The 57,671-nt window shown below is 69.3% G+C and carries 50 protein-coding genes (1 of these 50 running past the window's edge); 26 read left to right on the forward strand and 24 right to left on the reverse strand.

Going from position 1 to position 57,671, the window contains the following annotated elements:
- From BST38_RS29585 to BST38_RS00010, 3 genes are all read right to left on the reverse strand, one after another.
- Window positions 1–88, reverse strand: an 88-nt coding sequence (locus BST38_RS29585) for a hypothetical protein (RefSeq protein WP_237160638.1), incomplete at its 3' end; no start/stop codon positions are given.
- Window positions 85–516 carry a Zn-ribbon domain-containing OB-fold protein gene (locus BST38_RS00005; RefSeq protein WP_083141183.1) on the reverse strand — a complete coding sequence of 144 codons (432 nt, stop codon included), beginning with the start codon at window positions 514–516 and terminating at the stop codon, window positions 85–87. The genes BST38_RS00005 and BST38_RS29585, both read right to left, overlap by 4 nt.
- Entirely contained in the window at window positions 513–1,382 is an 870-nt protein-coding gene (locus BST38_RS00010; RefSeq protein WP_083141184.1) for an alpha/beta fold hydrolase, read from the reverse strand. The genes BST38_RS00005 and BST38_RS00010 overlap by 4 nt, the downstream gene beginning before the upstream one ends.
- 202 nt (window positions 1,383–1,584) lie before the next feature.
- Between BST38_RS00010 and BST38_RS00015 the strand changes: the two genes are divergently transcribed.
- The 3 genes from BST38_RS00015 to BST38_RS00025 are packed head-to-tail and all read left to right on the forward strand — an operon-like array spanning window position 1,585 to window position 4,763.
- On the forward strand, window positions 1,585–2,928 hold the full coding sequence (locus tag BST38_RS00015) for an MFS transporter (RefSeq protein ID WP_083141185.1): 1,344 nt from the start codon (window positions 1,585–1,587) through the stop codon (window positions 2,926–2,928).
- 30 nt (window positions 2,929–2,958) lie between these two features.
- Complete coding sequence (locus tag BST38_RS00020) at window positions 2,959–3,855, forward strand: LLM class F420-dependent oxidoreductase (protein WP_083141186.1); 897 nt, start codon at window positions 2,959–2,961, stop codon at window positions 3,853–3,855.
- Window positions 3,856–3,866: 11 nt separating this feature from the next.
- Complete coding sequence (locus BST38_RS00025) at window positions 3,867–4,763, forward strand: ATP-grasp fold amidoligase family protein (protein WP_237160618.1); 897 nt, start codon at window positions 3,867–3,869, stop codon at window positions 4,761–4,763.
- Here BST38_RS00025 and BST38_RS00030 read toward each other — a convergent pair.
- Window positions 4,757–5,662 carry an MBL fold metallo-hydrolase gene (locus tag BST38_RS00030; protein WP_083141187.1) on the reverse strand — a complete coding sequence of 302 codons (906 nt, stop codon included), beginning with the start codon at window positions 5,660–5,662 and terminating at the stop codon, window positions 4,757–4,759. The genes BST38_RS00025 and BST38_RS00030 overlap by 7 nt on opposite strands.
- A gap of 241 nt (window positions 5,663–5,903) precedes the next feature.
- On the opposite strand from BST38_RS00030, the gene BST38_RS00035 reads away from it, so the two are divergent.
- The 4 genes from BST38_RS00035 (at window position 5,904) to BST38_RS00050 (ending at window position 13,122) form a co-directional block, all read left to right on the forward strand.
- Entirely contained in the window at window positions 5,904–8,459 is a 2,556-nt protein-coding gene (locus BST38_RS00035; RefSeq protein WP_083141188.1) for a SpoIIE family protein phosphatase, read from the forward strand.
- A complete protein-coding gene (locus BST38_RS00040) occupies window positions 8,459–8,779 on the forward strand; it encodes an STAS domain-containing protein (protein WP_083141189.1) in 321 nt (106 codons plus the stop codon). Before BST38_RS00035 ends, BST38_RS00040 begins: the two co-directional genes overlap by 1 nt.
- A 125-nt stretch (window positions 8,780–8,904) precedes the next feature.
- Window positions 8,905–11,214 carry a SpoIIE family protein phosphatase gene (locus BST38_RS00045; RefSeq protein ID WP_083141190.1) on the forward strand — a complete coding sequence of 770 codons (2,310 nt, stop codon included), beginning with the start codon at window positions 8,905–8,907 and terminating at the stop codon, window positions 11,212–11,214.
- Between the two features lie 648 nt (window positions 11,215–11,862).
- Window positions 11,863–13,122, forward strand: a complete 1,260-nt coding sequence (locus tag BST38_RS00050) for a PE-PPE domain-containing protein (protein ID WP_181792012.1) — start codon at window positions 11,863–11,865, stop codon at window positions 13,120–13,122.
- Between the two features lie 64 nt (window positions 13,123–13,186).
- Here BST38_RS00050 and BST38_RS00055 read toward each other — a convergent pair whose 3' ends face one another.
- Window positions 13,187–14,212, reverse strand: a complete 1,026-nt coding sequence (locus BST38_RS00055; protein ID WP_083141191.1) for an alcohol dehydrogenase catalytic domain-containing protein — start codon at window positions 14,210–14,212, stop codon at window positions 13,187–13,189.
- 101 nt (window positions 14,213–14,313) lie between these two features.
- Between BST38_RS00055 and hpnE the strand changes: the two genes are divergently transcribed.
- Window positions 14,314–15,693: a hydroxysqualene dehydroxylase HpnE gene (gene hpnE, locus BST38_RS00060; protein ID WP_083141192.1), complete on the forward strand. Its 1,380-nt coding sequence runs from the start codon at window positions 14,314–14,316 to the stop codon at window positions 15,691–15,693.
- A 33-nt stretch (window positions 15,694–15,726) separates the two neighbouring features.
- Here hpnE and BST38_RS00065 read toward each other — a convergent pair whose 3' ends face one another.
- The 3 genes from BST38_RS00065 to BST38_RS00075 all read right to left on the reverse strand — a co-directional run bounded on the left by BST38_RS00065 (window position 15,727) and on the right by BST38_RS00075 (window position 19,845).
- Window positions 15,727–16,818 carry a GGDEF domain-containing protein gene (locus tag BST38_RS00065; RefSeq protein WP_083141193.1) on the reverse strand — a complete coding sequence of 364 codons (1,092 nt, stop codon included), beginning with the start codon at window positions 16,816–16,818 and terminating at the stop codon, window positions 15,727–15,729.
- A 141-nt stretch (window positions 16,819–16,959) separates the two neighbouring features.
- A complete protein-coding gene (locus BST38_RS00070) occupies window positions 16,960–18,321 on the reverse strand; it encodes an NAD-dependent succinate-semialdehyde dehydrogenase (RefSeq protein ID WP_083141194.1) in 1,362 nt (453 codons plus the stop codon).
- Between the two features lie 12 nt (window positions 18,322–18,333).
- Entirely contained in the window at window positions 18,334–19,845 is a 1,512-nt protein-coding gene (locus BST38_RS00075; protein WP_083141195.1) for an APC family permease, read from the reverse strand.
- A 168-nt stretch (window positions 19,846–20,013) separates the two neighbouring features.
- Between BST38_RS00075 and BST38_RS00080 the strand changes: the two genes are divergently transcribed.
- The 9 genes from BST38_RS00080 (at window position 20,014) to BST38_RS00120 (ending at window position 28,145) form a co-directional block, all read left to right on the forward strand.
- On the forward strand, window positions 20,014–20,754 hold the full coding sequence (locus tag BST38_RS00080) for a FadR/GntR family transcriptional regulator (RefSeq protein ID WP_083141196.1): 741 nt from the start codon (window positions 20,014–20,016) through the stop codon (window positions 20,752–20,754).
- The gene (locus BST38_RS00085) at window positions 20,751–21,506 is read left to right on the forward strand and encodes a cache domain-containing protein (protein WP_083141197.1); all 756 of its coding nucleotides are present in this window, start codon (window positions 20,751–20,753) and stop codon (window positions 21,504–21,506) included. The genes BST38_RS00080 and BST38_RS00085 overlap by 4 nt, the downstream gene beginning before the upstream one ends.
- A gap of 109 nt (window positions 21,507–21,615) precedes the next feature.
- On the forward strand, window positions 21,616–22,818 hold the full coding sequence (locus BST38_RS00090; protein WP_083141198.1) for a cytochrome P450: 1,203 nt from the start codon (window positions 21,616–21,618) through the stop codon (window positions 22,816–22,818).
- Between the two features lie 14 nt (window positions 22,819–22,832).
- Entirely contained in the window at window positions 22,833–23,021 is a 189-nt protein-coding gene (locus tag BST38_RS00095) for a ferredoxin (protein WP_083141199.1), read from the forward strand.
- 6 nt (window positions 23,022–23,027) lie between these two features.
- Window positions 23,028–24,413 carry a glutamine synthetase family protein gene (locus tag BST38_RS00100; RefSeq protein WP_083141200.1) on the forward strand — a complete coding sequence of 462 codons (1,386 nt, stop codon included), beginning with the start codon at window positions 23,028–23,030 and terminating at the stop codon, window positions 24,411–24,413.
- A complete protein-coding gene (locus BST38_RS00105; protein ID WP_083141201.1) occupies window positions 24,377–25,126 on the forward strand; it encodes an ABC transporter substrate-binding protein in 750 nt (249 codons plus the stop codon). The genes BST38_RS00100 and BST38_RS00105 overlap by 37 nt, the downstream gene beginning before the upstream one ends.
- Window positions 25,127–25,840 (forward strand): gamma-glutamyl-gamma-aminobutyrate hydrolase family protein, encoded by a 714-nt coding sequence (locus tag BST38_RS00110; RefSeq protein WP_083141202.1) that lies wholly within the window; start codon window positions 25,127–25,129, stop codon window positions 25,838–25,840.
- Complete coding sequence (locus tag BST38_RS00115) at window positions 25,837–26,643, forward strand: gamma-glutamyl-gamma-aminobutyrate hydrolase family protein (RefSeq protein WP_083141203.1); 807 nt, start codon at window positions 25,837–25,839, stop codon at window positions 26,641–26,643. Before BST38_RS00110 ends, BST38_RS00115 begins: the two co-directional genes overlap by 4 nt.
- Complete coding sequence (locus tag BST38_RS00120; RefSeq protein ID WP_083141204.1) at window positions 26,640–28,145, forward strand: PucR family transcriptional regulator; 1,506 nt, start codon at window positions 26,640–26,642, stop codon at window positions 28,143–28,145. The genes BST38_RS00115 and BST38_RS00120 overlap by 4 nt, the downstream gene beginning before the upstream one ends.
- On the opposite strand, the gene BST38_RS00125 is transcribed toward BST38_RS00120, so the two are convergent.
- From BST38_RS00125 to gabT, 4 genes are read right to left on the reverse strand one after another with little or no spacing between them, the layout of a single operon-like run.
- A complete protein-coding gene (locus tag BST38_RS00125; protein ID WP_083141205.1) occupies window positions 28,087–29,211 on the reverse strand; it encodes a CaiB/BaiF CoA transferase family protein in 1,125 nt (374 codons plus the stop codon). The two genes, BST38_RS00120 and BST38_RS00125, sit on opposite strands and share 59 nt — an antisense overlap.
- Entirely contained in the window at window positions 29,208–30,674 is a 1,467-nt protein-coding gene (locus BST38_RS00130; protein WP_083141206.1) for an aldehyde dehydrogenase family protein, read from the reverse strand. Before BST38_RS00130 ends, BST38_RS00125 begins: the two co-directional genes overlap by 4 nt.
- Window positions 30,671–31,879, reverse strand: a complete 1,209-nt coding sequence (locus BST38_RS00135) for an acyl-CoA dehydrogenase family protein (RefSeq protein WP_083141207.1) — start codon at window positions 31,877–31,879, stop codon at window positions 30,671–30,673. The genes BST38_RS00130 and BST38_RS00135 overlap by 4 nt, the downstream gene beginning before the upstream one ends.
- 34 nt (window positions 31,880–31,913) lie before the next feature.
- On the reverse strand, window positions 31,914–33,266 hold the full coding sequence (gene gabT / locus BST38_RS00140; protein ID WP_083141208.1) for a 4-aminobutyrate--2-oxoglutarate transaminase: 1,353 nt from the start codon (window positions 33,264–33,266) through the stop codon (window positions 31,914–31,916).
- Between the two features lie 139 nt (window positions 33,267–33,405).
- On the opposite strand from gabT, the gene BST38_RS00145 reads away from it, so the two are divergent.
- From BST38_RS00145 to BST38_RS00155, 3 genes are all read left to right on the forward strand, one after another.
- Window positions 33,406–33,945 carry a cysteine hydrolase family protein gene (locus tag BST38_RS00145; RefSeq protein WP_165761536.1) on the forward strand — a complete coding sequence of 180 codons (540 nt, stop codon included), beginning with the start codon at window positions 33,406–33,408 and terminating at the stop codon, window positions 33,943–33,945.
- A 108-nt stretch (window positions 33,946–34,053) separates the two neighbouring features.
- Window positions 34,054–34,302: a CDGP domain-containing protein gene (locus BST38_RS00150; RefSeq protein ID WP_083141210.1), complete on the forward strand. Its 249-nt coding sequence runs from the start codon at window positions 34,054–34,056 to the stop codon at window positions 34,300–34,302.
- 44 nt (window positions 34,303–34,346) lie between these two features.
- Complete coding sequence (locus BST38_RS00155) at window positions 34,347–34,700, forward strand: Fe-S protein (RefSeq protein ID WP_083141211.1); 354 nt, start codon at window positions 34,347–34,349, stop codon at window positions 34,698–34,700.
- Here BST38_RS00155 and BST38_RS00160 read toward each other — a convergent pair whose 3' ends face one another.
- Window positions 34,701–35,486: an SDR family NAD(P)-dependent oxidoreductase gene (locus BST38_RS00160; protein WP_237160620.1), complete on the reverse strand. Its 786-nt coding sequence runs from the start codon at window positions 35,484–35,486 to the stop codon at window positions 34,701–34,703.
- A gap of 117 nt (window positions 35,487–35,603) precedes the next feature.
- On the opposite strand from BST38_RS00160, the gene BST38_RS00165 reads away from it, so the two are divergent.
- The 3 genes from BST38_RS00165 to BST38_RS00175 all read left to right on the forward strand — a co-directional run bounded on the left by BST38_RS00165 (window position 35,604) and on the right by BST38_RS00175 (window position 39,310).
- The gene (locus tag BST38_RS00165; protein ID WP_083141213.1) at window positions 35,604–36,491 is read left to right on the forward strand and encodes an alpha/beta fold hydrolase; all 888 of its coding nucleotides are present in this window, start codon (window positions 35,604–35,606) and stop codon (window positions 36,489–36,491) included.
- 75 nt (window positions 36,492–36,566) lie between these two features.
- Window positions 36,567–38,531 (forward strand): flavin-containing monooxygenase, encoded by a 1,965-nt coding sequence (locus BST38_RS00170; protein ID WP_181792113.1) that lies wholly within the window; start codon window positions 36,567–36,569, stop codon window positions 38,529–38,531.
- A complete protein-coding gene (locus BST38_RS00175; protein ID WP_083141215.1) occupies window positions 38,528–39,310 on the forward strand; it encodes a glucose 1-dehydrogenase in 783 nt (260 codons plus the stop codon). The genes BST38_RS00170 and BST38_RS00175 overlap by 4 nt, the downstream gene beginning before the upstream one ends.
- Here BST38_RS00175 and BST38_RS00180 read toward each other — a convergent pair.
- Complete coding sequence (locus BST38_RS00180; RefSeq protein WP_237160621.1) at window positions 39,303–42,065, reverse strand: helix-turn-helix transcriptional regulator; 2,763 nt, start codon at window positions 42,063–42,065, stop codon at window positions 39,303–39,305. The two genes, BST38_RS00175 and BST38_RS00180, sit on opposite strands and share 8 nt — an antisense overlap.
- Window positions 42,066–42,144: 79 nt before the next feature.
- Complete coding sequence (locus BST38_RS00185) at window positions 42,145–43,119, reverse strand: NADPH:quinone oxidoreductase family protein (RefSeq protein WP_083141216.1); 975 nt, start codon at window positions 43,117–43,119, stop codon at window positions 42,145–42,147.
- A 132-nt stretch (window positions 43,120–43,251) separates the two neighbouring features.
- On the opposite strand from BST38_RS00185, the gene BST38_RS00190 reads away from it, so the two are divergent.
- Window positions 43,252–44,232, forward strand: coding sequence for an alpha/beta fold hydrolase (locus BST38_RS00190; RefSeq protein WP_083141217.1), 981 nt, complete (start codon window positions 43,252–43,254; stop codon window positions 44,230–44,232).
- On the opposite strand, the gene BST38_RS00195 is transcribed toward BST38_RS00190, so the two are convergent.
- Window positions 44,208–45,551, reverse strand: a complete 1,344-nt coding sequence (locus tag BST38_RS00195; RefSeq protein ID WP_083141218.1) for a flavin monoamine oxidase family protein — start codon at window positions 45,549–45,551, stop codon at window positions 44,208–44,210. The two genes, BST38_RS00190 and BST38_RS00195, sit on opposite strands and share 25 nt — an antisense overlap.
- 81 nt (window positions 45,552–45,632) lie before the next feature.
- Here BST38_RS00195 and BST38_RS00200 point away from each other — a divergent pair, with 81 nt between their 5' ends.
- Both BST38_RS00200 and BST38_RS00205 read left to right on the forward strand, forming a co-directional pair.
- A complete protein-coding gene (locus BST38_RS00200; RefSeq protein WP_083141649.1) occupies window positions 45,633–46,610 on the forward strand; it encodes a TIGR03617 family F420-dependent LLM class oxidoreductase in 978 nt (325 codons plus the stop codon).
- Window positions 46,611–46,649: 39 nt separating this feature from the next.
- Entirely contained in the window at window positions 46,650–48,179 is a 1,530-nt protein-coding gene (locus tag BST38_RS00205; RefSeq protein ID WP_083141219.1) for a flavin-containing monooxygenase, read from the forward strand.
- A 4-nt stretch (window positions 48,180–48,183) separates the two neighbouring features.
- Here the strand turns inward: BST38_RS00205 and araA are convergent, their stop codons facing one another.
- The 8 genes in view from araA to BST38_RS00245 are tightly spaced (each overlapping or abutting the next) and all read right to left on the reverse strand, a layout consistent with a single transcriptional unit that may run on beyond the window.
- The gene (gene araA, locus BST38_RS00210; protein WP_083141220.1) at window positions 48,184–49,695 is read right to left on the reverse strand and encodes an L-arabinose isomerase; all 1,512 of its coding nucleotides are present in this window, start codon (window positions 49,693–49,695) and stop codon (window positions 48,184–48,186) included.
- Window positions 49,692–50,405 (reverse strand): L-ribulose-5-phosphate 4-epimerase, encoded by a 714-nt coding sequence (locus BST38_RS00215; protein WP_083141221.1) that lies wholly within the window; start codon window positions 50,403–50,405, stop codon window positions 49,692–49,694. Before BST38_RS00215 ends, araA begins: the two co-directional genes overlap by 4 nt.
- Window positions 50,402–52,069, reverse strand: a complete 1,668-nt coding sequence (gene araB / locus BST38_RS00220; protein WP_083141222.1) for a ribulokinase — start codon at window positions 52,067–52,069, stop codon at window positions 50,402–50,404. Before araB ends, BST38_RS00215 begins: the two co-directional genes overlap by 4 nt.
- On the reverse strand, window positions 52,069–53,094 hold the full coding sequence (locus tag BST38_RS00225; RefSeq protein ID WP_207569346.1) for a LacI family DNA-binding transcriptional regulator: 1,026 nt from the start codon (window positions 53,092–53,094) through the stop codon (window positions 52,069–52,071). Before BST38_RS00225 ends, araB begins: the two co-directional genes overlap by 1 nt.
- Window positions 53,091–54,113, reverse strand: coding sequence for an ABC transporter permease subunit (locus tag BST38_RS00230; RefSeq protein ID WP_083141223.1), 1,023 nt, complete (start codon window positions 54,111–54,113; stop codon window positions 53,091–53,093). Before BST38_RS00230 ends, BST38_RS00225 begins: the two co-directional genes overlap by 4 nt.
- Window positions 54,110–55,204 carry an ABC transporter permease gene (locus BST38_RS00235; RefSeq protein WP_083141224.1) on the reverse strand — a complete coding sequence of 365 codons (1,095 nt, stop codon included), beginning with the start codon at window positions 55,202–55,204 and terminating at the stop codon, window positions 54,110–54,112. Before BST38_RS00235 ends, BST38_RS00230 begins: the two co-directional genes overlap by 4 nt.
- Window positions 55,201–56,751 (reverse strand): sugar ABC transporter ATP-binding protein, encoded by a 1,551-nt coding sequence (locus tag BST38_RS00240; RefSeq protein ID WP_083141225.1) that lies wholly within the window; start codon window positions 56,749–56,751, stop codon window positions 55,201–55,203. The genes BST38_RS00235 and BST38_RS00240 overlap by 4 nt, the downstream gene beginning before the upstream one ends.
- Window positions 56,751–57,671 carry the 3' portion of an ABC transporter substrate-binding protein gene (locus BST38_RS00245; protein WP_083141226.1) on the reverse strand. It continues 66 nt past the right edge of the window, so only the last 921 of its 987 coding nucleotides appear in the window; the start codon falls outside the window, past its right edge; its stop codon occupies window positions 56,751–56,753. Before BST38_RS00245 ends, BST38_RS00240 begins: the two co-directional genes overlap by 1 nt.

The following is a 57,671-nucleotide window of genomic DNA, read 5'->3' on the forward strand; positions in this document are numbered from 1 at the left end:
CGACGACGCCGTATTCGGTGAAGTCGCGGCCCCATTTGCCCCAGGGGTGCATGCCCGCGCCGAGGATGTAGACCGGGTCCGGGCTCATTTCGCGATCCTCCAGGCGTGGGTGGTGCGTTCGACCCCGTCGTCGTCGGTGTAGAGGGTCATGGTGGTCAGTTCCATGGTCATGCCGACGTGTAGGTCGGCGGCCAGGGTGCCCTCGACGACCTTGCCGAGCACGATCAGGCCTTCGTCGGCGAGTTCGACGGCGGCGACGGCGAACGGTTCGAACGGGTCCGGGGACGGATACGGCGGGGGTGGGGCGTAGCGGTTCTCGGTGTAGGACCACAGGGTGCCGCGCCGCGACAGTGGGACCAACGCCAACTCGTCGCTGGCGCACCCCGGGTTGGGGCAATTGGTTTCCCGGGGCGGGAACACAAACGTCCCACACCCCACGCACTTCCCACCGATCAGATGCGTCGCACCGGACTCATCAGTCGCAAACCACCCGTCGATCGCGGGCACCGTGGTCATCGGGCAACCTTCCCGTCGGTCAGGAACGACAGCGCTGTGCGCTCGAATGCGGCCTTCGCCTCGATCATCACCCAGTGCCCGCAGTTCGGGAACACGTGGAACTCCGCGTTCGGGATCGTGCGCATCGGCACCAGCGCCATGTCCAGCGGGCTGACCCGGTCGTCGCGGCCCCACGTCAGCAGCGTCGGCGCCTTCACCTTGTGCATGGTCGCCCACGGCAGCGGGAAGTCGGCGTTGCGCATCATCTCCATCATCGCCGCGAACGCGGCCTTGCCGTACATCCGCCGTGCGGCAGCCAGGGTTTCGGGGTCGGTGGCGAGTTGCCAACGCTCCTCGATCAATTGCTCGGTCACCAGCGCCGGGTCGTACACCATCGAGTGCAGCCAGTCGACGAGCCGCTGGCGCGTCGGGTCCTCGGTGAACTCCTGCAGCAGCCGGATGCCCTCGCTGGGCCCGGGGGTGAAGATGTTCGTCCCGATCCCGCCGATGGTGATCAGCTTCCCGATCCGGGCGCCGTGATTGACCGCGAAGTTGATCCCGACGCCGCCGCCCATCGAGTTGCCGATGATGTCGACGCGGTCGAGGCCCAGCGCGTCGACGAACGCGACCACCGAGCCCTGCGCGTCCAGCATCGGATGACCGCCGAAGTCGTCGCTGACGCCGAACCCCGGGAATTCCAGCACCAGGCACCGGAAGTGCTCGGCGAAGACGGCGAGGTTGCCGCGGAAGTTGCGCCACCCGGTCACACCGGGGCCGGAGCCGTGCAACAGCAGCAGCGTCGGTCCGTCGCCGGCCTCGTGGTAGCGCAGCACCCCCGCCGGTGTCGCGACTTCACGCAACGAGTCGTGGTAGTCGATGGTGTTCATCCGCGGTGGCCCTCCTGCTTCGACACTCTGTGATCCCATACGGCGTCACACCATCGCAACCGGCGCACCGGTCAGCGGGACGACACACCGGCGTTCCTCGAAAACAGTCCCCGCAAAAACCGTTCCGGTGGGCGAGACCCCGCCCTTGCGCGCCGCCGCCCGAGCCCCACACTCGGCGTACTCGCTGAGTGGGAGGAGAACCGTGGACAGACCCTCACCGCCCGATCCGGGCGTGCTGCGCCGGGTCGCGGTGTCGAGCCTGCTCGGCACCGCCATCGAGTACTACGACTTCCTGGTCTACGGCACCATGAGCGCACTGGTGTTCGGGCGGGTGTTCTTCCCCGACTCGGACCCCGCGCTGGCGACCATCGCCGCGTTCGGCACCCTGGCGGCCGGCTACGTCGCGCGTCCGCTCGGCGGAATCCTGTTCGGCCACTTCGGCGACCGCATCGGTCGCAAGAAGATGCTCGTGCTGACCATGTCGCTGATGGGGGCGGCGAGCTTCCTGATCGGGCTGCTCCCGACGTTCGCCGCGGTCGGGGTCGCCGCGCCGCTGCTGCTGGTCGCGCTGCGCGTGATCCAGGGCGTCGCGATCGGAGGGGAGTGGGGCGGCGCGACGCTGATGGTGACCGAGCACGCCGAACCGCACCGGCGCGGATTCTGGAACGGCGTGATGCAGATGGGCTCGCCGATCGGATCGCTGCTGTCGGTCACCGTCGTCACCCTCGTCACGCTGCTGCCCGACGATGCGTTCCTGTCGTGGGGCTGGCGGGTCCCGTTCCTGGTGAGCGTGCTGCTGTTGGCGATCGGCATCTACGTGCGGATGTCGATCACCGAGAGCCCGGTCTTCGAGCATGCGAAACCCCAGGCGGCCGCGGCAGCCCGCATCCCGCTCGTCGAGGTGGTGCGCCGGCCCCGCCCGCTGATCCTGGCGTGCGCCGTCGGCATCGGTCCGTTCGCTCTCACCGCGCTGATCAGCACCCACATGATCAGCTACGCGACCACGATCGGCTATCACCGCACCGACGTCATGACCGCACTGGTGTTCACCTCTGTTACCGCCCTGATCGCGATCCCGTTGTTCTCCGCGGTGTCCGACCGGGTCGGCCGGCGCCCCGTCATGCTGGCCGGAGCGCTCGGGATCATCTGTTACGCATGGCCGTTCTACACGCTGGTGGACCTCGGATCGGTGGCCTGGTTGACCGTCGCGATGATGCTCGCGCAGATCGTGCAGTCGGCGATGTACGCGCCGCTGGGTGCGCTGTACTCCGAGATGTTCGGCACGACGGTGCGATACACCGGCGCCTCGATGGGATACCAGCTGGCGGCGCTGCTCGGTGCCGGCTTCACCCCGATGATCGCGAGCAGCCTGCTCGTCGGCGACGTGACCAACGTTCCGCTGGTGGTGTTGGCCGCGGGCTGCGGGGCGATCACCGTGCTCGCCGTCTGGCGGGTGCGGGAGACCCGGGGCATCGACCTCGCCACCGTCGGCGCCGCCGCGACCACCGGAGCCGCCGGCACGGCGATCGGCGAGGCCGCGCGGTGACCGCCGGACCCGGTGCGCTATGACCTAAGCATGCGTCTGGGACTCTCGACCCCGGTGGTCATCCAAATTCCCGGCGTCGCCGCCGAGTGGGAACGGACTGCCGACGCCGCCGACCTCCGTGCGGTCGCCGCGGCCGCGGATCGCCTCGGCTTCGACTTCCTGACCTGCTCAGAACACGTGCTCGTGCCCGCCGAGGACGCCGAGGTTCGCGGCGGCACCTACTGGGATCCGGTGGCCACCCTGTCCTATCTGGCGGCGTGCACCACGCGCATCAGGCTGGCCACCTCGGTGGTGGTGCTCGGCTACCACCACCCGCTGGAGCTGGCCAAGCGGTACGGGACGCTCGACCGACTCAGTGGGGGACGGTTGATCCTCGGCGTCGGGGTCGGGTCACTTCGCGCCGAGTTCGACATGCTGCAGGCCCCGTGGGAGGACCGGGGTGCACGCGCCGACGATGCCCTCACCGCGCTGCGCGCCTGCCTGTCGACCAACCGGCCCGGCTACGACGGCCCGTTCTACCGGTTCAGCGACGTCGTGGTCGAACCGTGCGCCGTCCAACCCCGCGTGCCGATCTGGGTCGGCGGGCGCACCGGCCGCTCCCTGCGGCGCGCGGTCACGCTGGCCGATGGATGGATGCCGTTCGGTCTTCGGTACACCGAGATCACCGAAATGATTGCCCGCCAGGAGATTCCGGACGGTTTCGACATCGTGCTGCCCGTCGGTGGGCTCGACCCCATCGGTGCCCCGGAACGCACCGCCGCTCAGCTCGGTAAGGTCGCCGCGCTGGGCGCCTCGGCAGTCACCTGTGGGGTCACGTCCCGGTCGGTCAGCCATTACTGCGAGCAGCTCGAGGCGTTGCGGCAAGTGGCCGACGTGTACGAGTGGCCGACCGAACGAGTCTCGGCGTGTCCGACCGATCCGCGCTAGACCGTCCACGGATGGCCGACGGGTCTGCCCGGCCGGTGTGGCGGCAGCGGAGCAGACTGGTCCGCGCGCTGCGGCTGTGGCGCACCCGCGACCCGCAGACCTTCCGGCAGAAGGTGCGGTACAAGATGCTGCGCGACCGTCGCCCGTTGGTGGTCACCTTCGCCGACAAGGCCGCCGTGCGCGAGTACGTGGCGGCGACGGTCGGGCCGCACTACCTGCCACGTGCCTACGCCGTGTCCGACGACCCGTCCGCGCTGCCGGAGCTACCCGAGACGCTCGTCATCAAGCCGACGCACGGCAGCGGTGCGGCGATCATCGTGTCGCCGACCGCCCCGCCGGACGCCCGGTTGCCGCCCGTCGCGCAGAGTTGGTCCTACACCCACATCCGCCCCGAGTTCGCCGACCGCGCGCACATCAGCGAGATCGCCCGGGCCTGGCTGGCGCACCTGTATGGCGAGGGACCGAACGCCGAATGGGTGTACGGACAGGTTCCGCGCCGAATCCTCGTCGAGGAATTACTGCTTCGCGCCGACGGTACGATCCCCGACGACTACAAACTGTTCGTGTTCCACGGGCGGTGCGCCTACATCGAGGTCGACGCCGCCCGCTTCGGCCGCCGCACCCAGGACTTCTTCACCGCAACCTGGCGACACCTGCCGCTGAGTGGGGGATATCCGTGGGCCGACCCTGTTCCGCGCTGCCCGGCCACCCTGGACGAGATGATCTCTGTTGCCGAAAAGCTGGGTGCGGAAACGGATTTCGTCAGGGTCGACCTGTACGACGTGGACGGTCGCATCGTCTTCGGTGAGCTGACGAGCTTCCCTGCCGGCGGCAACAGCCCGTTCGATCCCGAGTACTTCGACACCGAGTTCGGACGCCGCTGGACGGTGCCCCGCCGCTATCAGTAGTCCCAGTCCACCGGGACACTGCGGAACGCGTCACCGGCGGTGGCCACATGGCAGACCGACGGGAACGGCAGGTGGGTGGCGACCAGTGACTCTCCGGTGGCCGCGAGCTCGCGCAGCAGCTGGATCCGGACGCGGACGGACTCCTCGGGATCGTGCTCGAACCCGTTGTGCCACTGCGGGTTGTCGAAGCCCGGTGCGAACACGGCGTCCCCGGCGAACGTCAATCCGTCCCCGCCGGAGGCCAGTCGGACGATGCTGTGCCCCGGGGTGTGGCCACCGGTGCGGACCACCTGAACCCCGGGAGCCGGCTCGTACTCGGATTCGAAGGTGCGGATCCGGCCGCGGTACTCGTCGAGGAACCGCGCCGCGATCGAGCGCAGGGCGTCAGGCACGGGCGCGGGCATCGAGGTGTGCGAAAAGTCCGGTGCCTCCCAGAATTCGGCCTCGGCGGCCGACACATGCACGCGCAGGTCCGGACGCAACCGCTCCTTCACGCCTTCGGTGAGCAACCCGCCGACATGGTCCATGTGCAGGTGGGTGAGGACCACGTCGGTCACCGCGCCGAGGTCGATGCCCGCGGCCTCCAGCCGGCGGACCGTCTGGCCCGAGCGCGGGAAGTCGGGGAACTCCAGCCCGAGCCCGGCGTCGACGAGAATCGTCCGGTCGCCGGTGCGCACCACGACCACGTTGAGCGGCCAGTCGAGCACATCGCGCGGCAGGAACCGCTCGTCGAGCCAGTGCCCGAACTCGGCGGTGTCGGCATTGGTGGCCAACGTCCCCGCGGTGATCGGGAGTATCCCGTCGCTGATCACCAACACCTCGATGTCGCCCACCCGCACGGCGTAACGCGACGGCACAAGCTCGTCGAGTCCTTCTGCTGCGATGCGGTCTACGGTCATGGTCGCTCCTTCCGGTGGTCCTCTGCCCGGTCGAACTCGCCGCCGTGCGCGCATTCATCCCGGCCGGCGAAACGCGACGATCTGGACGCCGAGGCCGAAAATGCGGCTGAAAGCCGAAACGCGAAGTTCGGGTTCGTTTGCGGTCCAGTGGCGCAGGTTTGACGGGACCGCGGCGGGACACTCTGGGCATTCGTAGGGCAGGCCGTGCGAATCTGCAGGTCTGACGGTTTAGCGTAGGGGAATGGCCGACGACCTTGATGAGTCCCCGCATCCTCGTCGTCGCCCGCCGGAAGGAGACGGTCACACGAGCGCCGACTTCGACGAGCTGGTCGCCGCGCGCGACCAGATGGAGCGCCTCGTGCGGGCCATCGTCGCGATCGGCTCGGACCTCCACTTCGACGTCACGTTGGAGCGCATCGTCACCGCGGCGCGGGAGTTGAGCGGGGCCCGCTATGCGGGGCTCGGGATCCGCGCCGCCGACAACAGCCTCGTCTTCGTCGACGCCGGCGACGCGTTCGACGCGTCGGGTCTGGCCGACATGGACATCGGCGACGGTCTTCGCGTCGACGATCTGCGGCAGCGACCGGATATCACCGGTTCGCAGGAGCTGAACCTGCCGATCCGGGCGCTGCTCGCGATTCCGCTCACGGTGCGCGCGTCACGCTTCGGGTCGCTGTTCCTCGCCGACGACCGTCCCGGCCGGGTGTTCACCGATGCCCAGGAGAGCGCCGTGCGCGCGCTGGCGACCGCGGCGGCGGCCGCGATCGACAACGCCCGGTTGTTCGAGCGTGAGCGAGAGTCCGCCAAATGGACGAAGGCCAGCCGCGAGATCACCACGGCGCTGCTGTCCGGGGATCCGCAGACCGGCCCGTTGCAGCTCATCGTGAACCGCGCGCTCGAGCTCGCCGACGCGGAGCAGGCCATCCTGCTGGTACCGGGCGAATCCGAGGTGGCCGCCGACGACGTCGACACGTTGATCGTCGCGGCGACGGCGGGCAAGTACGCCTCTGAGGTGATCGGGAGACAGGTGCCGATGGCCGGCTCCACCACCGGCGGTGTGGCCCGTCGCGGCCTGCCGATGATCACGGATTCGTTCCAGTACCCGATCGAAGGATTCACCGACGTCGGTGAGCGTTCCGCGATCGTGATGCCGCTGATCGCCGACGGTGCGGTGCTCGGCGTCATCGCGGTGGCCCGGCGTCCCCACCAGCCACCGTTCGACGAGGCCTATCTCGAGCTCGTCGCCGACTTCGCCCGGCACGCCGCGATCGCACTGGCCCTCGCGGCAGGACGCGAGCATGCGCTGAACCGTCAACTGGCTCAGGCGGATTCGTTCGACGAGGCGTTGCAGGGCGCCGCCGACGAGTTACGCAGGCTATGGCGGGCGCGCCGGGTGCTCGCGGTGACCTTTCCGCGTCACGCCGGCGCCGCCGACGGTCTGCCGAGCCTGGTCGCCACCGGCGAGCCGACGAAGTGGACCGACCTTCCCGCCGACCTGCGCCGGATTCTGGTCGCGTTGTCCGACGACGACCTGCTCACCCCGAACACCGCGCAGCCCGGAACCGCGGGGATCGCCATCCAGCACCCCGAGGGGATTCTGGTGGTCTGGATCGAGCTCACCGATCAGCGGTCGTTCACGCTGGAGGACCAGACGCTGCTGACGGTCCTCGCCGGGCGCCTCAGCGCAGGCCTGCAGCGGGTGTATCAGGTCGACCAACAACGCGAGACCGCGCTCGCGCTGCAGCACGCGATCCTCGGTCCGGCCGACCTTCCGCCGGGATTCACCGTGCGCTATCAAGCCGCGAGCCGGCCGCTGCAGGTCGGCGGTGACTGGTACGACGTCGCCGACCTCGACGACGGGCGCATCGCGCTGGTGGTCGGCGACTGCGTCGGGCACGGCCTGGCCGCAGCCACCGTGATGGGGCAGGTCCGCAGCGCGTGCCGGGCCCTGCTGCTGGAGAACGCCAGCCCCGGTGCGGCCCTGGCCGGGATGGACCGCTTCGCGGCCCGGCTGCCCGGTGCGCAGTGCACCACCGCGGTGGTGATGGTGCTCGACCCCGCCACCGGGGAGATCTCCTACTCCAGCGCCGGACACCCGCCGCCGTTGCTGGTGCACGCCGACGGCAGTGCCCAGCAACTCGACGACGCCCACACCATCGCGCTGGGCCTGCGCCAGGACTGGCCCCGCCCGGAAGCGCACCTGACGATCCCGATCGGCTCGACGCTGGTGCTCTACACCGACGGGTTGGTGGAGCGCCGCCGGGTTCCGTTGGAGCAAGGCATATCTCGGGCGAGTGCTCTGATCCAGGAGCTTCGCGCGGCACCGCTGGACGAGCTCGCCAACGACATCATGACAGGGCTTGCCCCCGACGACGGGTACCAGGACGATGTGGCGCTGCTGCTCTACCGCCATCCCGCTCCGCTGGAACTGAGCTTCCCGGCCGACGCCAGCTATCTGGCGTCGACCCGTTCGGCGCTGCGGCGCTGGCTCTCCGGCGCCCGGGTGGAGCCAGGCCGGGTGATGGAGGTGCTGGTCGCCGCCGGTGAGGCCGTCGCCAACGCGATCGAACACGGTCACCGAGACGGCATGCCCGGCACCGTCAGCGTCCGGGCGACCGCCCTGGTGGATCTGGTCGAACTGATCATCACCGACACCGGCACCTGGAAACCCCCGGCGCAGCCGCCGGACACCTACCGCGGTCGCGGTATCGCCATCATGCGCGGGCTGATGGAGGACGTGACCATCGCCCATGACTCCGGCGGCACCACCATCCATCTCTACGCGAGGATCGCCTGATGCCCACCCTGCTGCGTCTGCACACCGACCGTCCCGGCCACGGGTCGGGCCTGCGACTGGCGGCCAGCGGCGAGATCGACCTGAGCAATGTCGACGACCTGAAGTCCGCGCTGGCGGATGCGGTCGCCGAAATCGGCAGCAGCGGTGAGGAACTCGTCGTCGATCTGGCCGAGGTCGAGTACGTGGACAGTGCGGCCATCAACGTGCTGTCCGCATACGCCGATGCGATCCACAGGATCGTCGTCCATCCGTATCTGCTCTCCACGCTGCGCGTCAGCGGGGTCACCGAACTCGTCACCGTCGACCCGGTGCAGCAGTGACCCGCCGCGCCGCGCCGCGCCGATGTCAGCCGAACGTGTGCGCGGACGGGGCGGCTGGTTGGATGGGTATTCGACGCAGGGGAGCGGCACACGTGCCGTCGGGCGAGAAGGTCAACTGACGGCACATGCACGGGGCGCAACGAGGTGAGCCATCCAGGGATGCCCCTGGCCAGCCCCCGACCCCACCTGCGGGCGGCGAGGCCGACGCCGACCTGCTCCCCGCCGGCACCCCGATCGACCTCGACAACTGTGCCAGGGAACCGATCCACATCCCGGGCAGCATCCAGCCCCGCGGTGTCCTCGTCGTGGTCGGTGAGCCGGACTTCGACATCCGCCAGATCAGCGCCAACGTCGACGACATGCTCGGACGGTCCGCCGAGGAGGTGTTGGGGCGGCATCTGTCCGCATTGATGGGGCCTGAGCAGGCCGCCCTGGTCGAGAAGGCCGCGTCGATCGTCGGGGACCTGCACCGGCGCAATCCGGTCGAATGCGTCCTCGACGTCGCGGGGGTGGCGCGCGATTTCGACGCGATCCTGCATCGCGGCCCCGGGGTGCTGCTGGTCGAATTGGAGATCGCCTACGGCGAGCGGCCGTACTCCTTCCCGAACACCTACCAAGCGGTGCGTGGCTGGGTCGAGGAACTCAATCACGCGGCGACGATGACCGACCTGTACGACACCGCCGCCCGCGCGGTCCGCAACCTCACCGGCTTCGACCGCGTGATGGTCTACCGCTACGACGACGAATACAACGGCGAGGTGGTCGCCGAGGCGAAGTGTGACGACCTCAATTCTTTTCTCGGGCTGCACTATCCGGCGACGGACATCCCGGCTCAGGCGCGGGCACTGTACGAGAAGAGCTGGCTGCGCCTGATCTCCGATGTCGGGTACACGCCGGCGCCGCTGGTCCCCGCACAGGACCCCGCGAGCGGGACGCCGCTGGACCTGACCCATGCGACGTTGCGCAGCGTGTCACCGATCCATATCGAGTATCTGCAGAACATGGGCGTGCACGCGTCGATGTCCATCTCACTGCTTCGGCACGGCCGGCTGTGGGGGTTGATCGCCTGCCATCACTACGCAGGACCGCATCTGCCGCCGTTCGGCACCCGGGCCGCCGCGGAGTTCCTCGGCTCGACGTTGTCGCTGCGGTTGGTCGACCAATTCGAAGAGGACCAACTGCACAAGCGGCTCGGGGCGCAGGCGGTGCTGACGAAGCTGACCGCCGCGATGATGGACGACGCCAAACCCATGGTGTCGACCCTGCTCGGCGCCCCGGACCTGTTCGACCTGGTACCCGCCGACGGTGTGGTCGTCGACATCGGCGGGCACCGCAGAACTCTCGGGTCGGTGCCGCCTGCCGATGTGGTGGCCGCGGTGGTGGCCTGGGCGCGTGGTGCCGATGACGAGGTGGCGCGGACCGACAGCCTGCCCCACGCGTTGCCCGAGGCCGGCATCGATCCACAGCTGGCGGCGGGCGCGTTGGTGCTCAATCTGCCCGACGGCCAGTTCGCCGCGTGGTTCCGGCGTGAGGTGCTCCGCTCGGTGGATTGGGGCGGTGACCCGGAGAACAAGGCGATCGCCGTCAGCGAGGGCGACGAGGTCAGGCTCAGCCCTCGCAAGTCGTTCGAGCGGTGGCGCGAGGTGGTTCGCGAACGTGGCGAGCCCTGGACACCGACCGAGGTCGAATCCGCCGACGCGCTGCGCCGCCACCTCGTCGAGTCGCTGTATCACCGCACCCGAGGCGCATTGCGGGTCGCGGAAATGGTGCAGCGCAGCCTGATTCCCGCGTCCATTCCGCAGCTGCAGAACTGGCAGCTGACAGCGCACTACGAGCCGGCGGCCGGTGACCGGGTCGGGGGCGACTGGTACGACGCGTTCACGCTGCGCGACGGCCGACTGATCACCGTGGTCGGTGACGTGGCGGGCCACGGGGTGACCGTGGCGGGCACGATGGCGCAGCTGCGCAACGCGTTACGGGCGCATTTGTTCACCGGAGCGTCGCCCGCCGAGGCCGTGCAACAGCTCAACGACTTCTGTCTGCACATGCTCGATGCGGCGTTCGCCACCGTGTTGGTCGCGCGGATCGACCTCGACTCGGGCGTGGTCGAGGCGACCTCGGCAGGCCATCTGATGCCGTACATGACCAACTCCGCGCCCACCGCGCCGGCCGCGCCGATACCGCTGTCCCCGCCGATCGGCGTCAGCAGCGCCACCTACACACAGGGGACCTTCGTCATCGAACCCGGTCACGGGCTGGTGCTGTACTCCGACGGCCTCGTCGAGCGGCGCGGTCAGGTGATCGACGAGGGCTTGGACCGGCTGGCCGACACGCTCGGCGGCGACGCAGACCTGTCGGCGTACGCGATCTGGATGACGATGGCCTCCGGGTTCACCGACGACGACGTCACCGTCGTCGCGTTGCGCAGACGCTGACCGTCGCGGGCCCCTGACTGCGCCGACGATTGATCCACAAGCTCTGTCCGACAAGACATGTGGGCCACTGCCGCGCGGACTCGGCGCCGTGCTGTGCCGAAGCCGCCGACGCGGGGTGTTCTCCGCGCGATCCCGTCCTGGATCCACCGCGCGTCCCAATCCGCCCGGATTGGTTTGCTGCGATGTCTACATAAATTCACTTATTGGTCAATAAGCCGGGTGGGGGTCGAGGCACCGCGCGGCGCCGGGGTGGCGTCGCAGACGTGGTAGCTCAGGGACTTGGCCGAAGCGGGTGGCGGGTGTGCCGAATCGATCGTTTTGGATTGCGAACTTTTCTTAGCAATCACGTTTCAGGCAACAATCTCAGGCGTGTTTTCAAGATTGTTATTGGTGGGACCAGAGTGATTGATGGTGTTTCCTGTACGCGCCAAGGTGGGTATACGCAATACGCTCTGCCGCGCGAGCGATTCTCGCACGACGTCAATAAGTTGACTTATGGCAAATACCAGCGAATTCGGGCGACTTCGCCGTAACGGCGGGCATGAGAACTTTGAGAATTTTGCTGTGTCGGGGTCCTTCGTAACTCATATGCTTCCCTGGCGCCGGTGCTCGGCGACCTTTTCATCAATACTTTTCCGGGGAGAACTCATGGGAATCAGCCTGCGCAAATCAGGTGTCGTATGCGGCACGATCTTTGCCTCAGCTGCGCTGGCGCTGTCCACCGCCACGCCGGGCATGGCCGCCAACACGGCCCTCATCATCGGCGGCATCTCGACGCCGTCGCTGACCGATCCGCTGATGGCGCCGCTGCTCGGCGGCAAGTTCAAGGATCAGCAGCGCGTCAGCGTCAAGTGGCCCGCACAGGCCGGCCCGATGACGGGCCGCGGCGATCTGACCCTCGGTGCGTCGATCGCGCAGGGTAAGACGAATCTCACCGCGCAGATCAACAGCGCCCTCGGTCAGGTCGCCAACGGCGAGAAGGTGACCGTCGTCGGCCTGTCGGCCGGCTCGCTCGTCGTGAACGAGGTGCTCCGCGAACTCGAAGGCAGCGCCAACGCGCCCGGCAAGGACAAGATCACGTTCGTGGTCGTCGCCGACTCCAGCCGCCAGAAGGTGATCAGCCAGGCGCGCTACAACAGCAACTTCGACTACACCTACCAGCCGGCGCCGGAGACCAAGTACGACGTCATCGTCGTGACCGGGGAGTACGACGGCATGGCCGACTTCCCGGACCGCTGGTGGAACGTGCTGGCCATCGCCAACGCCATCGCCGGTGGGATCTACGTCCACGTCCCGGTGATGTACGCCGATCTGTCGAAGGTTCCGGCGCAGAACATCTCGGTCGACACGAACTCCGTGGGCGGAACCACCACCCACTACCTGGTTCCGACCGAGAAGCTGCCTTTGGTGCGGCTGTTCCCGTCACTGGCCAAGCGCGAAGCCGAACTCAAGGCCAAGATCGACGCCGGCTACAGCCGCAACGACGTTGTGGCGCAGGCGACTCCGAACACACTGGTCGCCGCTGCCGCTCCCGTCGTCGTCCCTTCGGCGGCCGCCGAGGTGCCCAGCAGCGCCACCGTGTCGCTGCTTACCCCGAAAGCCGCTGTCGCGGTTGAGGACACCGCGGTCGACACCGAGGGTGACGATGTCGTGACCGACACCAAGGTCGACACGAAGGTCGACACGAAGGCCGACACGAAGGCCGAAGCCGCCGAGGCCGAAGCCGCCGAAGCCGCCGAGGATGCCAAGGGCGCCGATGCGACCGAGGCCGCCGACGACAGCACCGTCGACACCAAGGGCGCCGAGAGCGCCGACAGCGCCACCGAGCGCAAGGCGAGCAGGCCCGCCAAGGACGCACAGCCCGCCAAGGACGCGAAGTTGTCCGACTCCTCGGAACCTTCGGAGTAACCTCCCCGGGCTCCGAGTGACACGACGCCCCGGCCTCGCGGCCGGGGCGTCGTGGTGTTCGAGATCAGGGTCGCAGTTGCACTTTGAGGTGCTCGCCGGAGCGGGAGAACGCCGCGGCATAGGCCTGCGCGGCGTCGTCCAACGCCATGGTGCCGGTGAAGATGCCGTCGACGTCGAGCCGGCCTGCCCGCAGGAGCGGGATGAGTTCGGGCCAGGTCTGCTGCACGGGGGCGGTGGTCATCCGGATCGTCAGGCTGCGCAACAGGCAGACGAGCGCGGGCAGCGGATACGGCGCGAGATCGTGGACCCCGACGACGGACACGGTGCCACCGGCGCGGACGCCCGCCAGTGCGTCGTCGATCGAGGCGTCGGTGCCTACGGCATCGATCACCGAATCGGCGCCGAGACCACCGGTGGCCTCCAGGAGGGCCTGCGCCGCCGGGGCATCCAGTGGTGACGCTCCGACCGCCGCGGCGCGTTCCCGGCGGGCGGCGACCGGATCGACCGCGAACACCGTTCCGGCGCCCAGGACGAACGCGCTGCGGATCGCGCACTGGCCGACCGCGCCCGCGCCGAGGACCGCGACGGTGCCGCCGACCGGGATGTCGGCGCGCTTGGCCGCGGCCCACCCGGTGGCGAGGTTGTCGGTCAGCAGCAGCGCCTGTTCGGTGTTCAGGCCGTCGGGGATCGCGAGGAGCTGGAACTCGGCCGCGGGGACTGCGAGAAGCTCCGCCTGCGCTCCGCCGAGCAGTCCGGAACCGAAGATCTGCGGTCCGTGGACGCAGCGGATCGGGTCCGTCGTCGCGCATCCCGGGCAGCGCCCGCAGCCGGTCACCGAGGACACCAGGACCGCGTCACCCTTCTTGAACCGGGTGACCTCGGGACCTGTCTCGGCGACGATGCCGACTGCTTCGTGGCCGATCGACACGGGCTCGCCGATGGGGTAGTGGCCGTCGAGGAAATGCAGGTCGGATCCGCAGATCGCGGTCGCGGTGACCTCCACTATCGCCCCGTCGGGCCCGGGGAGCGTCGGATCGGGACGGTTGACGACGGAGATGGTGTGCGCGCTGTCGACGACCACGGTGCGCATGGCTGTCCTTCCGGCCGTGAATACGCTACGAGGGGTAACGTAACTGGGGACGCGGCGGCGCGCAACGTCCTGGTCCCGGCGGCGCACTCTACGATTCCGGCATGACCGCATCCCCGGTACAGCATGTCGTGGTGGTCGGCGCGGGCCTGGCCGGGCTGGCGTCGACGGTGTGGCTGACCGAACTCGGCTACCGGGTGACGCTGCTGGAGAGCAACGGTTCGCTCGGCGGGCGCACCATCGGATTGACCAGCGGGCACGGCGATGCCGTCGAGAACGGGCAGCACGTGTTGGCGGGATCGTACGAGAGCATCTTCCGCTATCTGGATTCCATTGGCACCCGCGATCTTCTGGAGTTCCCCGACCAGTTCGGTGTCCGCTACCCCGGCGGGCATGCCGAACGGTTCGGGATCCGGCCGGCGAATCTGCGGCGCATGCTGCTCGGCCGGGTGCGGGGCCTGTCGATCCCGATCCTGTTGCGCGCCACCCCGGCATGGGCCCGGTTGATGCGCGACGTGATCAGGTTCGACGACGAACTCGACGACATCACCGTCGACGAATGGTTCGACCGGGTGGGCTTCCCGCACGAGGTGCGACGCATCCTGCTGCACTCGATGGTGATCGGTCTGCTCAACGAACTGCCGCACCTCGCCTCGGCGCACGCGTTCGCCGCGCTGCTGCGTACCGGGGCCGACCGGGTCCGGCGGTTCGGCAGCGGTGCGGTGCGGATCGGTTATCCGACGGTCGATCTCGACACCCTCTACCTCGCCGGTGCGCGGCGGGTGATGGCCGAACGCGGAGTGGACGTGCGGCTGCGCACCCGCGCGGTGTCGGTGACGACCGATGGGAAGCGCGCGACCGGTGTCACGCTCGGCGACGGATCGACCGTCGAAGCCGATGCGGTGGTGCTCGCCGTTCCGTCGTGGAATCTGCGGTCGCTGCTCGACGAGGTGCCCAGTGCGGAGGATGCGCGGTTGTCGGCCAAGAAGCTCGAACCGATTCCGATCATGAACGCCTACGTGCTGCTGGACCGCCCGCTGGGCACCGTGGCGCCGTGGGAGTCGTTGCTGGACAGCGATATCGGCTGGGTGTTCGACCGGGACCACATGCACGGGCCGCGGCCCGACGGCAACCACCTGTACGCGCTGACCACGTGCGCGGCCTACGACTTGATGGGACTCAAGAACGCCGAGGTGGCCGACCGGCTGGTCGCCGCGCTGCGGGCCAGTTACCCGGCGGCGGCCGACGCGTCGGTCCTCGACGTCACCGTGATCCCGTGGCCGAAAGCGACGTTCTCCTCGCGGGTGGGGATGTCGACGATCAGGCCCGCTAACCGCACCGCGTTGCCGAACCTCGCGCTGGCCGGGGACTGGACCCACAACGACTGGCCGACCACGATGGAAGGTGCTGCGCAAAGCGCTTCGCGGGCAGTCGATCTCGTGCACGAAGCATTGCGCGGGGCAAGCCGGGCGAGCGGGCGCTGACGCCGGTGCGGTGACGACGGGGGAGCGGCCGGGTCAGGCGATCTCGGTCGCGGCCTTGGCTTTCTTGTCGGCGTACATGAGCTCGTCGGCACACGCGATGAGCGCGTCCAGCGGGCGGATATCGGTCGGCGGGATGTCGACCGCACCGATGCTTGCCGCCACCTGATACGGCCGTGCGCCCTCGCCCTTGAACCGCCGGAACGCATCCCTCAGGCGCGCTTTCAGCGCAACGGCGCCGTCCGGGGATTCGGGCACCAGCACACAGAACTCGTCACCGCCGAGCCGCGCGACGATGTCGGAGGCCTGCGTGGTCTTGCGGAGTACCTCGGCGACGTCGGTGAGGAGGTGGTCGCCGGTGTCGTGCCCGGAGCCGTCGTTGACCTTCTTGAGGCCGTCGACGTCCAGGAATGCCAGCACGCAGTGGTGGCCGTGGGTGCGCGCGGTGAGCAGCGCCGCATTGGCGAGAACGTGGAATCCCCGGCGATTGTGGAGCCCGGTCAGATCGTCGGTCAGCGAGAGTTGGCGAATCTCCTCGTTGGCGCGTTCCAGCGCGGCGGTGCGCTCGTGCACGCGCTCTTCGAGTTCTGCGTAGAGCCGCACGTTCTCCATCGCGATCGATGTCGCGTCGGCCAGGGCCTGCAGCAGTGACACCTCCCGGGCCGTGGGTTGGCGTTGCTGCGCCCAGTAGTTGCCGATCGCACCGACCGGGTCCAGCGTGCGGATCGGCACCATGACCAGGCTCTTGACGAACGTCGGGCGGTACGCCTCACGCGGGATGCGGTCGTCGACGTAGATGTCCGGGACCACCGCGGGGCGACGGTTGAGCATCGCCCACCCGCTGATGCAGGCCTCGATCGGGAATCGGCTGCCCTTCCACAGCGGCGCGATGGCATCCTCGTCGAGGTAGAGGCATTCATCGTCGGTGCGCAGGACGAAGGTGGCACCGTCACAACCGGTCAGTTCGCGTGCGGATCGGCGGACGATCTCCTGGACCTCCGGCAGGCTCCGGGCCAGGGACAGCTCTTGGACCGCCTGCAGGAGCCGTGCCATCCCGCTGACGTACTCGATGTCGGGCGTATCCGCGGCCACGCCGCCGGAAGGCGAGGTCGCTGGTGGGGTGCCCATGCGAACCTCCATCACCAGCGGCCGCCGCTTCTCGACGAACCTGGGCAGAGATTACACCGGCGCAGCCGAGCTGACGCGACGTCAGTCCAGGTGAAGGCCTTTCGAGGCGGCGTCTACGTCACGGCCGTGAGGCCGGTGGTGTCAGTCCGCGACGCAGTAGACCTGCTTGTTGACGAACTCATCGATTCCGAGTGCGCCCAACTCGCGGCCGAAGCCGGAGCGTTTCACCCCGCCGAACGGGATGTCGGGCCCTTCGCCGGCGGGCGTGTTGACGTTGACCATGCCGGCCTCGAGGCGCTGGGCCACATTCTCGGCGCGTGCGGTGTCGGTGCTGAACACCGATGCGCCGAGCCCGTAGGCCGACGAGTTCGCCAGTGCGACGGCCTCGTCCTCGTCCCGGACGCGGTAGACGACGGCGACCGGGCCGAACAGTTCCTCGGTGTAGGCGCGCATCTCCGGCGTGATGCCGGTGAGCACGGCCGGGGTGTAGAACGCCGCCGGAGCCTCGCAGAGGTCACCGCCGACGTGCAGGGTCGCGCCCTTGTCGACGGCGTCGCGGACCTGAGCGGCCAGGATCTCGGCCGCCCGCCGCGACGACAGCGGCGCGATGTCCTCCGGCGTGAGACCGCCTGCCAGTGTCACCAGTTCGGCGACGAAGTCCTCGTAGAGATCGTCGGCGACGATCATCCGCTTGTTGGAGTTGCAGGCCTGGCCCATGTTGTAGATGCGGAATTCCCATGCCGTGCGGGCGAGTTCTCTCGCATCCCCGTCGAGCACGATGAACGGGTCGGAGCCGCCCAACTCCAGCAGGCACTTCTTCAACGCGCGGCCGGCCGTCGCGGCGACCGTGGCGCCCGCCCGCTCGGAGCCGGTGACCGAAACCCCCTGCACCCGGGGGTCGTTGATGATGGTCTCGACCTGGTCGAAGGACGCGAACAGGTTGGTGTAGACGCCTTCTGGCACCCCTGCGTCGCGCATCAGGTCGGCGATGGCGAGCGCGCACTGCGGCACGGACTCGGCGTGTTTGAGCAAAATCGTATTACCGAGAACGAGATTCGGTGCCGCGAAGCGGGCCACCTGATACGTCGGGAAGTTCCACGGCATCACCCCGAGCAGCACACCGACCGGGCGGCGCTGCACCACCGCGGTCCCGCCGGAGAACGACGGGATCCGCTGATCGGCGAGCAACGCCTCGGCCTGGTCTGCGTAGAACTCGAAGATCGATGCCGAGAACTCCACCTCGCCGGTGCCCTCGTCGAGTTTCTTGCCCATCTCGGTGCGGGTCAGCTCACCGAGATCCGTGGCGCGTTTGCGGAACAGCTCGCCGACGTTACGGGCCACCTCCACTCTGTCTTTGAGCGGTTGCTCGCGCCAGGACCGGTAGGCGTCGTCGGCCTTCGCGACGGCTGCGGCGATCTGATCGTCGGTCGCGGTGTCGAACGTCTTCAGTACCTTGCCGGTGGCGGGGTCGACGGTCGCGTACGGCGGTTGCGTGGGGCTCACGGAGCGTCCTTACTACTTCTGGGCGGGGATGGCATCGGCGTAGGGTGCCGTGCTCTTGTCGTGCAGCGGGTGGATCGTCATGTATATCAACCCGATTCCGATGACGACGGCAGCTGACAGCGGCACGATCCAATTGTCGTACCACGGGGCGTCCGGCGTGCGGGGCCAGGCCATGTTGATCATCGCGATCAGGCCGTACACCAGCGCGGCGATGTTGACGGGCACACCCCACTTGCCGAGCGAGTACTTGCCGCTGGGCACCCAGCCCTTCAGGCGGGCCCGCAGTGCGGCCAGCACCACCATCTGGAAGCCGATGTAGATGCCGAGGGCGGCGAAGCTGATGATCTTCGTGATCGCGTCGGTGGAGAACTTCGAGCCGACGATGATCACCGCGGGAACCGCGGCGGCGAGCAGCAGCGCGTACGGCGGAACGTGGCGGGTCGGCGAGAACTTCTTCAGAAGCGTGTGGCCCATGATCATCTCGTCGCGGCCGTAGGAGTAGGCCAGTCGGCTCGCAGCGGCCTGCAGGCTCATCGCGCAGGACAGGAACGACAGCAGCACGATCACCAGGATGATCTTGGAGCCGACCGGGCCGAACGCCTCGCCGAGCACGGTGCTGACCGGGTCGGTGTCCTCCCCGGCGATCACCGCGGGGATGTCGGCGACGGCCAGGACCAGCGACAGACACACGAAAGTGGCTGCGGCACCGCCGATATAGATGGTGCGGCGCATGGCCTTCGGGATCAGCCGGCCCGGATCCCGGACCTCCTCGGCGACGTCGCCGCACGCCTCGAAGCCGTAGTACTGGTACAGGCCGATCAGTGCCGCCGCGGCGAACGCCCACATGTAGTTGCCGTCGCCGCCGGCACCCATGCTGTCGAAGATGACACTGAAGTTCTGCTCGCGGTGGGCGATCAGCAACCAGCCGCCGACGACCAGCGCACCGATGATCTCGGCGCTGAAACCGATGATCGCTGCTTTGGCAAGCACTTTCGTGCCCATGAAGTTGATCACGGTGGCCAGCGCCAGCAGCACCAGGGAGAACACAATGACGTTGTTGACGGTGGCTTCGATACCGAATGTGGCGGCGATGAACGGCCCCGAGCCGTAGGTCACCGAGGCGATGGTGACCAGCAGCGCCACCAGATAGACCCATCCGGTCATCCACGCGTACTTGCGTCCCCACAGCCGGCGCGCCCAGGGGTAGACGCCGCCCGCGACGGGGTACTGCGCGACGATCTCGGAGAACACCAGCGCGACCAGCAGCTGGCCGACGCCGACGATGAGCAGGCTCCAGATCATCGGCGGCCCGCCGGTGGCCAGTGCGAACGCGAACAGTGTGTAAATGCCGACGACGGGGGACAGGTAGGTGAAGCCCAGCGAGAAGTTCGCCCAGGGGCTCATGTCCCGTTTGAACTCCGATTTGTAGCCCAGTGCGTGCAGGTGCGCCGCGTCGCTCTGGTCGTGGAAGTCGTAATAGCCCTCGGCGTCGCTGCCGGTGGCGCCGGAATGTGTGGTGGACATGGGCCTGCTTTCTGCCGGTGGTTAGGGACGCAGGAATCCGATGGAGCGAAAAACTACAGTCCTATTGTTTAACCGGCAACAGGAACGGAAGAATTGGTCGAAAATCGGGTAGATTCCCCGACGGCAGGGCAGGTCAGGGCCCATCGCGGGTAGGCGGAAGGAGCGCGGGTGTCGTCGTTGTCGCCGCTCGTGGCCGCCGAGGCGCCGGTCGGTCGCGCCGACGAGATCGTCCAGCGCATCACCGAGGCGATCCACCTCGGGCTGCTCGACGACGGTGAGCGGCTACCGGTCGAGGTCGACCTCGCGGCGCAGTTCGGGGTGGCGCCGATGACGGTGCGCGAGGCGCTGGCGACGCTTCGTGAACAGGGGCTGGTCGAAACCCGCCGCGGTCGCAGCGGCGGATCGTTCGTCCGGCGTCCCGCGGGACCGCCGGTGGACAAGCTGACCGCCCGCCTCGCGGCGATGAGTGCCTCGGACATCAGGGACCTGTTCGACGAGCACACCGCGGTGTCCGGGCAGGCGGCCCGGCTCGCCGCCGAACGGGCGGCACCCTATGCGGTGCGCCGGTTGTTCGCGCTGACCGACCAGCTCGGCGCGGCCGCGACGCTGGGTGACCGGATCCGCGCCGACAGCCGCTTCCACATCCAGGTCGCGATCGCGTCGCAGTCCGCACGCCTCGCGCGCCGGGAGGCGAACCTGCAGGCCGAGGTCGCCGGCCTGGTCTGGCTGCCGATCGGCCAGCAGATCGACGTCGCCGCCCACGTCGAGGAGCAGCATGCGATCGCCGCCGCGGTCGCGGCCGAGAACGCCGAGGAGGCGCGCAGGCTCGCGGAGGCCCATGTGATGGGTCAACTCGCCCGCTTGACCCAGGTGAACCTGGACCTCACCGCGACGGGGGAGGCGTCATGATCCCGACCACGTCGGCCGCCGTTCTGGCCGAGGAGGCGTCACGGCAGCTGGAGCCGCTGTACGGGATGCTGCGCGAGATCGCCGACGAGGTGCTGCGCATCCGGCCGCCGCGGGCGGCGCTGACCGAGGCGCACTTCAGCGGGCTGCACCGCAGGCTCGCCGACCGGTTGCACGACGAACACGCGGTCTGGGGGATGGGGTTCATCGCCGCGCCGTTCGTCGTCGAGGATCAGGAGCGCTATCTGGCGTGGTGGCAGCGCAACAACAACGACCGGGTCGCCCGGCTGCGGCTGAACTTCGACCCGACCAGCATCGACGTCTACGACTATCTGCAGATGGACTGGTATCAGCTGGCGAAGCGGGGGCAGGCGCGGGTCGCCTACGGGCCCTACGTCGACTACAGCGGGTCGGACATGTACACCATCACCGCGACGATCCCGGTCGTCGCCGACGGCGCCTTCCTCGGGGTGGCCGGCGCCGATCTGGTGGTCGGCGAGATCGAGCGCACGTTGCTGGAGGTGTTGCGCCAGACCGACGATGACGCGGTGGTGGTCAACACCGAGCGGCGCGTCATCGCCGCCAACACCGCCCGCTGGGTCGTCGGCTCCCGCCTGGCCGCGGTGCCCGCGGTCAGCGCGCAGCCGGACCCGCACGCCTTCCGCCAGGTCGCGGAGATGCCGCTCGGAACAGGCTGGGTGGTCGCGATCGGCTGGCCTGAAAGCGCTCAGGCGTCGCCGGATTCGCCGGCTTAACGCGCCGTTACGGACTGTTAACGAGCAACCCCGTTCCAGCTGTTGACATTAAGCATCTACTTCTAGAGTATTTAGGCACTGTTAGGTGGCTCTCTCGGAGGTAACACTGATGACGTCGACCACGCTCGACTCTGTTCCGAGCTTCCGGGTCTCGGATCCGTCGTTCTCGATCACCTCGGAGCAGGTGCATGCGGCGCGGGAGCTCAGCTGGTACGCCACCACCGAGTACGGCCTCGCGGTGCTGCGGTACGAGCAGGTCAACCGGCTGCTCAAGCATCCGAAGCTGCGCCAGGGCAGCGGGGCGTGGCCGGCGCACAACGGCGTCACCGAGGGGCCGTTCGCGCAGTGGTTCGCCAGCTGGATCCTCAACAAGGAGGGCGAGGAGCACCACCGTCTGCGCAGGCTGATGAACCCGGCCTTCTCCAACAAGCTGATCGGCGGCCTGGTGCCGCGGTTCCAGGCGCTGGCCGCGGAGTTGATCGACAATTTCGCCGAACCGGAGCGCTGCGAGTTCGTCAGCGAATTCGCCGAACCGTACGCGGCCCGCGTCATCGCGATCATGCTCGGTATCCCTGAGAGTGAGTGGAAGGTGATCTCCACCGAGTCCTCGACGATCGGCCTCGCGCTCGGGGTCACCATCAAGGAGGACCTGCCCAAGATCGAGGCGGCGCTGGCCACGCTGTACGCGTACTGCGACGAGCTGATCGCCGACCGGCAGGCCAACCCGCGCGACGACTTCGTCACCACCCTGGTCAACGCGTCGCGCCCCGAGGATGGACGGCTGTCGGACACCGAACTGCGAGATGCCATGGTGCTGTTGATCTTCGGCGGCTTCGACACCACCCGAAACCAGCTCGGCCTGGCGATGCAGACCTTCATGAAGCATCCCGATCAGTGGCGCCTGCTCGCCGAGCGGCCCGACCTCGGCGGCAAGGCCGTCGAGGAGGTCATGCGGGTGAACCCGACGGTGCGGTGGGTGACCCGCGAGGTGCTGGAGGACTTCGAGTACGAGGGCGTCATGCTGACCGCGGGCACCACGGTTCACCTCTACAGTGAGTCGGCGGGCACCGACCCCCGGGTGTTCGAACCGGGATTCGACATCACCGCTGAACGCAAGCCGCACTTCGGATTCGGTGGCGGAGCCCACCACTGCCTCGGCCACTTCGTGGCCCGCTCGGATATGAGCGAGGCGCTGCCGCTGCTGGCCCGCCGACTGCGCGACCCTCACCAACTACCCGGTGCGACCTGGCTGCCCGACTCGGGCAACACAGGTCCGATCACGCTGCCCATCGGCTTCACGCCCGCCCCCTGAAAGGAACGCCGGACATGCACGTCACCGTAGATCTCACGAAATGTCAGGACCACGGCCAGTGTGCCATCGCCGCCCCCGCGGTCTTCTGGCTCAACGACGACGGACATCTGGAATACGACGGCAATCCCGATGATTCGGAGCGCGGCTACATCGAGGACGCCGCCGACGTCTGTCCCGCCCAGGCAATCTTCATCAAGGATTGAGCGGCGATGACCATCACACCTCTTGACCTGCACCGCGAGGCCAACGCGTCGAGCCCGGACCTCGCCGAAGCGCTGTCTGTGATCGCCGAACGCGGTGTCGAATACGTGTACTTCCAGGCGATCACGATCACCGGCCGGGTGGTCGGCAAGGTCGCGCCCGCGAAGCACTTCGAACGTCTCGCGATCCGCGGGGTGCAGCAGCACCAGACCGCGGTCGCGAACCTGCAGGGCACCCGCGAGGGTGTGCTTCTGGCCGGAGGGGTGAACGCCCCGGAATACACGGCGGTCCCGGACCTCGACACGTTCGCGGTTCTCCCGTGGGACACCAGCTTCGCGCGGGTGTTCTGCCGGCTCTACGAGCCCGACCACCTTCTCGAGCGGGCGGGTGCCGAATTCGCGTGTGACACCCGCGGATTGCTGCGCCGGATGCTGACCGGCTTCGTCGATCGCACGGGTCTGGAGTTGCGCACCGGCTGCGAACCCGAGATGACCTGGCGGGGCGAGGGACTCGAAGCCCAGTTCCGTCCCGGATCCAGCCCGGCGTATCACATCGAGCATCTGGAGCGGAACCGCCCGATCGTCAAGAAGGTCATCGAGTACGCCCAGGCGCTCGGCCTCGACATGATCGAAGGCGACTACGAGGACGAGTTCCAGGTCGAACTGAACTTCATGTACGACCGGGCGGACCTGACCGCCGACCGGCTGACCACCTACCGGCAGGTCTGCAAGCAGGTCGCCCGGGAACTCGGCATCGAGGCCAGCTTCATGCCCAAACCGGCCACCGGAATGATGGGCAACGGCTGCCACCACAACTTCAGCCTGTGGCGCGACGACGTCAACGTGCTGGCAGAACCCGGCCGCACCGAACTGCACCTGTCCGAGCTGGGCAAGCACGCGCTCGGCGGGCTGCTCGCACACTCCGCCGGCGCCATGCTGATCAACGGCTCCACCGTGAACTCGTACAAACGATATTGGGACGCAGGCCAGTTCGCGCCGTCGCGGATCAACTGGGGCCTGGACAACAAGACCTGCACCGTCCGGCTGTCGACGGTCGGGCGCCTGGAGTACAAGCTGCCCGACGCCGCCGTGAACCCGTATCTGTCGCATGCGGTGATCCTCGCCGCCTGCGAGGACGGGATGAAGAACGCGACCGATCCCGGTCAGCCCACCCAGGGGTCGTCCTACGACGCACCCGTCGACGGACGTTTCCCGGCACTGCCGCTGACCCTCGGCGAGGCGATCGGGGCGTTCCGTGCCGACGAGGTGCTCAATCAGGCCTTCGGGCCGGAACTGTCGTCGCTGCTGGTCGATTATCACGCCGACGAGTGGGCTCGTTTCTGTGGACACGTCACCGAATGGGAGCGCGAGATGTATTGGAACGACACGCCGTGACCGGGGCATCGAACCCGCTGCGCCTGGCCTGCCTGGACGCGGAGGCGCCGCCGCTGTTCACGCTCTGGACTCCGCAGGACGGTCGGCAGGGCTATGAGCCCGGTGTCGCCGAGATCCTGGGCGCCGAGCTGGGTCGCCCCGTCGAGTGGGTCCGGGTGCCGTGGGTCGACATGATCCCGGCTGTCCAGCGCGGCGACGCGGACGCGGTGCTGTGCGGGCAGGGGATCACCGCCGAACGGCAGGCGCAGGTCGATTTCACCCGGCCCTACGCGGTCTTCCACGAAGGGGTGCTGGTGCGCCGCGGGTCCGGGATCTCCTCACCCGAGGATCTCGTCGGCCGCAAGGTCGCCGCGATCGAGAACAGCACCAATATGGCTCTGGCGCAGACGTTCACCGGTGCGCAGCCGGTGCCGTTCGGTGCCGGGTCCGACGACGTGTACGCCGACATGCTGGCCGCGCTGCTGGCCGGCGAGGTCGACGCGGTGGTCGACGACGACGTCGTGTTCGTGCCGCTGGGTGCCACCCATCCGGATTACGAACTGGCCTTCACGGTGCAGACCGGCAACCGGTGGGGTATCGCGGTGGCCAAGGACCGGCCCGACACTCTCGCCGAGATCGACGGGGCGCTGGGCCGGCTGATCGAATCGGGGCGCCTGCGCAAGGTGTGGGAGCAGTGGCTGCCGACCCTCGACTACCCGTTCGCGGGGGAGTGAGTGGTCAGACCGCTGGTCGCGGTGATCGGGCGCCGGGCGGCGCAGGTGCCGATCCTGCGTTTCTCGGCGACGCTGGCCGCCGAGGCGATCTGCGAGGCGGTGTGGGCCGCCGGCGGTGAGCCGGTGGTGCTGCACGGGCCCGCGGCCGATCCGCTGGCCGAGATGCCGGGCAGAATCGCCCGTTTCGACGGTGTGCTGCTGCCCGGCGGCGCCGATGTCGATCCGGGCCGCTACGGCGCGACACCGGTGCCGGAGACCTGCGGGGTCGTCGAGTTCCAGGACGAGCTCGACCTCGGCGTCACCCGCGCGGTGATCGACCTGGACCTGCCCGCGCTGGTGATCTGCCGGGGCATGCAGATCCTCAACGTCGCGCTCGGCGGCACCCTGGTCCAGCACGTCGTCGAGACGGACACCGCGCATCACAACGGCGTCCACCCGGTGCACGTCAAGCGGGGATCCCGGCTGCACGCGATCGTCGGCGCTCAGACCATCGACGCGTCGTCCTACCATCATCAGGCCATCGATAGGCTGGCCCCCGGCCTGGCCGTGTGCGGGCTGGCCGCGGACGGGGTCATCGAGGCGGTCGAACACCGCCATGCCGACCTCGTCGCGGTCCAGTGGCACCCCGAGGACAGGCACGCCACCTCTGAAACCGATGCCGCGCTGTTCGCCGATCTGGTCGACAGGGCCCGCAAGAGAAAGGAATCGCGATGACCATTCGGGTACGTCGTGAAGACGTCATCCCGAACCTGCCTGCGCCGCCGTCACCGCGTGCTCACGTGTGTGTGCTGGCGTCGCTGAACTTCCCCGGCATCGACGAACACGACGCGGGGTTGGTCACGCGGTTCACCAGGGTCGCGTTGGCGACGCTGACCGAGCTCGGCGCGACCCATGAGCTGTGGGACACCACCGCCGCACTGCAGGATCCCTCTGCCGCAGCGGATTTCGACGGCCTGCTGTTGCTCGGCGGCGGAGACGTCGACGGCTCCTGCTACAACCTGGGCGCCGCGATCCCGAACGCGTACGGCGTCGATCTGCGCGCCGACCGCGATGCGTTCGCCGCGATCGCCGCGGCCGAGGCCGCCGGCCGGCCCGTCTTCGGCATCTGCCGCGGCTCCCAGCTGCTCAACGTCGCCCGCGGCGGCACCCTGATCCCCGACATCGCCGACTTCACGCTGCACCACGGCGGGCCGGGGGAACCGGTGTTCGTCGACGAACCGATCGACGTCCTGCCGGGGACGCGGCTGGCGTCGATCCTGGGCACCGATCGGGTGATCGGCCGCAACGGGCACCATCAGGCTGTCGACCGACTGGGCGAGGGTCTGGTCGTCGCGGCGCGGGCGCTCGACGGGATCACCGAGGGCATCGAGGACCCCGAGAAGTTCTATCTCGGCGTGCAGTGGCACCCCGAGGACGAGGACGGCCCGGTGGGCGACCGGATGAGGCTGTTCGACGCGTTTGTGACGGCCGCGGCACAGGTCCGGGAGCAGGCCGGCGCGGTAGCGTCACAGGGGTGATCACCGCCCGTCGGCTGTGTCAGGTCGACAGTCTCGGTCTGGCACTGGTCGCGGGCGCTCAGGCCGCCGACCGTCCGATCGCGTGGGCGCACGCGATCGAATTGGCCGATCCGACACCGTATCTGGCCGGCGGAGAGCTGGTGATGACCACCGGGATCAACATCGGTCCCGACGCGGCCGCGCAGGCGGCGTACGTCGCGCGCCTCGCCGACGCCGGGACGGCGGCGCTGGCCGTCGACACCGGTACCACGCTGACCGCCGTGCCCGCCGGTGTGCTCGCCGCGGGAGACGAGCACGGCGTGCCGATCCTGCGGGTGCCCGCGGCGACGCCGTTCATCGCGATCTCCCGTGTCGTGATCGACGCGGTCAAGGCCGATCAGCTGCGTTCGGTGCAGCGCATCGTCGATCAGCAGGAGGTACTGACCCGGGCGACGCTGCGGGGCGGCGTGCCCGGGGTGGTCGCGGCGCTGGCCGACTGCCTGGATGCGGTGGTGGTGGCCGTCGCCGCCGACGGCCGCGAACTCGCCGCGGGCGGAACGGCCGACGCCGGCGTCATCTCGGCGCTGTCGGAGGCGGCCGGGGCGGTGCGTGAACGCGGCGCGGCGGTCACGCCGGCCGGTGACTCGCTGCTGACGATCCAGCGTCTTCGCGCCGCGCAGGCGCTACGCGGCCACCTGGTGGTGCGCACCCCGGGGCCGCTGTCGGATGCCGGCCGACTCCTTGTCTCACACGCGGTGTCGCTGATCTCGATCGCGCTGGAGAAACCCGCGCGCGTGCAGGACGCCGAGCAGCGGCTGCGGGCGGCGGTGACACGGGAACTGCTCGGCGGCCGCGCGACCGTCGACGACGGCCTGCTCCGGTACTTCGGTTTCGCCCCCGGTGCACAGGTCGTGGTGGTCGTCCTGCACGGGACCGGGCCGTTGCTGGCCGCCGAGGAGGAGCTGGGCCGCCCCTTATCCGATGCCGGCCCGTACCTGATGACGGCGGCGGGCCCGGAGATCGTCATCGTGCTGCCCGCCGACGGCAGCCGGGCCAGGATCCGCGCTCTGGTCGGTGGGCCCGATGCGCCCGCCGGGGGAGCGAGCCGGCCGGTCCCGATCGGCGACATCGGCACAGGGCTGGAACAGGCGCGGGTCGCCGCGGAATCGGCTGCCGGACAGTTCGCCGAGTACGCCGACCTCGGACCGCTGGCCGCACTGCTCGACGGCCGCACCGACGGCGAATTACGGTTGCTGGCCTCGGTGTTGGACCCGCTGGCAGACGCCGACGAGGATCTTATCGACACGCTTGCGGCGTTCCTGCGGCACAACGGCCAGATGGAGGCGGCCGCGGCCGAGTTGCGGATCCACCGCCACACGCTGCGCGCCCGGATCCGCCGCATCGGTCACCTGCTCGGCGACGATCTGGCCTCGGTGGATTCGCGGACGCAACTGTGGTTGGCGGTCAGGGCTTTTCGTCTGTTGCGCAGCCGCCGAGCGGCGGCGGGCCGCACCGATAGCTGACCGGGGTCGCCGACATCGTGACGGGGTTGGCGACCTGCGGAGCGGGACTACCCGGGACGGCCACCGTCGCCTCGATACCCAGTCCACGGGCGAATGCGAACGCCTCGGACAGGTCGTTGATCGGGCCCGCGGGCACCCCGACCGCGCTCAGCCGTGCATACCAGTGATCGGCGCCGTGCGCCTTCAACGCGGGTATCAGCAACGCGCACAGATCATCTCGATGAGCCACCCGGGCGGGATTGGTGACGAAGCGCGGGTCATCGGCCAGTTCGGGCAGCCCGAGCGCGCTGGTGAAGGCCCGGAACTGCTTGTCGTTGCCCACCGCGAGCGCGATAGGCCGGTCGGCGGTGTCGAACGTCTGGTACGGCGCGATGCTGGGATGGCGGTTGCCCATCATGCCCGGAACCACCCCCGCACCGAGAAAGCCTGACGCCTGATTCACCATCGAGGACAGCAGCACCGACATCAGATCGGTGTCGACGCGCTGGCCCTCACCGGTGCGGTCACGATGATGCAGTGCGGCCAGGATGCCGGACAGCGCGTGCAGTCCGGCCAGCACATCCACCAGCGCGACACCGGCCTTGGTCGGATCGCCGGGTTCGGTGCCGGTCACGCTCATCAGCCCGCCGACGGCCTGTACCAGCAGGTCGTAGCCGGGCAGCGCCGCGCCGCCTCCGCGGCCGAAACCGGTGATCGCGCAATAGATCAGGTCGGGGCGCACCGTGCGCAGGTCGTCGAACCCGAGCCCGAGTCGCTCCATCGTGCCGGGACGGAAATTCTCGACGACGACGTCGGCGCCCGCGACCAGTTCGCGGGCCTGCCGGCATCCGTCGGGATCCGCCAGATCCAGTACCACCGAGCGCTTGTTGCGGTTGACGGCGTTGAAATAGGTAGCCACCCCGGACGCGTCGTAGGGCGGACCCCACGCTCGCGTGTCGTCGCCGGTGCCGGGACGCTCGACCTTGATGATCTCGGCGCCGAAGTCTCCCAGCATCATCGTCGCGTACGGCCCGGCCAGCACCCGGCTGAAGTCGACGACCACCACCCGGTCGAGCGCGCCGGTCATGCCCCGGGCCGCCCGCCGCGCAGATACACCGTGGTGGTGTGGGTGAAGAATTCCCGCGCGGCGCCGCCCTGCTCCTTGGGGCCCAGTCCGCTCTTCTTCGCTCCACCGAACGGTACGTGCGGATCGGCGCCGGCGGATTCGGAGTTGATATGCAGCACCCCGACGTCGATGCGTTCCACCGCCTCGAGTGCGCGGGTCATGTCCTGGGTGAAAACCGCAGCCGAGAGCCCGAATTCGCTGTCGTTGGCGAGCGTGAACGCCTCCTCGGCATCGGCGGCGCGGCGGATCGCCAGCACGGGTCCGAACAGTTCGTCGGTCCACACGTCGGCCGGTGTGGCCCCGAGTTGCAGCACCGTCGGCGCGACGAAGTATCCGTCCGCCAGCGGGCCGTCCTGATAGGGCCGGCCGCCGGCCAGCACCGTCGCGCCCTGGCTCATCGCGGTGTCGATGCCCGCGATGATCGACCGCTGCGCGGAATCGCTGACCACAGGACCCATCTGGGTCGCGTCGTCGATCGGGTCGCCCACCCGCAGCGTCCGCGCCTGCGTGAGCAGCGCATCGCAGAACGCGTCGGCGATCCCGGCGGTGACGATCAACCGGGACGTGGCGGTGCACTTCTGGCCGGTGGACCGGAACGCGCCGAGCATCACCTGTTCGACGGCGAGATCGAGATCGGCGTCGTCGAGCACCACCGCGGCGTTCTTGCCGCCCATCTCGGCTTGTGCGGGCACCCCTCGGGCAGCTGCCGCGGCCGCGATGCGGCGGCCCACGGCCGTCGAACCGGTGAACGTGATCCCGTCCACCCCTGGGTGATTCACCAGCGCGTCGCCGATGTCCGAGCCGCCGATCAACAGGTTCAGCACTCCCGGCGGCAGGCCCGCCTCGGTGAGCGCCTCGGCGAGCCGGATCGCCAGCAGCGGGACGGTGCTGGCCGGCTTCCACACCACGGTGTTGCCGTAGACCAACGCCGGGGCGATCTTCCATGCCGGAATCGCGATCGGGAAGTTGAACGGCGTGATCACCCCGACGACACCGAGCGGTTTGCGGGTGATCAGGATCTGCTCACCGGCGCGGGGTGACGCGTAGATCTCGCCGGCCTGCCGGTCGCCCTCGTTGCCGTAGTAGCGCAGGATCTGCGCGGCGCGGCGGACCTCGCCGACGCCCTCCGCGCGCGTCTTGCCCTCTTCGGTCGCGAGTTCGTGGCCCCAGGTCTCGGCGTTGCGCTCGACGATCGCCGCGGCGGCGGTCAGCAGCGCGCCGCGTTGGTGCACGCCGAGTGCGGCCCACGACCGCGCGGCCGCGGCGGCCGCACCGACGGCCGTGTCGACGTCCGCGGCGAGCGCGGCCGAACCCTCGGCGACCACGACGGCCGGGCGGGCCGGGTTGACGCTGCGCAGCGCCTCACCGGTGCCGGGCCGCCACTGGCCGGCGATCAGGTGCCGGACCGGTGCGGGCGCGGTCATGCGCGGAACGCCGCGTGGCCGGTGAGTGCCTTCCCGATGGAGAGCAGGTGCATCTCGGAGGTGCCCTCGTAGGTCAGCACCGACTCCAGGTTGTTGGCGTGGCGCAGCGGCGAGTACTCCAGCGTGATCCCGCTGCCGCCCAACAGGGTTCGGCATTCGCGCGCGATGGCGATGGCCTCCCGCACGTTGTTGAGCTTGCCGAGGCTGACCTGTTCGGGACGCACTCCCTCGGCGTCCTTGATGCGGCCGAGGTGGATGGCCAGCAGCATGCCCTTGCCGAGCTCGACGGTCATGTTCGCGAGCTTCTCCTGCGTCAGCTGATAGCTCGCCAGCGGGCGGTCGAACACATCGCGGGTCTGGGTGTAGGCGATCGTCGTCTCCAGGCTGTCGCGCGCGGCGCCCAGCGCACCGAACACGATGCCGAACCTGGCCTCGTTGAGGCACGACAACGGTGCGCTCAACCCGATTGCCTCCGGCAGCTGTGCAGAGGCGGGCAGCCGGACGTTGTCGAGGACGAGTTCGGAGGTGATCGACGCCCGCAGCGAGAGCTTGCGGTGGATCGCGTTGGCGGTGAAACCCGGGGTGTCGGTGGGCACCAGGAAGCCCCGAATGCCGTCGTCGGTCTGCGCCCACACCGTGGCGACGTCGGCCAGGTTGCCGTTGGTGATCCACATCTTGGTGCCGTTGAGCACCCAATCCGCGTTTTCCCCCGAGCCGTCGCGCTTCGCGCGGGTGCGCATGCCGGCCGGATTGGACCCGAAATCGGGTTCGGTCAGGCCGAAGCAGCCGATCGCGTCACCCGACGCCAGCCGCGGCAGCCACTCGTTCTTCTGCTCCTCGGAACCGTACCGGTAGATCGAGTACATCGACAGCGAGCCCTGCACGGAGACGAAGCTGCGGAACCCGCTGTCGCCGGCCTCGAGCTCCATGCACGCCAGCCCGTAGCTGACCGCGTTGGTGCCCGCGCAGCCGTAGCCCTGCAGGTGCATGCCGAGCAGGCCGAGCTCGCCGAAGCGTTTGCCGAGCTCCTTGGGCAGGGTGGCCGACTCGAACCATCCCTCGACGTTCGGCTTCAGTTCACTGTCCACGAATTTGCGTACGGTGGCGGCGATTTCGCGCTCGTCCTGATCGAGCAGCCGCGCCGTGTCGAACAACTCGAGCGGTTCGTAGACGGACTTCTTGGTGGGGGCGGTGGTGGTGGACATCGGGTCTACTCCTGATGGTGACAAGCGAAGGTGGTTACAGCGACGCGAATCCGTCGCGGATGACATCGAAGGCTTCGGTGAGCAGCTCGTCGGAGATCGACAGCGGGGGCAGGAAGCGCAGCACATTGCCGAAAGTACCCGCGGTCAGCACCAGCACACCGTTGTCGTGGCAGTGCCTGGCCAGGGCGGCCACCGCGTCCTTGTGAGGTTCGCGGCTGCCCGGCTTGACCAGTTCGACCGCGATCATGGCGCCGCGGCCGCGGATCTCCCCGACGATGTCGGTGCGCGCGGCGATGCCGCGCAGTTCGCGGGTGATCAACTCGCCGATGTCGCGGGCCCGCCCGATCAGATCGTTGCGCTCGATCTCGTCGAACACACCGAGCGCGGCCGCACACGCGACGGGATTGCCCGCGTAGGTGCCGCCGATGCCGCCGGAGTGCGCGCGGTCCATGATGTCGGCGCGGCCCGTCACCGCGGCCAGCGGCAAGCCGCCGCCGAGGCCCTTGGCCGTCGTGATCAGGTCGGGCACCAGGCCCTCGTGCTCGGAGGCGAACCACGCGCCGGTGCGGGCGATCCCGGTCTGCACCTCGTCGGCGACCAGGAGGATGCCCCGGTCGCGGCAGAAGTCGGCGACCGAGCGCAGGAACCCCTCGGCGGGGACGATGAATCCGCCCTCACCCTGGATCGGTTCGACGACGACGCACGCGACCTGGTCGGCCCCGAGTTGCGCGTCGATCAGGGTCTGGAACTGACTGAACGCCTCGGCGGCACAGTTCTGCGGGCCCGACGGCCACCGGAACGGGTAGGCCATCGGCGCCCGGTACACCTCGGGGGCGAACGGGCCGAAGCCGTGCTTGTAGGGCTGGTTCTTGGCCGTCATCGTCATCGTCAGCAGCGACCGGCCGTGGAAGGCGTGGTCGAACACCACGACGGCGTCGCGTCCGGTGGCGATGCGGGCGTACTTGACGGCGTTCTCGACGGCCTCGGCGCCCGTGCTGAACAGCGCCGTCCGCTTCTCGTGGTCGCCCGGGGTCAGCGCGTTGAGCCGCTCGGCGACCTCGATGTACGGCTCGTACGGGATGTTCAGGTAGCAGGTGTGCGTGTACCGGGCCAACTGCTCGGCCGCCCGGCCGACCACCGACGGCGCGGAGTTGCCGACCGTGGTGACCGCGATACCGCTGCCGAGGTCGATGAACGAGTTTCCGTCCACGTCGACCACGACACCACCGCCGGCAGCGGCGATGAACACCCCGGCGGCGCTGTTGAGCCCGGCGGGCAGGGCCGCGGCGCGGCGCTGGGCGAGCTCGACGGAGCGCGGTCCGGGGATCTCGGTGACTATGCGGCGGGTCTGCGCGAGCGCGGGACCGCCGACCAGGGAGGTCGTCATGGGAAAAGGGTATGAACGTCGGGCGGCGACTGATATGTCCGATTGGGACAGCGCGCGCACCGATGCTGTACACGATGGCGAGATCATGGGTTGTTCTTGACGTGGATTAAGGAGCCGCGGCGTGGATATCAATAGCCCCATGAGTGAGACCGCGCTGCTTGTCATCGACATGTTCAACACCTACGACCATCCCGACGCCGAGCAACTCGCCACCAACGTCGCCGGGATCGTCGAACCGGTCAGCGACCTGATCGCCCGCGCCTCCGCGCACGACGATGTCGCGGTCGTCTACGTCAACGACAACTATGGCGACTTCGCCGCCGAACCGTCCGACATCGTCAAGGCCGCCGTCGAGGGCGCCCGCCCGGATCTGGTGCGGCCCGTCCTCCCGGGGCCCGGCGCCCGCTTCCTGACCAAGGTCCGGCACAGTGCGTTCTACGCGACGTCGCTGGACTACCTGCTCACCCGGCTCGAGACGCGCCGGATCATCCTGGTCGGCCAGGTCACCGAGCAGTGCATCCTCTACTCCGCGCTCGACGGCTACGTCCGCCACTACGACGTCGTGGTGCCGCCGGACGCGGTCGCGCACATCGACTCCGACCTCGGCAAGGCGGCGCTGGCGATGATGGAACGCAACATGAAGGCCGAACTGTCGGCGGCCACCGACTGTCTGCCCTGAACCCGAAATGGGTAACCACATCTAGCGGAGGCCGGTGCGCCGTCTCCAGCTCATCTGGCCTCCCGGGGGTGCGTCCGCTCAACGCGGACGTGGGGAAGGAGTGACGAGATGACAACACGACAGATTCTCGGACTGGGCGCCGTGATCGCGCTTCCGGCGGCGGCACTGGTGGCCGCGGCGCCGGCGGGGGCGCAGCCGTGCGTCGGGCCCAGCACCGTGATCGCCGGGCACGGCGGCGGGCGCTGCGACAGCCCGCCCGGCCCGGACGGCTCGTTCACCCGGTGCGACACCGTCTACGTGTTCGGACTCGGGGGCACCAACTGCTATCAGGTGCCCGCGGGGACACCGCCGATCTGAGGCTGATCCCGGGTTCCGGGCGGTCGGTGTTGTAACCTCACGGCATGGAAGTACTACGGTCTGTAGTTGTCTTGCTGCACATCGTCGGCTTCGCCGTGATGTTCGGCGCGTGGGTCGCCGAGGCGGCCGCCGGCCGCTTCCGGACCACGCGGGTGATGGACTACGGGCTGCTGGTGTCACTGGTGACCGGCCTCGCGCTGGCGGCGCCCTGGCCGGCGGGCATCGAGCTCAACTACCCGAAGATCGGGATCAAGCTGGTGATCCTGGTCGTCATCGGGGCGTTGCTCGGCATGGGCAGCGCGCGGCAGAAGCGCACCGGCGAAGCGGTGCCGCGGCCGATGTTCGCCGCGGTCGGGGTGCTCGCCTTCACGGCGGCGGCGCTGGCCGTCATCTGGTAGTCAGTCCCCGCCGAGGCCCATCAGGTCGGTGACGTGGTGGTCGCGGCCGGCGGTGTAGCCGCCGTCCACCGCGATCGCCTGGCCGCTGACGAAACTCGCGTCCGGCGAGACCAGGAACGCCGCAACCGCCGCCACCTCCTCGGGGCGGCCGAACCGGCGCAGCTTGTGCTCGTGGCGCAGCTCGCCGCGCGGACCCTCCATCCCGGGCAGGCCCATCACCGAATCGAACAGCGGGGTCTCGACGAAGCCGGGGCAGATCGCGTTGGCGCGGATTCCGCTGGGGCCGTAGTCGATCGCGGCGTTCTTGGTCAGCAGCACGACGCCGCCCTTGGACGCGTTGTACGCGCTGCCGCCTGCGGTGCCCTCGAGTCCCTCGACGCTGGACAGCGTCACGAGCGCACCGCGTTCCCCGTCGACCCGCTCCTGGGTGATCATCTGGGCCAGCGCGGCCCGCATCACCACGAACGTGCCTTTGAGGTTGATGTCGACGACGCGATCCCATTCGTCGTCGGGCACCAGGTGGATCGGCCCGCCGCCGCCGACCCCGGCCGAGTGCACGACACCGTCGAGGCGCCCCGCCCGCTCGACGACAGCGGCGACCGCACGCCCGACCGTCTCGGCATCGAGCACATCGCCTTCCAGATAAGGGAACTCGCCGGGGGATTCCGGCGCGAGGTCGAGGCCGACGACGGTGGCGCCCTCGCCGATCAGGCGGCGCGCGGTCGCCGCCCCGATACCCGATGCCGCGCCGGTCACCAGAACGCCCCTGCCGGTCAGACCTTTCACGCGGTCAGTATGGCGGCAGTCGCGGGCGGCGAGCGTGCGCCGAAGCGCGCGACACGCCGCGCGGGCGGGTGCAGACACGCACGCTCGCGGAGCGGGGGACGGGCTTACCATCCGGGGGTGACCGAGACGATCGGGGCACCGGAGCCCTTCGTCGCCGACGGCTACGGCGGTGTGCGCATCGTCGCCGACCGGCGCGGCGATCCCGCGTCGCGTGCCGTGGTGTTCCTGCACGGCGGCGGACAGACCCGCCGGTCCTGGGACCGGGCCGCCGCGGCGGTGGCCCGGCGCGGATGGCAGGCCGTCACCGTCGACCTGCGCGGCCACGGTGAATCCGACTGGTCTCCCGACGGCGACTACCGCGTCGCGAGCTTCGCGGCCGACGTCGGCGAGATCCTCGCGCAACTGCCGCCGCGGCCGGTTTTGGTCGGCGCGTCGCTCGGTGGCATCACCGCGATGCTGCTCGCCGGGGAACAGGCGCGGGGGATCGCCGCCGCGGTGGTGCTCGTCGACATCGTGCCCGACATGGACCCGACGGGTGCCGAACGCATCCATGCGTTCATGGCCGACAAGATGACGGACGGGTTCGCCTCCCTCGACGAGGTCGCCGACATGATCGCCGAGTACAACCCGCACCGGCCACGACCCGCCGACCTCGACGGGTTGCGAAAGAACCTGCGCCGCAGGGGCGATCGCTGGTACTGGCATTGGGATCCGCAGTTCATCGACGGCACCGCGACCAACCCGCCGCTGGAGGTCACCGACACCGAGCGCCTGCACGACGCGGTCGACCGGATCGTCGCCGACGGTGTGCCGATGCTGCTGGTGCGCGGTCAGGTCAGCGATCTGGTCAGCCAGGATCGCGCGGCGCAGTTTTTGGCGCGCTTCCCGCAGGTCGGTTTCGTCGATGTCGAGGGCGCAGGCCACATGGTCGCGGGCGACCGCAACGACCTGTTCGCCGGCGCGGTGCTCGACTTCCTTTCGCAACGCGAAGTCGCGAAACCCTGACCATCCACTGATCCGTCGGCGTATGGTCGGCCTGTGCCTCACCTGACCGGCGCGGATGTACGCAGTCCTGAGCTGATGCGGTTGACCGGACTTCCCTTCGACGACGGCGACGAGGTGCTGCGCGCGGCGATCGACGACGCCAGCGTGCCCGCGTTGCTGATGTCGATGGTGCACATGACCGGGGATCTGAGCATCCTCGACGAGCTGCCGCGGCCGTACCTGCTGATCGCGATGGATCTGCAGGGCGCGATGAGCGAACCCGACAAACAGACGGTGCGCGACAGGGCATTCGAGGTCGCCCGGGACTATCGCGACCGCGGCTGCCCGCCGCCGTTCGTGCCCGACGAACACCAGCTGCGGGTGATGCTGGACGTGATCTCCGCCGGCCAGGTCAGCGAAGATCTGGTCGACTACATCGCCGCGGACCTGCGCATCACCGGCGCCGACCAGGACGGGCCCGCGCTGTCCTCGACCCGCGAGCAACGCGCCGCGTTCCCGGTCGTCGTGATCGGCTGCGGCGAGGCCGGGATCCTGGCCGGGATCAAGCTCAAACAGGCCGGTGTGCCGTTCACCATCGTCGAACGCCAGTCCGGGGCCGGTGGTACCTGGCTGGCCAACCGCTATCCGGGCTGCCGCGTCGACATCGCCAGCCAGTACTACACGTATTCCTTTGAACCGACCGACCATTGGGAACACCACTACGCCACCCAGCCGGAGATCCTGACCTACCTGAACGAGGTGATGGCGCGGCACGGCATCGCCGAGCACACCCGCTTCGACACCGAGGTGCTCGGCGCCGACTGGGACGACGCGGCCTGTCTGTGGCGGGTGCGGGTGCGGCCCGCCGGCGGCGCCGGCGACGGACCCGTCGAGGAACTCAGCGCCCGCGGCCTGATCTGCGCGGTCGGCCAGTTCAGCACCCCGGTGATCCCGGACGTGCCCGGCGTCAACGACTTTCGCGGTCCGATGTGTCACACCGCGGACTGGGACGACACACTCGAGCTGGCGGGCAAGCGGGTCGCGGTGATCGGTGCCGGCGCCAGCGGATTCCAGCTCGTCCCGGCGATCGCCGGCACCGCCGCGCACGTCGACGTCTATCAGCGCACCCCGCAGTGGATGGCGCCCAACATCCACTATCACGAACGGGTCGGCGACGGCGCCCGCTGGGCGACCCGGCATCTGCCGTACTACGGACGGTGGCTGCGCTTCGTGTCGTGGTGGCCGATCGCCGACGCGCTCGACGAGCAGATCACCATCGATCCGGAATGGGACGCCGGCGGGTTGTCGGTCAGCGCGGGCAACCAGGGCATCCGCGACATGTTCACCGCGTGGATGCGCGCGTTCACCGACGACGAGGACCTGCTCGCCAAGGTCACGCCGAACTACCCGCCGATGGGCAAACGCACCCTGCAGGACGACGGCACCTGGCTGACCACGCTGCAGCGTGACGACGTCGAACTGGTCACCGGCGGTATCGCCGCGATCACCGCCGACGGTGTCACCGGGGCCGACGGTGTGCACCGCCGCGCCGATGTGCTGGTGTGGGCCACCGGTTTCGACGTCAATCACCAACTCGGGCCGATCGACATCCGCGGCGTCGGCGGTGCCGGCCTGAACGAGACCTGGGGGGACGCCGCGTACGCGTACCTCGGGGTGACGGTGTCCGACTTCCCGAACTTCTACTGCATGTTCGGTCCGGGCACCAATGCCGTCAACGGCGCCAGCCTGATCTACAACTCCGAATGCCAGATGCGCTACATCCTGGGCTGCATCGACATGGTGCTCGCCTCCGGTGCCGGGGCCGCCGCGCCGCGGGCCGCGGTGTGCCGGGACTACGACCGGCGCAGCCAGGCCCGGCTGCAGACGATGGTGTACGCCCACCCGTCGGTCAGCAGCTACTACAAGAACTCGGCGGGCGAACTGCCCACGCTGTTCGCGTGGCGTATCGCGGACTACTGGAAATGGACGCGCCGGCCCGATCCGGCCGACTACGACTTCACAGGGGCCTCCAGCGGGCCACGGCTGCAGGAGGATTCATGACGGGACGGCTGGCCGGCAAGGTCGCGCTGGTCAGCGGTGGCGCCAGGGGGATGGGTGCCTCGCACGCCAAAGCCATGGTCGCCCACGGCGCGATGGTGGTGTGCGGTGACATCCTCGACGACGAGGGGCGGGCGGTGGCCGCCGAACTCGGCGACGCCGCGCGCTACGTACACCTCGACGTCACCCGCCCCGAGGACTGGCAGCACGCGGTGAGCACCGCCGTCGCCGAGTTCGGCGGTGTCGACATCCTGGTCAACAACGCGGGCATCCTGAACATCGGCACCGTCGAGGACTACGAGCTCTCCGAGTGGCACCGCATCCTCGACATCAACCTGACCGGGGTGTTCCTCGGCATCCGGGCCGTCACACCGACGATGAAGGCGGCCGGGCGCGGGTCGATCGTCAACATCTCGTCGATCGAGGGCATGGCGGGCACCGTCGGATGCCACGGCTACACCGCGACGAAGTTCGCCGTCCGGGGGCTGACCAAATCCACCGCGCTGGAGCTGGGCCCGTTCGGGATCCGGGTCAACTCGGTGCATCCCGGCCTGGTGAAGACCCCGATGGCCGACTGGGTCCCCGAGGACATCTTCCAGTCCGCACTGGGCCGGATCGCCCAACCGCACGAGGTCAGCAACCTGGTGGTGTACCTGGCCAGTGACGAGTCGAGCTACTCGACCGGCGCCGAGTTCGTCGTCGACGGCGGAACGCTCGCGGGGTTGGCGCACAAGGACTTCTCGGCCGTCGACGTCGGCCGGCAGCCGGACTGGATCACCTAGGGTCGCCCGGCCGGTCCATCCGCCTGCCCAGTTCGGCGCGCGAGCCGATGCCGAGCTTGCGGTAGATCCTGGTCAGGTTGTGCTCGACGGTCTTGGCGCTGATGAACATCGCCGCGGCGATGTCCTTGTTGGTCGCACCCGAGGCCGCCATCTCCGCGACGCGCTGCTCGGACGGGGTGAGCCCGCTGAGGCTGCCGGTCGGGGTGATGACCGCGCGCGACAGTTCGGTGCGGGCGCGCTGCGCCCACAGCGGCGCGCCGAGTCGCTCGAACGTGTCCAATGCCTCGGTCAAAGTCGTTGCCGCCGTGTTCTTCTGACGCAACCGGCGTTGCAGCTGGCCCAGCAGCAACTGAGTTCTGGCCCGCTCGAACGGCATCGGGAGACGATCGTGTTCGGTCATCGCCCGATCCGCGGCTGCCTTGGCCGACGCGACGTCGCCGTGCGCGGCCAGCAGCATCGCCCGGCAGCGCGCACCGACGGCCCTCATCCAGCGCCGGTCGTGTTCGGCACCGTTGCGTTCGAGGGCGCCGGTCAACATCTCGGCGTCGTCGAGACGTCCGACCCCGACCATCGCCTCGATCACGTCGGGCAGATGCCAGCCGTGGATCAGCTCGGTCGGAGGCGCCTGACCGGACTCCAGAAACGACGTATCCAGGGCGTCAAGGGCTTCGCGGTGGTTGCCCAGCGACTCCTCGAGGAAGCACAGGGTCATCCCCGGCCAGTCCGCGATATGGGAGGCCTGCCGGTTCTTGATCGCGCCGAGCACCCAGCGGGCATCGGCCCGCGCGTCGTCGATGCGGCCCGCGTACGCGGCGATCGCGCCGCGCACCGTCATCGGCAGGATCAGGACGTCGTCGCCACCGAGTTGTTCGGCGCGCTCCACGGTGTCGGCGGCCTCGGCCTCGGCCTCGGCGATCTGGCCCCGCCACAGATGGTTGATCGCGAGAAAGCCGGCGACGGCCATCATGTCGCTCTCCGCGCCGCGTTCGACGCACACCGTGCGCATCGCGGTGAGCTCGCGGTGCGCCTGCTCCAGCCGGCCGGTCCACGACAGCGCAAGCGCGTGCACGAACGGTGCGCGGAAGATGATCGGCACGTCGAACGTGCTGTCGTAGAGCTTCATCGCCCGTGCCAGCGCGTTCTCGTCGATCCCGCGCCCGCACTGGAAATGGATGTTCACCGACCAGGCCAGCGCGGCGCTGACGACGCCGGGCACACCGAACTCCTCGGACAGCTTCACCGCGTCCCTGGCGTGCCTGCGCGCGTCGTCGAGCTCGCCACTGTTGTTCAGGGCGAACGACAGCCGCAGCAGCACCTGGATCTGCACGGGGACATTGCCCGCCGCGTCGTCGAGTGCGCCGCGCAAGAGTTCCACCGCGCGAATGTGCTCGTTGTCGTACATCAGCACGGTCGCGAGCAGGATCGCGGCCATCGCGCGCAGGATCGCCGGTTCGATCGCGTCGACGTCGCCGAGCGCCGCCGCGGCCTTCGCGGTGTCCCCGGCCAGGAAATGGTTCTCGGCGGTCTTCATCCGCCGCCACGGGTCGTTGCCGCCGAGGGCGATCGCCAGATCCAGCAGTTCGGCGGCGGCCGCCGGAGCGCCACGGGCCCGCGCGGAGTCCGCGGCCCGGTCCAGTGCGGTGAAGATCTCGTCGTCGCCGCCGGCCGCCGCCAGCGCCAGGTGGCGCGCCCGCAGCTCGGGCTGGGTTTCCAGCGCCGCCATGGTGCGGTGCATCGCGCGCCGGGCGGTCGGCGCCGCGTCGGTGTAGACGCCGCCGGCCAACAGGGGATGGGTGAACCGGACGTGGTTGCCGTCGATGGTGAGAATGCCCGCGGTGTCGAGGCGTTCGAGCCGCGCCACGAGGGTTTCGGTGCCCACCCCGTGGGCGGCGGCCAGCAGTTCCACCGACGGGTCGGCCACGCACGCCATGCTCAGCAGCAGGGCGAGGTCCTGATCGTCGAGCGAGCCGATCCGGCGGTGCACCACCTCGGCGAGGGTGGCCGGCAGTGGCGAACCGGTGCCCGCGCCGCCTTCGATGTGGGCGCGAGCCAGCTCGAGTGCGAAAAACGGGTTACCGCCGGAGATCTCGGAGATGCGTAACACAGTGGGCCGGGGCAGCTTGCGCCCCAGCCGGTCCGCGATCAGCGTATGCAGCCGGCCCGAGCCCATCGGTGCGACGCTGACCCGCTCGAGGCCGTCCGGCCGGGTCGGCTTCAACCACTGCGCCGCGGTTCCCGCGCCGGGGACGCACCGTTCGGTCGCGAGCACCCCGAACCGGCCCCGGAGCCTGCGCACGGCGAACTCGATCGCGGTGCGACTCGACGTGTCGAGCCACTGGGCGTCGTCGACCGCCAGCAGCACCGGCGCCGCCTCCTCGACCGCCTGCAGCACCGCCACGAACCCGGCGGCCACCACACGCTGATCGGTGGGCGGGCCGTCGTCGCCGGCGCGCAACAACACCCGGTCCAGTGCCAGGCGCTGCAGCGCGGGCAGGTTCTCGAAATGTTCGTCGTCGACGTCGCCGAGCAGGTCGGCCAGCGCGGCGAACGCCATCACCGATTCGGCCTGCCCGACGCGTGCCGTCAGCACCTGGAACCCGCCGCCGCGCGCGCGCTGGAGCTGGGACAGCCACAACGTGGTCTTGCCGATGCCGGCTTCACCCTCGATGACGAGCACGGTGGGTTGCGCCGCCGCCGCGGTCAGGAAACCGGCAACCCGCGCATCGGCGGTCGGATCCCGGCTGGCCCTCGGCACGCGCTACATCATCGCAGCGGGCAAACTTTCCTGCAGTACTTCCAGCGTTCCCGGTCCGAAAAACGGCGGTGTTTCTCGTTCATCGGATCGCGACGACCACCTTGCCCCGCGCCGACCTGTCCTCCAGCGAGGCGATCGCCTCGGCGGCACGTTCCAGCGGGTAGACGACCGGTTCGGGGGCCGCGACCGTGCCCGCGGCCAGCAGCGGCTCCAGTTCGGCCCACTGCTGCTGCAGATAGCCGGGGTGGGTCATCGTCCAGGCTCCCCAGCCGACGCCGACGGCGTCGACGTTGTTCAACAGCAACCGGTTGACCTTCACCGTCGGGATGTCGCCACCGGTGAAGCCGACGACGAGCAACCGTCCACCGGGTGCCAGCGACCGCAGCGAATCGGTGAAGCGGTCACCGCCGACCGGGTCGACGACGATGTCCACGCCGCGTCCGCCGGTGAGCTCCTTGACCGCGTCCTTGAAACCGTCGGCGAGCACCACGTCGGTTGCCCCCGCCGCGCGGGCCACGTCGGCCTTGTCCTCGGTGCTGACCACCGCGATCGTCCGACCGGCACCGAAGGCGGGCGCCAGCCGCAACGTGGAGGTTCCGATGCCGCCCGCGGCGCCGTGCACCAGCACCGTCTCGCCCTGTGCGAGCCGGCCCCGTTCGCGCAACGCGAACTGCACCGTGAGGTCGTTGAACAGGATCCCCGCGCCTGCCTCGAACGACACCGAGTCGGGTAGCGGGAAGACCCGCTCCGGTTGCAGCGCAACCACTTCGGCCATCGCGCCGCACAGCATCGTCAGCCCCGCCACCCGGTCGCCGGGCCGCACGTGCGCACCGTCGGGGGCCGAGCGCACCACCCCGGCGACCTCGGCGCTCGGGGTGTAGGGCATCTCGGGCTTGTACTGATAGAGCCCGCGGGACTGCAGCGCATCGGGGAACGCGACACCCGCGGCGTGGACCTCGACGAGCACCGAGTTCTCGTCCGCCGCGGGTTCGTCGATCTCGACGAGCTTCGCCGCCCGGGGACCGTCGAGCTCGGCTATCTGGATCGCACGCATATGTCGCCTCGCTAAGTCGATGGAGTAGTCGCCCACCCATTTAACCCACCGCCGGATACGGGGTCCGGCCGCGGTGGGCGGCGAGTACAGTCACGTACCCGGCGACGTTGCCGACACCGAGGAGCGCTCACGATGGCACGAGGCACCTACACCAGAACTCGCGGTACTGGATTTGCCCCGGCGCGTGCCCTGCCCCCGGGACGGGTGGTCGACGTCCGATCCCGCGACGGTGTGCGGCTGCACGCCGAGGTGTTCGGGCCCGAGGACGGCTACCCGGTCGTGCTGGCGCATGGCATCACCTGCGCGGTCAGGGTGTGGGCCCACCAGATCGCCGACCTGTCACGCGACTACCGGGTGATCGCCTACGACCACCGCGGCCACGGCCGCAGCGCGGTACCGCCGCTGCGCGGCGGATACAGCCTCGACTATCTGGCCGCCGACCTCGACGCGGTGCTGGACGCGACGCTGGCACCGGGGGAGCGGGCGGTCATCGCCGGCCACTCGATGGGCGGTATCGCGATCTCGTCGTGGTCGGAGCGCCTGCCGGATCGGGTGACGCAGCGCGCCGCGGCGGTCGCGCTGATCAACACCACCACCGGGGACCTGCTGCGCAACGTGAACCTGCTGCCCGTGCCCGCCAGGCTGGCCGACGCCCGGGTACGCGCCGCGGGCGGGGTGATCCGGCGGTTCGGCGGGGCACCGCTGGTGCGCGCCGCGGACGCGCCGAGCCGGCGGTTCGTGAAACTGATCGCGGTCGGCCGCGACGCCGATCCGGAGATCACCGACTTCGTGTTCGAGCTGTTCAACGCGACGCCGCCGGCGGGGCGCGGCGGTTGGGCGCGGGTGCTCGTCGACAACATGGGGCCGCGCCACATCGCCTTGGACAACCTGACCGTGCCGGCGCTGGTGATCGGCAGCACCCACGACCGGCTGCTGCCGATGACCTCGGCGCGGCGGATCGCGTCGACGGCGCCCAACCTGGCGCGCTTCGTCGAACTCGCCGGCGGGCACTGCGCGATCCTGGAGCGGCCCGACGAGGTCAACCAGCAGCTGCGCTGGCTCATCGAGACGACCCGCTCGAACGGGGACTATGCCCGCCGGGAGAGCTCCTGATGGACCTGCTCGGCCGCGCGCAGACCTGAGCGCACCGCGCCGTCGAGGAAGCCGGTCCAGCGGTCGGCGGTCTCGGTGCCTGCCCAGAAGATGCCGTCCACCGGTGCGCGCAGCCACCGGCCGTGCGCCGTCCACGCCCCGGGTGGCACCGCGGCCGTCGGGCCGCCCGGGGCGAATGTCTCGGCGCCCCAACGGTGGTCGACGTAGTCCAGCGGGCGGGCCGCGGCCGGGCCGAACAGTGCGGTGAACCCGTTCAGCGCGACCTCGCGGCGCCGCGCGGCGGGCAGCGGGTCGAACGTGCGCGCATCGGTGAACCCGAGCAGCACCCCGGGGCCGCCGTCACCCGGGCTGCAATCGAACGTGATGAACACCGGCCCCTCGTCCGAGAGCGCCTCACCGGAATAGCCGTCGGCGCGCCAGAACGGGGTCTCGTAGGCGGCGTAGGCCTTGCTCAGGTGACCCTGCGGCCAATGTCGGTTCAGCTCACCGTATTCCGCCGGCAGCGGAGGATCGAACTCGATCGCCTCGCGGTGTTCGGGCGGCACCGCCACGATCACCGCGGCGGCGGTGTGGGTCGCTCCGGCGGTGGACACGGTCAGCGTCCGGTCCGGCGGCCTGCTGATGTGCCGCACCGGGCTACCCAGGACCACCTGATCGCCGAGCTCGGCCGCCATCCGTACGGCGATCTCCTGGGTCCCGGCCAGGAAGCGGTCCTGCTGTGCGCCGCCCTGGACGTCGAGCATGCGGTTCAGCCCGCCCGCGGCGTTGACGTAGCGCACCGCGTGCAGCATCGAGACCGCGTCCGGTTCGGCGCCCCAGGTCACCCGCGCCATGATCGCCATCAGATCGCGGGTGGACGCGCCGGCGTGCACCGAGCGCAGCCACCCGTCGAGTGAGATCGCGTCGAGGTCGTCGGCGATCGGCGAGGTCCACGGCTGGTCTACCGGTACGCGCCGGCTCAGCCGGTCGAACCGCCACTGGATCCGGGACACGTCGAGCAGCTCGATGATCGACAGCCGCGGGATGGTGCTGCGATAGGACCGCACCCGCCCGCGCCACCGGATCAGGTTCTTGCCGCGCCCGTAGGTCGGTGTCGAGTCGACGCCGAGCTCGGCGGCCAGTGCCAGCACCGCGTCCTGGGTCGGCCCGACGAACGTCGCACCGAAGTCGACCGGCACCCCGGCCACCGTGCCGGTGTACGACCGTCCCCCGACCCGGTCGCGGCCCTCGATGACGAGGACGTCGTGCCCGAGCCTGGTCAACTCTCGTGCCGCCGACAGCCCGGCGAAACCCGCTCCCACGACAACGACGTCGGCCATGTTGCGATTCTGGCGCGAAAACGTGCGGATAGCGACGATTATCGTGCGGCAATCGCATTAGGCTCACCCCTCGTGCAGGTGATGACAGCGCTGTTCGGTCCCGTGGACGCCGTCGATCGGGCGCGCGCGCTGCGCGACGCCGGTGCCGATGGCGTGTTCACCTTCGAAGGTCCCCACGACGTGTTCACCCCGTTGACGCTGGCGGCCACCGTCGGCGGGCTGGACCTGATGACCAACGTCGCGATCGCGTTTCCGCGCAACCCGATTCACCTCGCGCACCAGGCCGTGGACCACCAGCTGCTGTCCGGCGGGCGGTTCACCCTCGGGTTGGGCACCCAGATCCGCACCCAGATCGAGAAACGGTTCGGCGCCGACTTCGACCAGCCGGTGGCCCGGATGCGCGAGCTGGTCGGCGCGCTGCGGGCGATCTTCCAGACGTGGAGCACCGGCGAGCGGCTGAGTTTCCAGGGCGACTTCTACCGGCACACGTTGATGACGCCGACGTTCCGCCCGCGCGCCCCGTTCGACCCGATCCCGATCTACGTCGGCGCGCTGGGCCCGAAGCTGACGCGGATGACCGCGGAGGTCGCCGACGGGCTGCTGGTGATGCCGTTCGGGTCGAAACGGTTCCTCGACGAGGTCACGATGCCGAACGTCGCCGCCGGGCTGGCCGCCGCGGGGCGCACCCGTGACCAGCTGGCCATCGTGCCGGAGATCATCGTGTCGGTCGCCGACGAGGACCCCGGCCACCTGTCGGCGCGTCGGTTGCTGGCGTTCTACGGGTCCACACCGGCCTACCGGCCGGTGCTGGAGGTGCACGGCTGGGGTGATCTGCAGCCGGAGCTCAACGCACTGTCCAAGCAGGGCCGCTGGGAGGAGATGGGCCGGCTCATCGACGACGACGTGCTGCACACCATCGCGGCCTGCGGCACCCCCGCCGACATCGCCAAACACATCCGGGACCGGGTCGAGGGCGTTTCGGACCGGGTCTGCCTGTACCAGCCGGGGCCGATCGCGGTGAATTCGCTCGCCGAGATCGTCGACGCGCTGAGGGCCTGAGTCTAGGGTGGTACGTACGCGGACCAAAGGAGGTTGCGGGTGGAGCAGCCCTATCCGGAGACGTCGTTCTCCGACGTACTGATCATCGGCGCGGGGATCTCGGGGATCGGGGCCGCCTACCGCATCCAGGAGCGCAACCCGCAGCTGAAATACACGCTGCTGGAGCGCCGCTCGCGCATCGGCGGGACGTGGGACCTGCACCGCTACCCCGGAATCCGTTCCGACAGCGACATCTTCACCTTGTCGTTTCCGTGGGAACCGTGGGACCGCCCGGAGAACGTCGCCGACGGCGAGGACATCCGCACCTATCTGACCGAGACCGCGCGCAAGCACGGGATCGACCGGCACATCGTGTTCGACACCCGCGTGGTGTCCGCGGACTGGGATTCGGGCACCGACACCTGGACGGTGAGGACCGAACAGAACGGCACACCGCGCACCTACCGGGCCCGGTTCCTGTTCTTCGGCACCGGCTACTACGACTACGACCACCCGTACCGTCCCGAATTCCCCGGCCTGGACACCTTCGACGGCCCGGTGGTGCACCCTCAGCACTGGCCCGAGGACCTCGACTGCACCGGCAAACGAGTCGTGGTCATCGGGAGCGGCGCCACCGCGATCAGCATGATCCCGGCATTGGCGCGCGACGCCGGGCACGTCACGATGCTGCAGCGGTCACCGACCTACCTGCTGTCGGGGCAGCGCATCAACCCGGTGGTGAACCTGCTGCGCCGGGTGCCGCCGCGCAAGCTCGGCTACCGGCTGGCGTGGCTGTACAACGTGTTGTTCATCGTCACCGCCTACGCGGTGGCGCGCAAAGCGCCGCGGTTGAGCCGGAAGCTCATCCGCGCGGTCGCCAAGGGCTACTTGCCCAAGGGCTATCCGGTGGACACCCATTTCAAGCCGCGCTACGACCCGTGGGATCAGCGGCTGTGCCTGATCCTGTCCGGTGATTTCTACGAGGCGATCGCCCAGGGCCGCGCCGACGTGGTGACCGACGAGATCGACCACGTCGACGCGCGCGGCGTGGTGCTGAAGTCGGGCAACAGGATCGACGCCGACGTGCTGGTCACCGCGACCGGACTGCAATTGCAGGCCCTCGGCGGCATCGTGATCAGTGTCGACGGCCAAGAGGTCCGCCCGGCCGACCGGTTCGTGTACAAGGAGCACCTGCTCGAGGACGTGCCGAATCTGGCCTGGTGCGTCGGATACATCAACGCGTCGTGGACGCTGCGGGCCGACCTGACCGCCCGGGCGGTCGCGAAGTTGTTGGCGTACATGGATTCTCACGGATACACCCATGCCTACCCGCATCTGGGTGGGGCGCCGATGGAAGAGAAGCCGGCGTGGAACATCAACGCCGGGTACGTGCACCGTTCCCCGCATGTGCTGCCGAAGTCCGGTACGCACCGGCCGTGGAACGTCCGCCACAACTACGTCCTCGACGCGATCGACGCGCGTCTGGACCGCATCGACGAGTCCATGGTGTTCGGGCGGGTCGCGCCGCGGCCCCAGGTCGCCACCGAGGCCGCGGGCGCCCCGCTGCTGGAACGCAACGTCGGGAGCTGAGCCTCTACAGGCCCGCGGCGATGTGGTGGTAGACGTCGTTCCACCGCAACGCGTTCCGGAACTGGCGCACCGTGGTGTCCTCGTCGATGACGAGCAGCTCGGTGCCCGTCATCTCCGCGAAGTCGTCGATCGTGTCGACGCCGACCGCGGTGGTCATCACCGTGTGATGGGGCGCGCCTGCCATCAGCCACGCCTCGGTGGAGGTGGCCCACGACGGCATCGGCTCCCATACCGCGCAGGCCACCGGAAGGTTCGGCAGCGGGGCGGTCGGCTCGACGACGCGTACCTCGTTGGCCACCAACCGGAACCGCGCACCCATGTCGCTGATGCCGAGGATCACCGCGTCGGCCGGGGCGGCGGTGAACCGCAGGCGCACCGGGTCGTCGCGGTCCCCGATCGCCAGCGGATGGACCTCCAGCGTCGGCGTCTCGGCCGCGATGCTGGGGCACACCTCCAGCATGTGCGCGCCGAGGATCCGTTCCCGCCCGGGCGTCAGATCGTAGGTGTAGTCCTCCATGAACGACGTGCCGCCCGGCAGTCCGTCGGCCATCACCTTGACCGCGCGCAACATCACCGCCGTCTTCCAGTCGCCCTCGGCGCCGAACCCGTAACCGTCGGCCATCAGCCGCTGGACGGCCAGCCCCGGCAACTGGCGCAGCCGGCCCAGATCCTCGAAGTTCGTGGTGAAGGCGTGAAAGCCACCGTCCTGCAGGAACTTACGCAGTCCGAGCTCGATCTGGGCGCCGTGCCGCAGCGATATGTGCCGGGTCGCGCCGGGGTGCAGTTCTGGCGCGACGGCATAGGTGTTCAGGTATTCCTGGATCAGTTTGTCGACGTCGGCGGGTTGGACCCGCTCGACGGCGTCCACCAGGTCGTTGACCCCGTAGGTGTTCACCGCGGCGCCGAAGTGTGCCTCGGCCTCCACCTTGTCGCCCTCGGTGACCGCGACCCCGCGCATGTTGTCGCCGAACCGGGCCACCTTCAACGTCGACAGTTCGGCGCGCCCGAGCGCGGCACGCACCCAGGACCCGATGCGCCTGCGGGTTTCGGGCTCACCGGTGTGCCCGGCGACCGTTTTGCGCGGTGTCGACAGCCGAGACTGGATGTAGCCGAATTCGCGGTCGCCGTGCGCGGCCTGGTTGAGGTTCATGTAGTCCATGTCGATGCTGTGCCACGGCAGCTCCACGTCGAACTGGGTGTGCAGGTGCAGCAACGGTTTCCGCAGGTTCTTCAGGCCGCGGATCCACATCTTCGCCGGCGAGAACGTGTGCATCCATGCGATCACACCGACGCATTCGTCGCTGGTGTTCGCATCGCTGAGGACCCGGGCCACCGCGTCGGCGTCGGTCACCACCGGCAGGCAGCGCACCTCCACCGGGATCTCGCCGCTGCGATCGAGACGTTCGGCGATCTGGCGGGAATGTTCGGTGACCTGATCGAGGATGTCCTGTCCGTACAGCGACTGGCTGCCGGTGATCAGCCACACCTGGCTGGTGACGAGGCGGGACGCGATCATCGGTGAATCTCCTCGGAGGTCTCGGCGTGCGGGCCGGACTGGCCGTACACGTTCTGGTAGCGCTCGAACAGGGCGGCCACGTCGGCCGCGTCCAACTGAGGGGGGACGCCGAGTTGGCGGGCGATGTGGACGGTGCGCGCGACGTCCTCCACCATCACCGCCGCCTTGACGGCGTCGCGGGCTGTGCGCCCGATGGTGAACGGACCGTGGTTGCGCATCAGGACCGCGGGGGATCGGCTCTCCCGCAGCACCTCGACGATGCCGCGGCCGATGGAGTCGTCGCCGATGAGCGCGAACGGCCCGACGGGGATGTCCCCGCCGAACTCGTCGGCGATCATGGTCAGCACGCACGGTATCGGTTCACCGCGAGCGGCCCAGGCCGTCGCATAGGTCGAGTGGGTGTGCACCACACCGCCGACCTCGGGCATGTGGCGGTACACGTAGGCGTGCGCGGCGGTGTCCGACGACGGGTTGAGCTCACCGTCGACGAGGTTGCCGTGCAGGTCGCACACCACCATGTCGTCGGCGGTCATCGTCGCGTAGTCGGCCCCGGACGGTTTGATCACCATCAGATCGCGTCCGGGGACCCGCGCCGACACGTTGCCCGCGGTCCAGATCACCAGCTCGTACTGGGTCAGGTGGGCGTGCAGCTCACAGACCTGCGCGCGCAGATCGGTGATCGCGCGGTTGAGGTCGGAGGTGATCGTCATGCGGGAACTCCCAGTCGCTGACCGGCCGCGATGTGGCGCAGCCGGTGCATCATGTCCTCGGTCCGCCCGAACCAGTCGTGGGCGGTGACGTACTCGCGGTAGAGCTGGTCGTACACCTCGACGTGCTCCGGAATCGGACGGTACGCGTTGCGCTTTCGGCCACCCATCTGTTTGGCGGCGGCCTCGACGTCGGTGAACACACCCGCGGCCGCGGCGGCGTGGATGGCCGCGCCCAGTGCGGGTGCCTGCGTCGACGGCACCACCGACAGCGGCAGCCCCACGGCGTCGGCGTAGATCTGCATCAGCAGCGGGTTCTTCAGCAGGCCACCCGCGACGACGATCTCGTCGACCGGGACCCCGCTGTCGACGAACGTCTGCACGATCATCCGGGTGCCGAACGCGGTCGCCTCCAGCAGTGCCCGGTACATGTCCACACATGTGGTGTGCAGGGTCTGGCCGATCATCACCCCGGACAGCTCGTGATCGACGAGCACCGAACGGTTTCCGCTGTGCCAGTCCAGTGCGATCAGGCCGTGCTGGCCGACCCGCTGGCCGGTCGCCAGCTCGGACAGATACTCGTGCAGGGTCTGACCGCGGCGGCGGGCCTCGACGTGGTAGCGCTCCGGGACGCAGTTGTCGACGAACCAGCCGAAGATGTCCCCGACGCCGGACTGGCCCGCCTCGTATCCCCAGCTACCGTCCGAGATCCCGCCGTCGACGACCCCGCACATTCCCGGGACTTCGCGCAGCACATCGGAATTCATCACATGACACGTCGAGGTGCCCATGATCGCGACGAGCTGTCCCGGCGCGAGCGCGTCGGCGGCCGCCACGGTCACGTGGGCGTCGACGTTGCCGACGGCGACGGGGATGCCCTGCGGTAGTCCGGTCCAGGTTGCGGCCTGGTCGGTCAGCACTCCGGCGGGGTCGCCGAGCCGGCCGATCGGGTGGTCGAGCTTGTCGGTGACGAATCCCTCGAATCCCGGTCGCACGGCGGCGAGGAACTCGCGCGACGGGTAGCGGCCGTCCTGCAGGATGCCCTTGTAACCCGCGCTGCACGCGTTCCTGACGTAGGTTCCGCAGAGCTGCCAGACGATCCAGTCGGCCGCCTCCACGAACTTGTCGATCGCCCGGTACACCTCGGGGTCCTCGTCGAGGATCTCCAGCGCCTTGGCGAACTCCCACTCACTGGAGATCAATCCGCCGTATCGGGGCAGCCACGTTTCGCCGCGCTGGGCCGCAACCGCGTTGATGTGGTCGGCCTGCCGCTGCGGGGAATGGTGCCGCCACAGCTTCGCGTACGCGTGGGGCCGGTCGGCGAACTCGGCCAGTTCGCACAGCGGGGTGCCGTCGGCCCGCACCGGAACCATCGTGCAGGAGGTGAAATCCGTACCGATGCCGACGATGTCGGCGGGGTCGACGCCGGAGGCGGCGACGGCGGCGGGAACGGCGTGGCGCAGCGCGGCGACGTAGTCGGCGGGCACCTGCAGCGCCCACTGTGCGGGCAGCCCGATGTCCGTTCCGGGCAGTGTGTCGGTGACGACGCGGTGTTCGTAGGCATGCTCGGCGGCGGCCATCTCGTGCCCGTCGGACACCCGCACCACCAGCGCGCGGGCCGACAGTGTCCCGAAATCGACTCCTACGGTGTACTTCTCGTTGCTCATCAACGCTCCTCGCGCCTTGCGGTGCTGTCTCGGACGATCAATTCCGGTGCGATCAAAGGGATGTCGGTGGCGGATCCGTCGAGCGCGGCCGCGACCAGCTCGATGGCCTGCCTGCCGACGGCGTGGAAGTCCTGGCGGACCGTGGTGAGCGCCGGGATCAGGTAGCGGGCCTCGGGGATGTCGTCGAACCCGACCACGCTGATGTCGCGCGGAACCGACAGTCCGGCCTCGGCGACCGCGTGCAGGAAGCCGATGGCCATCTGGTCGTTGGCGACGAACACCGCGGTGGTGGTGCCGCGACGCACGATCTCGCGCCCGATGTCGTAGCCGCGGGCCGGGGTCCAGTCACCCTGCCACGGATCGCGCGGGCTGAGGCCCGCGGCGCGCATCGCCTCTTCGTAACCCGCCTGGCGGCCTTTGGCTTCGGTCCACGTGGTGGGGCCGGCGATGTGGTCGATCGCGTGGTGCCCGAGGTCGATCAGATGCGTGGTGGCCTGGCGCGCCCCCGCGATCTGGTCCACCCCCACACTGAGGCCACTGCCCGACAGGTCCCCTTCGACGACGATCATCGGCACACCCGTCTCCGCGGCGTGCGCGACCGCGAGGGCGTCCTCCTGGGCGGCGATCATCACGATCGCCTCGACGGACTGGCGGGTCAGGTGCTCCAGCGCGTCGCGCAGCGCGTCCGGGGTGACGTCGGGCAGCGGCACCATGCTGGTGAAGTAGCCCGCGGCGCGCGCGGCTTCCTGCACCGAGCGCTGCACACTGGAGGGTCCGAACAGCGCGCTGCTGGTGCCGATGATCCCGATGATCCCGGACCGGCGGGTCACCAGCGCCCGCGCGGCGGTGTTGGGCCGGTAGCCGAGTTCCTCGATCGCCTGCTGCACACGCGCCTTGGTGGCGGGCCGGATGCTGGGGGAGCCGTTGATCACCCGCGACACCGTCTGGTGGCTGACCCCGGCCAGTCGCGCGACATCGGCCATCACCGGTTTGGCTGTGCTGGTGGGTGTTACGCGGCTGTTCATCGGGGCTTCCTCACCACTAGTCGCTGGACGAGAACGAAGACCAGTAACAGGACACCGGTCATGATGCGGGTCCAGTACGAGTCGAGGTTTTCGGCGGTGACGAACGTCTGGATGGTGCCGAGCACCAGGACGCCGATCACCGAACCGAATACGAAACCTGTTCCTCCGGACAGTAGTACGCCCCCGATCACCGCGGCCGCGATGGCGTCGAGCTCCATGCCGATGCCGTTGAGGCTGTAGCCCGACAGCTTCTGTACCGCCAGCAGCAGACCGGCCAGAGCCGCGCAGAAGCCGCTGACCGCGTACACCGAGACCCGGGCGCGGGCGGCGGCCAGGCCCATCAGCTGGGTCGACTGCCGGTTGCCGCCGACCGCGTACACGGTTCGGCCGTACCGGGTCTGGTGCAGGGTGAACGCCGCGATCACGACGACGGCGACCGCGATCACCACCGTCCACCGGATGAACTTGTCCTCGTAGAGGTACACGTAGTTCAGCCCGATCCGGCGCAGCACCGGATCCTTGATCGGCAACGTGTCGACGCTGATCACGTAACACAGTCCGCGGGCCAGGAACATCCCGGCCAGGGTCACGATGAAGGGCTGTACGTCGAAGTACTCGATCACCAGGCCCATCAGCCATCCCAGCAGGGGACCGACCACCAGCACGGTGCCGACCGCAAGCGGCATCGGCCAGCCCTGCTGCAGCGCGGTCGCGACGATGACCGTCGACAGCGCCACCGTCGACCCGACGGACAGATCGATTCCGCCGCTGAGGATCACGAAGGTCATCCCGACGGCCAGCACGATCAGATAGGCGTTGTCGACGAACAGGTTCAGGAACACCTGGGTGGGACTGGCGAAGTCGTAGCGCACCACGATCGCGCCGAACATCAGCGCGAGCAGCCCCAGTGACGCGAGTGGGGACAGGTAGCGGCCGCGGAACCGGGCCAGCACCTCGCCGGTGAGTGACTGCCACCGGTCGTCGCGCGGGGCGTCGAGCGCCGGCGTCGTCGCGCTCACAGCCGGCTCATCTCGGCGGCCTCGGCGGAGCCCACCTCGGCGTCGGGGACCTGCGGTGCCGCGGCGGCGGCAACGGGTTTCGGCGCATGCCGGCGGGGGCGGAAGGCTCCCCGCGCCAGCGCGCGGAACTTCGGGGCCTGCAGCAGACATACCACGATCACGACGAGCGCCTTGAACACCAGCGTGGTCTCGGGTGTGATGCCCGCGGTGTAGACGGTGGTCGTCAGCGTCTGGATGATCAGCGCGCCCAGGATGGTGCCGGTCAGGCTGAACCGCCCGCCGAGCAGCGATGTGCCGCCGATCACCACGGCCAGGATCGCGTCCATCTCGATCCACAGGCCGGCGTTGTTGGCGTCGGCGGCTGAGATGTTGGAGGCGATCATCAGGCCGGCGACGCCGGCGCACACCGCGCTGAACACGTAGACGGCGAGCACGATCGACCGGTGCCGGACCCCGGCCAGCCGGCTCGCCTCGGGGTTGACGCCCACCGACTCCAGCAGCATGCCGAGCGCGGTGCGGCGCACCACGAGCCCGACGACGACGAACATGGCCAGGCTCACCAGGATCGCCACCGGGAGCCCGAACAGGTATCCGGCGCCGAGTTCGCGGAACGCGGGGCTGCCGACGGTGACGATCTGCCCGTCGGTGATGAACAACGCCACGCCGCGGCCCGCGGTCATCAGGACCAGTGTCGCGATGATCGGTTGCACCCCGAACACCGACACCAGCACGCCGTTCCACAGGCCGAGGCCGACGGCGACCCCGAGCGCGATACCCATCGCGGTGATCACCGTGCCCGCCGAGGTGGGGTCGGCGGATGCGGCGATGTGCGCACAGGCCAGCGCGCCGCTGACCGCGACCACGGCACCCACCGACAGGTCGATGCCCCGCGACGCGATCACCAGCGTCATCCCGAGCGCGACCAGCATCGTCGGGGCGCCGTTGCGCAGGATGTCGATCACGCTGCCGAACAGGTGGCCGTCCTGGACCCGGACGCTCAGAAACCCGGGGGTCAGCACCACGTTGACGGCCAGCAGCACGGCCAGCGACAGCACCGGCCACAGCAGTGGGGAGTTGACCAGCCGGTTCATCGGGCACCTCCGGCGATCAGCGCCGTGAGTTCGCTTACGGTGCAATCCGATCCGACCTGGGCGATGCAGTGCCCGTCGCGCAGCACCGCGATCCGGTCGCTGATGCGGGCCACCTCGTCGAGTTCGGCGGAGATGAAGACCACGCCCATCCCGTCGGCGGCTAGGTCGGTGATCAGTTTCTGGATCTGCGTCTTGGCGCCGACGTCGATGCCCCGGGTCGGCTCGTCGAGGATGAACAGCTGTGGCTCGGTGATCAGCCAGCGGGCCAGCAGCACCTTCTGCTGGTTGCCGCCGCTGAGGTTCTTCACCAGCGTGTCCGGGTTCGGCGGGCGGATGTCCAGCGCGCGGATGTAGCGGTCGACGAGATCGGCCTTGGCCTTGGCCGGCAGCGGCCGCGCGAATCCCCGTTTGGCCTGCAGGGCCAGCACCAGGTTGTCGCGCACCGTCAGGTCCCCGATGATGCCCTCGGCCTTGCGGTCCTCCGAGCTGAAGGCGAACCTGTTCGCGATCGCCGCGCGAGGTGACCGCATACCGGTGGGCTTGCCGTCGACCATGATCCGGCCGCTGGTGGCCCGGTCGGCGCCGAAGAGCAGGCGGGCGAGTTCCGTTCGCCCCGAACCCAACAACCCGGCCAGGCCGACGACCTCGCCGCGGCGGACGTCGATGTCGGTGGGGTGCACGCGGGGGAGGCGTCCGAGATCGCGCGCGCTGACCACGGTGTCGCGCTCCGCGCGGTGATCGGTGGCGGTCTCGGCGATCTCCTCCAGCAGGTCGAGCTCGTGGCCGAGCATCTCGGCGACCAGCCGGACCCTGTCGAGCTCGCAGGTGCGGTGCTCGGCGACGCGACGGCCGTTGCGCAGCACCGTGATCCGATCCGACACCGCATAGACCTGGTCGAGGAAGTGGGTCACGAACAGGATCGCGGTGCCGCCGTCGCGCAGCCGGCGCATGACCCGGAACAGCTCGGACACCTCGTCGGCGTCCAGGCTCGACGTCGGCTCGTCGAGGATCAGCACCTGCGCCGACACCGCCGTCGCACGCGCTATGGCGACCAGCTGCTGCAGGGCGATCGGATGGGAGCCGAGCATCGAGCGGGGATCGATGGACAGGTCGAGATCGCCGAGCAGCTCCGCGGCCCTGCGGTTCATCGCCCGGTAGTCGATCCGACCGAGCTTGCGGGGCTCGCGGCCGAGCAGGATGTTCTCCGCCACCGTCAGGTTCGTGCAGAGGTTGACCTCCTGGTACACGGTGCTGATGCCGGAATCCTGGGCGTGCCGAGGGCTGGTGAACCGCCGGGGCGCGCCCGCGACGGAGATCTCGCCCGCGTCGATGTCGTAGACCCCGGTGAGCGCTTTGATCAAGGTGGACTTGCCGGCACCGTTCTCGCCCATCAACGCGTGGATCTCACCGGGCAGCAGCCGGAAGTCCACCCCGTCCAGCGCGCGCACGCCGGGGAAATCGATGGTGACCCCGCGTATTTCGACCACCGGTGCCGCTGGGTCCGCGGCGGGGGTCTCGGAGACCGGCCCGGAGACAGGGGAGGTCATCAGTACTTGCGCTCGGGCAGGATCGCGGCGGCCTGCTGCTGATCGAACGTCTGGTCCTCGGTGACGACCCGTGCCGGCACCGATTCACCGGCGACGACCTTCTTCGCCAGGTCCATCAGCTCGGGGCCCAGCAGCGGATTGCATTCGACCAGATAGTTGAACTTGCCGTCGGCCAGCGCCTGCATCCCGTCGCGGGTGGCGTCGATCGCGACGATCTTGATGTCCTGTCCCGGTTTCTTGCCCGCCGCTTCGATGGCCTCCACAGCCCCGAGCGCCATATCGTCGTTCTGGGCGAACACCAGGTCGATCTTCGGGTGTGCCTTGAGGAACGCCTCCATCACCTGCTTACCTCCCGAGCGGGTGAAATCCCCGGTCTGCGAGGCGATCACGGTGAGCTTCGGATCGGTGGCGATGGCCTCGGCGAAGCCCGTGGTGCGCTCCAGCGCGGGGTCGGATCCCGTCGTGCCCTCCAGTTGCACGATGTTCACCGGCGCCGGGGCCGCGGCGAATTCCTTGACGGCCCATTCGCCTGCCCACTGACCCTCCCGGACGAAGTCGGCGCCGAGGAAGGTCTTGTAGACGTCGGGCTCCTCGGTGTCGACGGCGCGGTCGGTCAGGATCACCGGGATGCCCGCGTTCTTGGCTTCCAGCAGCACCGCATCCCACCCGGTGCGCACCACCGGGCTGAACGCGATCACGTCGACGCCCTGTTGCACGAAGGACCGGATCGCGGCGATCTGGTTCTCCTGCTCCCCGTTCGCGTCGGAGAACTTGAGGTCGACGTCGGCGGCCTTGGCTGCGTCCTGGATGGAGACGGTGTTCGCGGTGCGCCATCCGCTCTCCGCCCCGACCTGCGAGAAGCCCATGGTGATCGCACCGCCTGTCGAACCGCCCGCGGGTCCGGCGTCCTGGGCCGGCCC

Source organism: Mycolicibacterium parafortuitum (genome assembly GCF_002086815.1).
Lineage (GTDB): Bacteria > Actinomycetota > Actinomycetes > Mycobacteriales > Mycobacteriaceae > Mycobacterium > Mycobacterium parafortuitum.

Coding starts and splice junctions, on each gene's coding strand:
- BST38_RS00135 (WP_083141207.1), bottom strand. CDS start 31,879: ATGTCCACCACCACCGCCCCCACCAAGAAGTCCGTCTACGAACCGCTC.
- BST38_RS00095 (WP_083141199.1), top strand. CDS start 22,833: ATGCACGTCACCGTAGATCTCACGAAATGTCAGGACCACGGCCAGTGT.
- hpnE (WP_083141192.1), top strand. CDS start 14,314: ATGACCGCATCCCCGGTACAGCATGTCGTGGTGGTCGGCGCGGGCCTG.
- BST38_RS00240 (WP_083141225.1), bottom strand. CDS start 56,751: ATGACCTCCCCTGTCTCCGGGCCGGTCTCCGAGACCCCCGCCGCGGAC.
- BST38_RS00020 (WP_083141186.1), top strand. CDS start 2,959: ATGCGTCTGGGACTCTCGACCCCGGTGGTCATCCAAATTCCCGGCGTC.
- BST38_RS00090 (WP_083141198.1), top strand. CDS start 21,616: ATGACGTCGACCACGCTCGACTCTGTTCCGAGCTTCCGGGTCTCGGAT.
- BST38_RS00125 (WP_083141205.1), bottom strand. CDS start 29,211: ATGACCGGCGCGCTCGACCGGGTGGTGGTCGTCGACTTCAGCCGGGTG.
- BST38_RS00055 (WP_083141191.1), bottom strand. CDS start 14,212: ATGCGCACCGTGGTCGTCGACAGCGCGCACACCATCTCCGTCGTCAAC.
- BST38_RS00235 (WP_083141224.1), bottom strand. CDS start 55,204: ATGAACCGGCTGGTCAACTCCCCACTGCTGTGGCCGGTGCTGTCGCTG.
- BST38_RS00190 (WP_083141217.1), top strand. CDS start 43,252: ATGGCACGAGGCACCTACACCAGAACTCGCGGTACTGGATTTGCCCCG.
- BST38_RS00050 (WP_181792012.1), top strand. CDS start 11,863: ATGGGAATCAGCCTGCGCAAATCAGGTGTCGTATGCGGCACGATCTTT.
- BST38_RS00035 (WP_083141188.1), top strand. CDS start 5,904: ATGGCCGACGACCTTGATGAGTCCCCGCATCCTCGTCGTCGCCCGCCG.
- BST38_RS00185 (WP_083141216.1), bottom strand. CDS start 43,119: ATGCGTGCGATCCAGATAGCCGAGCTCGACGGTCCCCGGGCGGCGAAG.
- BST38_RS00045 (WP_083141190.1), top strand. CDS start 8,905: ATGCACGGGGCGCAACGAGGTGAGCCATCCAGGGATGCCCCTGGCCAG.
- BST38_RS00010 (WP_083141184.1), bottom strand. CDS start 1,382: ATGAACACCATCGACTACCACGACTCGTTGCGTGAAGTCGCGACACCG.
- BST38_RS00130 (WP_083141206.1), bottom strand. CDS start 30,674: ATGACCGCGCCCGCACCGGTCCGGCACCTGATCGCCGGCCAGTGGCGG.
- BST38_RS00005 (WP_083141183.1), bottom strand. CDS start 516: ATGACCACGGTGCCCGCGATCGACGGGTGGTTTGCGACTGATGAGTCC.
- BST38_RS00225 (WP_207569346.1), bottom strand. CDS start 53,094: ATGAACAGCCGCGTAACACCCACCAGCACAGCCAAACCGGTGATGGCC.
- gabT (WP_083141208.1), bottom strand. CDS start 33,266: ATGACGACCTCCCTGGTCGGCGGTCCCGCGCTCGCGCAGACCCGCCGC.
- BST38_RS00200 (WP_083141649.1), top strand. CDS start 45,633: ATGACAGCGCTGTTCGGTCCCGTGGACGCCGTCGATCGGGCGCGCGCG.
- BST38_RS00150 (WP_083141210.1), top strand. CDS start 34,054: ATGACAACACGACAGATTCTCGGACTGGGCGCCGTGATCGCGCTTCCG.
- BST38_RS00040 (WP_083141189.1), top strand. CDS start 8,459: ATGCCCACCCTGCTGCGTCTGCACACCGACCGTCCCGGCCACGGGTCG.
- BST38_RS00065 (WP_083141193.1), bottom strand. CDS start 16,818: ATGGGCACCCCACCAGCGACCTCGCCTTCCGGCGGCGTGGCCGCGGAT.
- BST38_RS00025 (WP_237160618.1), top strand. CDS start 3,867: ATGGCCGACGGGTCTGCCCGGCCGGTGTGGCGGCAGCGGAGCAGACTG.
- BST38_RS00085 (WP_083141197.1), top strand. CDS start 20,751: ATGATCCCGACCACGTCGGCCGCCGTTCTGGCCGAGGAGGCGTCACGG.
- BST38_RS00145 (WP_165761536.1), top strand. CDS start 33,406: ATGAGTGAGACCGCGCTGCTTGTCATCGACATGTTCAACACCTACGAC.
- BST38_RS00105 (WP_083141201.1), top strand. CDS start 24,377: ATGGGAGCGCGAGATGTATTGGAACGACACGCCGTGACCGGGGCATCG.
- BST38_RS00115 (WP_083141203.1), top strand. CDS start 25,837: ATGACCATTCGGGTACGTCGTGAAGACGTCATCCCGAACCTGCCTGCG.
- BST38_RS00100 (WP_083141200.1), top strand. CDS start 23,028: ATGACCATCACACCTCTTGACCTGCACCGCGAGGCCAACGCGTCGAGC.
- BST38_RS00175 (WP_083141215.1), top strand. CDS start 38,528: ATGACGGGACGGCTGGCCGGCAAGGTCGCGCTGGTCAGCGGTGGCGCC.
- BST38_RS00170 (WP_181792113.1), top strand. CDS start 36,567: ATGCGGTTGACCGGACTTCCCTTCGACGACGGCGACGAGGTGCTGCGC.
- BST38_RS00195 (WP_083141218.1), bottom strand. CDS start 45,551: ATGGCCGACGTCGTTGTCGTGGGAGCGGGTTTCGCCGGGCTGTCGGCG.
- araB (WP_083141222.1), bottom strand. CDS start 52,069: ATGAGCAACGAGAAGTACACCGTAGGAGTCGATTTCGGGACACTGTCG.
- BST38_RS00155 (WP_083141211.1), top strand. CDS start 34,347: ATGGAAGTACTACGGTCTGTAGTTGTCTTGCTGCACATCGTCGGCTTC.
- BST38_RS00075 (WP_083141195.1), bottom strand. CDS start 19,845: ATGTCCACCACACATTCCGGCGCCACCGGCAGCGACGCCGAGGGCTAT.
- BST38_RS00215 (WP_083141221.1), bottom strand. CDS start 50,405: ATGACGATCACCTCCGACCTCAACCGCGCGATCACCGATCTGCGCGCG.
- BST38_RS00030 (WP_083141187.1), bottom strand. CDS start 5,662: ATGACCGTAGACCGCATCGCAGCAGAAGGACTCGACGAGCTTGTGCCG.
- araA (WP_083141220.1), bottom strand. CDS start 49,695: ATGATCGCGTCCCGCCTCGTCACCAGCCAGGTGTGGCTGATCACCGGC.